This window comes from Endozoicomonas sp. ALD040, from assembly GCF_049275945.1.
In the GTDB taxonomy this organism is placed as follows: Bacteria; Pseudomonadota; Gammaproteobacteria; order Pseudomonadales; family Endozoicomonadaceae; genus Endozoicomonas_A.
The window spans coordinates 2,242,058-2,299,728 of record NZ_CP184829.1; the positions used below are offsets into that span (position 1 = coordinate 2,242,058).

The 57,671-nt window shown below is 46.1% G+C and carries 49 protein-coding genes (1 of these 49 cut by a window edge); 24 read left to right on the forward strand and 25 right to left on the reverse strand.

The features are described from left to right. Positions 1–16: 16 nt before the first annotated feature. Positions 17–412 carry an ATP synthase subunit I gene (locus ACOJUN_RS07505; RefSeq protein WP_422136038.1) on the reverse strand — a complete coding sequence of 132 codons (396 nt, stop codon included), beginning with the start codon at positions 410–412 and terminating at the stop codon, positions 17–19. Positions 413–732: 320 nt separating this feature from the next. Beyond that, positions 733–1,635: a LysR substrate-binding domain-containing protein gene (locus ACOJUN_RS07510; RefSeq protein ID WP_422136039.1), complete on the reverse strand. Its 903-nt coding sequence runs from the start codon at positions 1,633–1,635 to the stop codon at positions 733–735. A 451-nt stretch (positions 1,636–2,086) separates the two neighbouring features. Here ACOJUN_RS07510 and ACOJUN_RS07515 point away from each other — a divergent pair, with 451 nt between their 5' ends. After that, a complete protein-coding gene (locus ACOJUN_RS07515) occupies positions 2,087–2,356 on the forward strand; it encodes a hypothetical protein (RefSeq protein WP_422136040.1) in 270 nt (89 codons plus the stop codon). A gap of 383 nt (positions 2,357–2,739) precedes the next feature. Here the strand turns inward: ACOJUN_RS07515 and ACOJUN_RS07520 are convergent, their stop codons facing one another. From ACOJUN_RS07520 to mnmG, 5 genes are all read right to left on the reverse strand, one after another. Further along, positions 2,740–2,949, reverse strand: a complete 210-nt coding sequence (locus tag ACOJUN_RS07520) for a hypothetical protein (RefSeq protein ID WP_422136041.1) — start codon at positions 2,947–2,949, stop codon at positions 2,740–2,742. 115 nt (positions 2,950–3,064) lie between these two features. After that, entirely contained in the window at positions 3,065–3,970 is a 906-nt protein-coding gene (locus ACOJUN_RS07525) for a ParB/RepB/Spo0J family partition protein (protein ID WP_422137049.1), read from the reverse strand. Continuing rightward, positions 3,967–4,773, reverse strand: a complete 807-nt coding sequence (locus ACOJUN_RS07530) for a ParA family protein (protein WP_422136042.1) — start codon at positions 4,771–4,773, stop codon at positions 3,967–3,969. The genes ACOJUN_RS07525 and ACOJUN_RS07530 overlap by 4 nt, the downstream gene beginning before the upstream one ends. Before the next feature lie 52 nt (positions 4,774–4,825). Next, positions 4,826–5,470: a 16S rRNA (guanine(527)-N(7))-methyltransferase RsmG gene (gene rsmG / locus ACOJUN_RS07535; protein WP_422136043.1), complete on the reverse strand. Its 645-nt coding sequence runs from the start codon at positions 5,468–5,470 to the stop codon at positions 4,826–4,828. A 678-nt stretch (positions 5,471–6,148) separates the two neighbouring features. Then, a complete protein-coding gene (mnmG, locus tag ACOJUN_RS07540) occupies positions 6,149–8,023 on the reverse strand; it encodes a tRNA uridine-5-carboxymethylaminomethyl(34) synthesis enzyme MnmG (protein ID WP_422137050.1) in 1,875 nt (624 codons plus the stop codon). A gap of 1,039 nt (positions 8,024–9,062) precedes the next feature. Here mnmG and ACOJUN_RS07545 point away from each other — a divergent pair. Further along, positions 9,063–10,034 (forward strand): Fe(3+) ABC transporter substrate-binding protein, encoded by a 972-nt coding sequence (locus ACOJUN_RS07545; RefSeq protein ID WP_422136044.1) that lies wholly within the window; start codon positions 9,063–9,065, stop codon positions 10,032–10,034. A 266-nt stretch (positions 10,035–10,300) separates the two neighbouring features. Here ACOJUN_RS07545 and ACOJUN_RS07550 read toward each other — a convergent pair whose 3' ends face one another. The 5 genes from ACOJUN_RS07550 to ACOJUN_RS07570 form a co-directional block, all read right to left on the reverse strand. Next, positions 10,301–12,826, reverse strand: coding sequence for an ATP-binding protein (locus ACOJUN_RS07550; RefSeq protein WP_422136045.1), 2,526 nt, complete (start codon positions 12,824–12,826; stop codon positions 10,301–10,303). 379 nt (positions 12,827–13,205) lie between these two features. Further along, a complete protein-coding gene (locus tag ACOJUN_RS07555; protein ID WP_422136046.1) occupies positions 13,206–15,827 on the reverse strand; it encodes an ATP-binding protein in 2,622 nt (873 codons plus the stop codon). 381 nt (positions 15,828–16,208) lie between these two features. Further along, positions 16,209–18,731 carry a DnaA ATPase domain-containing protein gene (locus tag ACOJUN_RS07560; protein ID WP_422136047.1) on the reverse strand — a complete coding sequence of 841 codons (2,523 nt, stop codon included), beginning with the start codon at positions 18,729–18,731 and terminating at the stop codon, positions 16,209–16,211. Between the two features lie 303 nt (positions 18,732–19,034). Continuing rightward, the gene (locus ACOJUN_RS07565; RefSeq protein WP_422136048.1) at positions 19,035–19,370 is read right to left on the reverse strand and encodes a hypothetical protein; all 336 of its coding nucleotides are present in this window, start codon (positions 19,368–19,370) and stop codon (positions 19,035–19,037) included. Then, complete coding sequence (locus ACOJUN_RS07570; RefSeq protein WP_422136049.1) at positions 19,351–19,623, reverse strand: type II toxin-antitoxin system Phd/YefM family antitoxin; 273 nt, start codon at positions 19,621–19,623, stop codon at positions 19,351–19,353. The genes ACOJUN_RS07565 and ACOJUN_RS07570 overlap by 20 nt, the downstream gene beginning before the upstream one ends. Before the next feature lie 320 nt (positions 19,624–19,943). Here ACOJUN_RS07570 and ACOJUN_RS07575 point away from each other — a divergent pair, with 320 nt between their 5' ends. Beyond that, entirely contained in the window at positions 19,944–20,762 is an 819-nt protein-coding gene (locus ACOJUN_RS07575; protein ID WP_422136050.1) for a macro domain-containing protein, read from the forward strand. Positions 20,763–20,769: 7 nt separating this feature from the next. Then, positions 20,770–21,342, forward strand: a complete 573-nt coding sequence (locus ACOJUN_RS07580; RefSeq protein WP_422136051.1) for a TIR domain-containing protein — start codon at positions 20,770–20,772, stop codon at positions 21,340–21,342. Between the two features lie 71 nt (positions 21,343–21,413). Here ACOJUN_RS07580 and ACOJUN_RS07585 read toward each other — a convergent pair whose 3' ends face one another. The 3 genes from ACOJUN_RS07585 to ACOJUN_RS07595 form a co-directional block, all read right to left on the reverse strand. Then, on the reverse strand, positions 21,414–22,427 hold the full coding sequence (locus tag ACOJUN_RS07585) for a hypothetical protein (RefSeq protein ID WP_422136052.1): 1,014 nt from the start codon (positions 22,425–22,427) through the stop codon (positions 21,414–21,416). 129 nt (positions 22,428–22,556) lie between these two features. Next, a complete protein-coding gene (locus tag ACOJUN_RS07590; RefSeq protein ID WP_422136053.1) occupies positions 22,557–24,683 on the reverse strand; it encodes a Tn3 family transposase in 2,127 nt (708 codons plus the stop codon). Then, entirely contained in the window at positions 24,661–25,434 is a 774-nt protein-coding gene (locus ACOJUN_RS07595; RefSeq protein ID WP_422136054.1) for a DUF4158 domain-containing protein, read from the reverse strand. The genes ACOJUN_RS07590 and ACOJUN_RS07595 overlap by 23 nt, the downstream gene beginning before the upstream one ends. A 166-nt stretch (positions 25,435–25,600) precedes the next feature. Between ACOJUN_RS07595 and ACOJUN_RS07600 the strand changes: the two genes are divergently transcribed. The 15 genes from ACOJUN_RS07600 to ACOJUN_RS07670 all read left to right on the forward strand — a co-directional run bounded on the left by ACOJUN_RS07600 (position 25,601) and on the right by ACOJUN_RS07670 (position 39,965). Then, a complete protein-coding gene (locus ACOJUN_RS07600) occupies positions 25,601–25,801 on the forward strand; it encodes a DUF5397 family protein (RefSeq protein ID WP_422136055.1) in 201 nt (66 codons plus the stop codon). Then, positions 25,801–26,082 (forward strand): virulence factor, encoded by a 282-nt coding sequence (locus ACOJUN_RS07605; protein ID WP_422136056.1) that lies wholly within the window; start codon positions 25,801–25,803, stop codon positions 26,080–26,082. The genes ACOJUN_RS07600 and ACOJUN_RS07605 overlap by 1 nt, the downstream gene beginning before the upstream one ends. A 1-nt stretch (position 26,083) precedes the next feature. After that, entirely contained in the window at positions 26,084–26,647 is a 564-nt protein-coding gene (locus tag ACOJUN_RS07610) for a recombinase family protein (protein ID WP_422136057.1), read from the forward strand. A gap of 15 nt (positions 26,648–26,662) precedes the next feature. After that, a complete protein-coding gene (locus ACOJUN_RS07615; RefSeq protein ID WP_422136058.1) occupies positions 26,663–27,649 on the forward strand; it encodes a hypothetical protein in 987 nt (328 codons plus the stop codon). After that, a complete protein-coding gene (locus ACOJUN_RS07620) occupies positions 27,646–29,730 on the forward strand; it encodes an ATP-dependent helicase (RefSeq protein WP_422136059.1) in 2,085 nt (694 codons plus the stop codon). The genes ACOJUN_RS07615 and ACOJUN_RS07620 overlap by 4 nt, the downstream gene beginning before the upstream one ends. Before the next feature lie 196 nt (positions 29,731–29,926). Then, positions 29,927–30,565: a hypothetical protein gene (locus ACOJUN_RS07625; RefSeq protein ID WP_422136060.1), complete on the forward strand. Its 639-nt coding sequence runs from the start codon at positions 29,927–29,929 to the stop codon at positions 30,563–30,565. A gap of 58 nt (positions 30,566–30,623) precedes the next feature. Continuing rightward, the gene (locus ACOJUN_RS07630; protein WP_422136061.1) at positions 30,624–30,827 is read left to right on the forward strand and encodes a hypothetical protein; all 204 of its coding nucleotides are present in this window, start codon (positions 30,624–30,626) and stop codon (positions 30,825–30,827) included. After that, the gene (locus ACOJUN_RS07635; RefSeq protein ID WP_422136062.1) at positions 30,824–32,542 is read left to right on the forward strand and encodes an ABC transporter permease; all 1,719 of its coding nucleotides are present in this window, start codon (positions 30,824–30,826) and stop codon (positions 32,540–32,542) included. The genes ACOJUN_RS07630 and ACOJUN_RS07635 overlap by 4 nt, the downstream gene beginning before the upstream one ends. Beyond that, entirely contained in the window at positions 32,539–33,597 is a 1,059-nt protein-coding gene (locus ACOJUN_RS07640) for an ABC transporter ATP-binding protein (RefSeq protein WP_422136063.1), read from the forward strand. The genes ACOJUN_RS07635 and ACOJUN_RS07640 overlap by 4 nt, the downstream gene beginning before the upstream one ends. A 350-nt stretch (positions 33,598–33,947) precedes the next feature. Further along, the gene (locus tag ACOJUN_RS07645) at positions 33,948–34,487 is read left to right on the forward strand and encodes a (2Fe-2S)-binding protein (protein ID WP_422136064.1); all 540 of its coding nucleotides are present in this window, start codon (positions 33,948–33,950) and stop codon (positions 34,485–34,487) included. After that, positions 34,484–36,745, forward strand: a complete 2,262-nt coding sequence (locus ACOJUN_RS07650; protein ID WP_422136065.1) for a molybdopterin cofactor-binding domain-containing protein — start codon at positions 34,484–34,486, stop codon at positions 36,743–36,745. The genes ACOJUN_RS07645 and ACOJUN_RS07650 overlap by 4 nt, the downstream gene beginning before the upstream one ends. 116 nt (positions 36,746–36,861) lie before the next feature. Then, entirely contained in the window at positions 36,862–37,863 is a 1,002-nt protein-coding gene (locus ACOJUN_RS07655) for an XdhC family protein (RefSeq protein ID WP_422136066.1), read from the forward strand. Next, positions 37,850–38,449, forward strand: a complete 600-nt coding sequence (locus ACOJUN_RS07660) for a nucleotidyltransferase family protein (protein WP_422136067.1) — start codon at positions 37,850–37,852, stop codon at positions 38,447–38,449. Before ACOJUN_RS07655 ends, ACOJUN_RS07660 begins: the two co-directional genes overlap by 14 nt. A 104-nt stretch (positions 38,450–38,553) precedes the next feature. Beyond that, a complete protein-coding gene (locus ACOJUN_RS07665; protein WP_422136068.1) occupies positions 38,554–38,994 on the forward strand; it encodes a DUF1499 domain-containing protein in 441 nt (146 codons plus the stop codon). Between the two features lie 86 nt (positions 38,995–39,080). Then, positions 39,081–39,965 (forward strand): sterol desaturase family protein, encoded by an 885-nt coding sequence (locus ACOJUN_RS07670; RefSeq protein ID WP_422136069.1) that lies wholly within the window; start codon positions 39,081–39,083, stop codon positions 39,963–39,965. 20 nt (positions 39,966–39,985) lie between these two features. Here the strand turns inward: ACOJUN_RS07670 and mnmE are convergent, their stop codons facing one another. The 5 genes from mnmE to rpmH all read right to left on the reverse strand — a co-directional run bounded on the left by mnmE (position 39,986) and on the right by rpmH (position 44,154). Further along, positions 39,986–41,362, reverse strand: coding sequence for a tRNA uridine-5-carboxymethylaminomethyl(34) synthesis GTPase MnmE (mnmE, locus tag ACOJUN_RS07675; RefSeq protein ID WP_422136070.1), 1,377 nt, complete (start codon positions 41,360–41,362; stop codon positions 39,986–39,988). Between the two features lie 124 nt (positions 41,363–41,486). Beyond that, on the reverse strand, positions 41,487–43,166 hold the full coding sequence (yidC, locus tag ACOJUN_RS07680; RefSeq protein WP_422136071.1) for a membrane protein insertase YidC: 1,680 nt from the start codon (positions 43,164–43,166) through the stop codon (positions 41,487–41,489). Then, on the reverse strand, positions 43,142–43,522 hold the full coding sequence (gene yidD, locus ACOJUN_RS07685) for a membrane protein insertion efficiency factor YidD (protein WP_422137051.1): 381 nt from the start codon (positions 43,520–43,522) through the stop codon (positions 43,142–43,144). The genes yidC and yidD overlap by 25 nt, the downstream gene beginning before the upstream one ends. Before the next feature lie 115 nt (positions 43,523–43,637). Further along, entirely contained in the window at positions 43,638–44,006 is a 369-nt protein-coding gene (gene rnpA, locus ACOJUN_RS07690) for a ribonuclease P protein component (protein ID WP_422136072.1), read from the reverse strand. 13 nt (positions 44,007–44,019) lie between these two features. Further along, complete coding sequence (rpmH, locus tag ACOJUN_RS07695) at positions 44,020–44,154, reverse strand: 50S ribosomal protein L34 (protein WP_252177766.1); 135 nt, start codon at positions 44,152–44,154, stop codon at positions 44,020–44,022. A gap of 869 nt (positions 44,155–45,023) precedes the next feature. On the opposite strand from rpmH, the gene dnaA reads away from it, so the two are divergent. From dnaA to lpcA, 5 genes are all read left to right on the forward strand, one after another. Then, the gene (dnaA, locus tag ACOJUN_RS07700) at positions 45,024–46,559 is read left to right on the forward strand and encodes a chromosomal replication initiator protein DnaA (RefSeq protein WP_422136073.1); all 1,536 of its coding nucleotides are present in this window, start codon (positions 45,024–45,026) and stop codon (positions 46,557–46,559) included. 85 nt (positions 46,560–46,644) lie between these two features. After that, positions 46,645–47,748, forward strand: a complete 1,104-nt coding sequence (dnaN, locus tag ACOJUN_RS07705) for a DNA polymerase III subunit beta (protein ID WP_422136074.1) — start codon at positions 46,645–46,647, stop codon at positions 47,746–47,748. 121 nt (positions 47,749–47,869) lie between these two features. Beyond that, positions 47,870–49,024: a DNA replication/repair protein RecF gene (gene recF, locus ACOJUN_RS07710; protein ID WP_422136075.1), complete on the forward strand. Its 1,155-nt coding sequence runs from the start codon at positions 47,870–47,872 to the stop codon at positions 49,022–49,024. Then, on the forward strand, positions 49,017–51,431 hold the full coding sequence (gyrB, locus tag ACOJUN_RS07715) for a DNA topoisomerase (ATP-hydrolyzing) subunit B (protein WP_422136076.1): 2,415 nt from the start codon (positions 49,017–49,019) through the stop codon (positions 51,429–51,431). Before recF ends, gyrB begins: the two co-directional genes overlap by 8 nt. 145 nt (positions 51,432–51,576) lie before the next feature. Then, a complete protein-coding gene (gene lpcA, locus ACOJUN_RS07720; RefSeq protein WP_422136077.1) occupies positions 51,577–52,155 on the forward strand; it encodes a D-sedoheptulose 7-phosphate isomerase in 579 nt (192 codons plus the stop codon). Between the two features lie 71 nt (positions 52,156–52,226). On the opposite strand, the gene ACOJUN_RS07725 is transcribed toward lpcA, so the two are convergent. The 5 genes from ACOJUN_RS07725 to ACOJUN_RS07745 all read right to left on the reverse strand — a co-directional run. Then, on the reverse strand, positions 52,227–52,967 hold the full coding sequence (locus ACOJUN_RS07725) for a lysophospholipid acyltransferase family protein (protein ID WP_422136078.1): 741 nt from the start codon (positions 52,965–52,967) through the stop codon (positions 52,227–52,229). A 16-nt stretch (positions 52,968–52,983) separates the two neighbouring features. Beyond that, positions 52,984–53,544 (reverse strand): D-glycero-beta-D-manno-heptose 1,7-bisphosphate 7-phosphatase, encoded by a 561-nt coding sequence (gmhB, locus tag ACOJUN_RS07730; RefSeq protein ID WP_422136079.1) that lies wholly within the window; start codon positions 53,542–53,544, stop codon positions 52,984–52,986. A gap of 130 nt (positions 53,545–53,674) precedes the next feature. Continuing rightward, positions 53,675–55,792, reverse strand: coding sequence for a glycine--tRNA ligase subunit beta (glyS, locus tag ACOJUN_RS07735; protein ID WP_422136080.1), 2,118 nt, complete (start codon positions 55,790–55,792; stop codon positions 53,675–53,677). Beyond that, positions 55,792–56,757 (reverse strand): glycine--tRNA ligase subunit alpha, encoded by a 966-nt coding sequence (gene glyQ / locus ACOJUN_RS07740; protein WP_422136081.1) that lies wholly within the window; start codon positions 56,755–56,757, stop codon positions 55,792–55,794. The genes glyS and glyQ overlap by 1 nt, the downstream gene beginning before the upstream one ends. A 220-nt stretch (positions 56,758–56,977) precedes the next feature. After that, a protein-coding gene (locus ACOJUN_RS07745; protein ID WP_422136082.1) for a TrkH family potassium uptake protein crosses the window boundary here: on the reverse strand, positions 56,978–57,671 show its 3' end. The gene runs 755 nt beyond the window's last position; the window shows 694 of its 1,449 coding nt (coding positions 756–1,449); its start codon lies off the right edge, out of view; its stop codon occupies positions 56,978–56,980.

Consider the following 57,671-nt stretch of genomic DNA (forward strand, 5'->3'; position numbering starts at 1 on the left):
CGTCAGTAAACCTGCCTCAACTCTTAATAAGAAGAGGGGTCAGCCAGTTTACCGCCTGAATCAAAGCAAATGCACCGAACATCGTCAGGGGGTCGATTGACGGTATCCGTGTAAAAATCAGAACGAACGCCAGAACCGTTAAGGCAAACTTCCCCGCTTCACCCTGATAAAAAGACCTGACTATTTTCTGTGCCGCACTGGCTCCCCGGTATCGAAATGCTCTCCAGACCAGATAAGCATTGGGGACGCTGCATGCCAAACCACCTGACAGAGCGGATATAGCGAAAGACTTACCCAGCGGCAGCAAAAGCAATGTCAGAGATACTGTAGCCAACAGTTGAGCAACGACAACACGATAGATACGTGGCTGTTGCAGATGCGGGTAACTGGCCCGACTGTCACTTCTAAACATCTCTTTACTTTTGACTCTCCACGTCGTCTTTACAGACACAGGCTCCTGCGCTTGACCTGAGTATCTTAACAGGTCTGATAAGTCTTGATCCGCCCCTCAGAAAATACCAGGGGTTTCAGCCTTTGCGATGTGTGAATACAGTTAAACATCAGATGGCAAAGCTTCACACAACTGAAAATCTTAGAACTTTTTTTCACCCCTACGGCGCGCGAAAGTATACTAGTGACATGCACCTGCGTTCAACTAATATCTTAAAGGTTGACACTATACGACTTCGGAAGAATATTATCCCCTGAGTCCTAATGAATGGCGTTCAATAGCTAATGGACCAAAAGCTCGTCATCCCATTGCAAAATAAACTCAGAGACTTTCTTGATCACGCCACTTCGATATTTTTTCCTGTTAAGTAACAGATAAAAATGACGATTCAGAGTCAGGTCAGACACGTTGATGGTCGATAGCAGACCGGCATTCCTGGCCCGCCATATAGCCAGGTTGGAAATACAACCAATACCCAACCCTTCCATAACAGCCTGCTTGACGGCTTCGGCCCGGTTAAGACTCATTATAACGTTAGGTGTACATAAACGTGTTGCCAAGACTTCATCAAACAGTTCCCGGGTTCCTGAGCCTGGCTCCCTGAGTATCCACTCTTCGTGTTTCAGGGACTGAAGATCCACGGTCTTCCCGGCCATGGGGTGGTCAGGATGACAAATAATAACAAGCTCATCTTCGCGCCAGGGGATCACTTCTATTTCCGGGTGCAGACAGCTGCCTTCAACGACGCCCAGATCAATCTCCATAGCCAATATTCTCTGCTGAATACTGCGGGTATTTTCGACCGCCAGTTCGGCCCTGATATGGGGAAATTCCTTGAAAAACCTCCCAAGAATACGAGGCATCAGGTTATTACCAATGGTAGAACTTGCATGTATCTTCAGCGTTCCCTCTTTATAGCAGCTGTCCTCTATAAACTGGGTTTCAATCTCGTGGGCCCGATCAATCAGCTCTGCTGCCATGGGTAATAATGATCGACCAGAGTCGTTTAATGCCATGGACGCACCAGCATGTCGGTCAAATAAGGGGCCTAAATGCTTTTCCAGTTCTGACAGTGCCATACTGGCAGCGGGCTGCGAAATAAACAGGGATTCTGCTGCTGCTGTAACTCTGCCGGACTGGGCGATCGCCTTAAAGATTTCAAGCTGCCTCAATGTGATACGCATTTACTGCTCCGATATCCATTGCCAGCTCAAAAAGGACGGTGAAATCCCGGGTGGCATAGATAAAATTAACACCTTAAATTTTAGGAGTTGTTATTAGTGAACAGGACACCAAAACCTGGGTTGGCCTAAAAAAATGACACCCGCAATGAAAGAGGTCCTTCGTTACACGCACATTATAAAATAGAGTACGTCATCCCTCGATAACCTTAACGACTTTTGTAATAAAACCGTCAAGATTTTTAAGTAGATTTAGGTTTTCCTCATTTGTCTATCAATTACTCACTCATAAGTGCTCATTATAAGACTCTCTTGATTTATTGATTATTCAGGGAATAAGCCTACTCCTTATAATGCAGTCACCCTCACAGATCAATAATAACACTTATCTTAGAGTTGTTTTGAAACCGTACTCAGAAAGATTTTTATGATAATTGTCCAACAAGGAGTGGCTATGTACCAAGAATATAATGATCGAAATGTAAAGCATTGGGTTGATCTTAAAAAACAAACATCCGTTCTTGAAAAGATTGTGTACTGCAAACAAAAGAGAAAGTATTCATCAACACTTTATAATCTTGGTGCTTTTTCCCGTAAAGCAGATAAACATTTGAAATATTCAGGTCTTCGAAAAAGTTACCCGGTTTTGTCTGCTCCTGCGACTTATTGCAGGACAATATTCGAACGCTTTTTCAAGGCTAAATCTTGTCTGACCATGCATTGAGCTACTTTTTAATAACCGACAAACTTGCCAGTTTTCAGGAGCCCGGTAACAATAACACACAACCCATAAGTTTGACTTATATGCGCCTGTAATTTTATTGATTATCCAGAAAGACTTTCAGAACTCTATAATTCGTTCACCATCATCAAGCGCTATAAATAGCCGCTACCTTCAACCTCCGACATTGAAAGATAAGCAGCTATAAGAGGGATCAGAATAAAACACAACAAGATAAAATAAATGTACAAAATATCTATTATCAGCATCTGGTAATGTATTAATCGATGCTGTGAAAATGGTATCGGATTTTGTTTCTTTAAACCCGTGATCATCAGGACAAAATCCGATAGCTTTTTCCAAGCTGACCAGTGTACGACAAGGTATTAGGCTGCTTTATGCAGCCGTTTTTTTACCTGTAATAACTTCTCTTTTTTGCCGGGAGCCGTTTCAACTGTCACAATCAGGTCTATCTTGCTAGTGATGGGAGCAATGCCCCAATTATTGTTGGCACCGGGAACAGCCTGACCTTTTCCTTCGGCTAATACAATCTGCCAAAATCTGACGGTTTTCATCCGGGGAAGCGAAAGCAACAAACGCCTCTCCGGTACCTGCAATATTATCGCCACAAAACGGGCAGGTTAATTGACAATCACGCTGGTATCAGGATTTTGCGAACAACCTGCCTAGTGTTTATTGGGTATCGGACACTTATTGAATATGCGCCAGAACCCCGTCCAGTTCATCCAGGCTATTGTAGGAAATCACCAGTTTTCCCTTGCCTTTGGCGTTATGAGTAATGGCAACCCTGGCTCCGACACGATCCGATAAGTCATCTTCCAGACGCTTGATGTCAGGATCTATTTTCATCGAGGTTTTTTTCTTGCCCTGTTCTTTTTCCTGCACCATGCGACGCATCAGAGCTTCTGTCTGGCGAACTGAGAGTCCTTTGGCCACAACCGTTCTTGCGGCTTCCAGCTGCTCCATATCAGACAGGGGCAACAGAGCCCGGGCGTGACCCATCTCCAGGTCACCGTATTCCAGCATTTTCTTCACGTCAGAACTCAAAGACATCAGACGTAAGATGTTGGCTACTGCTGCTCTGGATTTACCCACGGCCTCAGCCACTTCCTGCTGCGTCAGTTCAAACTCTTTCTGCAAGCGGGACAGCGCAATGGCTTCTTCAATGGGATTAAGATCTTCCCGCTGAATGTTCTCAATCAGAGACATCGCTATGGCTGCTTCGTCAGGAACATCCCGAACCAAGGCTGGTACCTCCGCCAGACCAGCCAGCTGTGCGGCTCTCCAGCGACGCTCTCCGGCAATGATTTCATAACGATTCCGGGACAGAGGACGAACCACAATAGGCTGCATGATGCCCTGGGCTTTGATACTTTCAGCCAGTTCTTCCAGCGCATCCGGATGCATATCCCGACGCGGCTGATATTTGCCACGCACCATAAACTCGACAGGAATCTCTTTAAGTTCCTTATTCTGAAGTGTTTCGCCTTCAGGCGTTTCTGTCGGGTTGGTTAGTTCATCGGAAACCGATGATGAGAGGTTAGCGCCTCCCATCAATGCACTTAAATTGGTGCCAAGACGTTTTTTAGCCATCAGGTCCCTGTCTTCCTTTCAGTCTTGAGCCCCTTGTTAAGAGCCTCTTGTCTGCGAACCAGCTCACCCGCCAGCGCCAGGTAAGCTACCGCCCCCCTGGAGGTTCGGTCATAAGCCAGCACTGGTTTGCCATGGCTCGGGGCCTCAGCCAGACGCACATTCCGTGGAATAACGGTACGATAAACCTGATCACCAAAATGACCAATCAGCTGTCTGGATACTTCGTTGGTCAAACCCATTCGGGGGTCGTACATAGTCCTGAGTAGCCCCTCAATATGGAGCTTCGGATTAATGGTCTGTCTGATACCGGTAATGGTTTCCATCAGGGCAGTTAAACCCTCCAGCGCATAATATTCGCACTGCATCGGGATAATAACGCCTTCTGCAGCCACCAGAGCATTCAGCGTCAGCATATTAAGCGACGGTGGGCAATCAATCAGAATATAGTCATAGTGTTCACTGACAGAAGCCAGAGCACTTCTCAGTCGGGTTTCTCTGGCTTCCATCGACATAAGCTCTACTTCAGCGGCAGTGAGGTCAGCGTTAGTGGGAACTACGTCGTAGCCCGCATCTTCAGCGTTCTCAATAGCCTGATCGATGGCGCATCGCCCGGTCAGAACCTGATAGGAGGAATACTCCAGGTCATGTTTATTGATACCACTTCCCGTCGTGGCATTTCCCTGAGGATCCATATCAACCAGTAACACCTTTCGCTTGGTCGCTACCAGAGAGGCGGACAGGTTGATGCAGGAAGTGGTCTTTCCTACCCCACCTTTTTGGTTCGTTACCGCAAGAATTTTTCCCACTGCCAATCGCTACCGTATCGTCTTTATGTTTGTGAAAAGCTGTCTGTTTAAATTACACGTCAGCCTTCAGGATAACCAGATGCCTCTGTGCTTCACAACCCGGGACGTCAAGGGCATGGCTTTCCAGCAGGGAAATTTCTGGTCTTAGCTGCTTCAGATCGACCAGTTCCTGTTCCGGGAACAGGCCTTTCATTGCCAGAAACTTACCACCTGCCTTGATCAGATGGTGGCTGCCATTCACCATATCAGCCAGAGAACTGAATGCTCTGGACATAATAACGTCAAATGGCTGGATTGCCTCAAAGGATTCTACCCGGCAATTCGCCACTGTGATATTTTCAAGACCCAGCTCTGTTTTGGCCTGAGTCATAAAACGGGTTTTCTTACCATTACTGTCCAACAGGGTGTAGTGCTTTTCTGGATTAAGGATCGCCATAGGTATGCCTGGCAGACCGGGCCCGGAACCTACGTCCATCAGATGATCCCCTTCCATAAAGGGCGCAATACTCAGGCTGTCGTGTATGTGTCGTGACACCATTTCCAGCGGATCCCTGACGGCGGTCAGATTATAAGCTTTGTTCCATTTGGCAAGCAGCTCTACATAACCTGTCAGCAAGTCTGCCTGGCTGTCCGCCAGTATCAGAGATTGCGCAACTGCTCCCTCGCAGATGCGTTCACGTAAGGACAGAAAAGACATCAAGAAACAGTCCAGATAGGGTACATGGATTCACAGCCTCACGGCTTGATGGATAGTGTATTGCAAATAGCAGATTCAGTCGAATTCATAACCTTCTGATTGCACGTTAATTTTCATAGTCTTATTGATAAAAAAACAGTATCGAACCCGATTTGCGACTTTGCAGGCTGAAATTAAACCTTCTCGATGGTGAACAACCGGTTTGGCGGATAGGTTTAAAGAAAAGGTCGGAGTACAAATCGTCGATCAGACAAGAGATGGTGATGATAAACTCTTGGCTGTGCCTCTACTAATTTCTCTGGGAAGTCACACAATGCGTTATCAACAAACTTATGAAAAAAATAATCAAACGACTCTCACAGACTATTCTGAGCAGGCTTAAGTCAGCGGTTGATCTTTTCTCAGGTGATCCGTCAGAAACCAGATTGACTGTTAGAGAGCAGACTCAGTTAATCACTGACTTTTCACCATCGACTCTGAATATCAGGAAACCCACTCTGATCACTCAACCTGTCACGCCCTATTCGGTAAAAAAAGGACGAGTGGCTCCGCGGAATCCTCTAAAAACAAAGCGCCAGTCATACCGTGACTTGGCTCTGAAAAGGAGTAACCGATTCCCGAATCGAAGCAGGCTTGATTTCTCGACCAGAAAGTCAAGCCTGCGTCAGCGGGTCAAAATCAGGCAACCATCGAGCGTTTTTTAAGATGAATCAGTAGCAAGGAAACCGCTGCGGGCGTCATCCCCTGAATTCGGGAAGCCCGTCCCAGAGTTTCAGGCCTGTTATCATTAAGCTTCTGCTTCAGCTCATTAGACAACCCCTCGATCACACTGTAATCCAGAGCCTCAGGAATCTTTGTGCCCTCATAACGGCGCAGACGATCAATCTCTTCCGTCTGGCGATGGATATAACCTTCGTATTTGGTAGCAATTTCAACCTGCTCACAGACCTGGGGATTAGCTTCCGGTTCACCGGAGAGTGCGGCAACATCCGCATAAGTCAGCTCGGGACGACGCAGTAGTTCCTGCAGGCTGTATTCACGACTGATGGGCTTGGAGAGCTTATTGTCGATTTTTGCAGAAGCTTCGGTCTCTGGATGAATGAATGTGGTCCGAAGGCGTTCATGTTCCTTCTCAATTCGCTCTTTTTTGTCGCAGAATGCCGACCAGCGCTCATCGTCCACCAGACCCAGCTCACGACCTTTTTCTGTCAGACGCAAATCGGCATTATCTTCACGCAGAATCAGACGATATTCGGCACGGCTGGTAAACATTCTATAGGGTTCACTGGTGCCATTGGTAATCAGATCGTCCACCAGAACGCCAATGTAGGCTTCGTCCCTGCGAGGACACCAGCTCTCTTTACCCTGCGCTCTCAGTCCAGCATTTAAACCAGCCAACAGTCCCTGGGCCGCAGCTTCTTCATAGCCAGTAGTGCCATTAATTTGCCCGGCAAAGAACAAACCACCGATCGCTTTTGTTTCAAGAGAATATTTCAAACCTCTCGGGTCAAAATAATCGTATTCAATGGCATAACCCGGACGGGTAATATGCGCATTTTCCAGACCAGGGATGGAACGCACCAGATCGACCTGAACGTCGAAGGGAAGACTGGTAGAAATCCCATTGGGGTAGAGCTCATTGGTATTCAGACCTTCTGGCTCAAGGAATACCTGGTGTGAAGACTTGTCGGCAAAGCGGGTGATCTTGTCTTCAATAGAAGGACAGTATCTTGGGCCAATACCTTCAATCACCCCGGTAAACATAGGTGAACGGTCAAGACCACTACGAATGATCTCATGGGTCCGTTCGTTGGTGTGGGTAATATAACAAGACACCTGACGGGGATGCTGTTCGACAGAGCCCAGATAGGACATGACCGGAACCGGAGTATCACCCGGTTGCTCTGCCATCATCGAAAAATCAACAGAACGGGCGTCAATACGGGCAGGCGTCCCTGTTTTCAGACGCTCAACGGCCAGATCAAGATCTCTCAATCGATTGGCCAAGGCTATAGAGGGAGGGTCTCCAGCTCTGCCACCGCTGTGATTTTCCAGACCAATATGAATTCGTCCACCCAGAAAAGTTCCTGCAGTCAGGACCACACTGGTTGCAAGGAAACGAACCCCCATGTTGGTCACCACACCGGTAACCTGACTCTGTTCAACCATCAGGTCATCAGCGGATTGCTGGAATATCCACAGGTTGTCCTGGTTTTCCAGAATGTTTCGGATCGCTTCTTTATAAAGTGCCCGATCAGCCTGGGCACGGGTGGCTCTGACAGCTGGCCCCTTTCGTGCATTCAAAACCCGAAACTGAATACCCGCCAAATCCGTAGCCCGACCCATGGCACCACCCAGGGCATCCACTTCTTTCACCAGGTGACTTTTGCCAATACCACCGATGGCAGGATTGCAGGACATCATCCCCAGAGTTTCGATGTTATGGGTCAACAAGAGTGTTTTAACACCCATACGTGCAGAAGCAAGAGCAGCCTCTGTGCCCGCATGGCCACCACCAATCACTATCACATCAAACCGGGTTGGAAAGTCCACTGCCAAGGTCACATCACCTTTGTTCGTTTATGGGTCTGGTAAAAAGGAGGCGGATTATACCTCAGCTCTTTTGTCCACAACATGCATCTTTCATGACAAATGCCTTTCCGCCTGTTTTTCCCGATGAGGACTCGTTCAGTTAAAGGCTCTGTTCCTATTGGCGTAAAGCATAGTGCCTTATCAGCCAGGGGTTCAGTCGTAAAGCCCGAAATCTTGTATGTCGTCTTCCTACTGCTTCTAGAGGTCCTTACCTGTGAGTAACATTAAAAACAATAGCCGTCTTTAACGTAGTGTTTATTAGATATTTTTATTATAAATAGTGTGAGTAGTTTTTGTGGATAAGCAAAAAAAGTATATATATATCAATATTTTAAAAAATGAATAAGTGTGTCAGTCTACTGTTGGAATCTTTCGGTTAAGGTGTAGTTTTCTTGTGGATAAAAGAGCCTTTTTCCACAATCGAAATTTATCAATATCTTATCCCGGTATCTATAAATAGTTTCTCTATGTAGCTTTCCACAAGGCATTTCTAACAGAACCACGCTAATGAAAGGTTGATAAAACCTGCGTTTGAAGCGTATTTAGACTTATAAAGCGGTATTTTTTATCCACAACAGGGTATGAGCGACTTCGAATAGTCGGAAGGTTTTTCGCAGACTGATAATTTCTGAAGGGATGGAGAAAAAGAAGATCAGATAAGACGCAGAGTGTTATGGAAGCTCAAGGACACCTCAACCATAAGGAAGGGCATTCGCTCAACCCAGAATCCTGGTCCTGCTCTTTAGTTGGGTGGATTGACAACAATGCTTTGAACTTTCATTCCAAAAACTATTCCAAATTAATGAATGCTATTTGTGAAATATGGTATGCGAATAGAACAAAAAAGTTAGTACTTATGTTCATAAAAACTGGCGATAAGACGAAATTTCTGTAGAATGTGCGAATGATAATGTTTCCTATTTAGATTGATATTATAAAAATACGGTTGTCGTCCATGTTGAAAAATAAAGTCTCTTCAGCACTTTTAGCAGCAGGTCTTATGGCTGCATCTGCTATCTCCCTGGCCGCAGAAGTGGTTAATGTTTACTCCTATCGTCAGCCTTTTCTGGTTGAACCTCTGTTCGCAGAGTTCACCAAAGACACCGGTATTGAAGTCAACATGGTGTTTGCCAAAAAAGGTTTGAGTGAGCGTCTCGAACGTGAAGGCAAACTGAGCCCCGCTGACCTGGTATTGACGACAGACATCAGCCGACTGATGAATCTGGTTGAAAAGGATCTCAGCCAGCCCGTTGACAGCCAATCAATCAATAACGACATTCCTGCCCAGTATAGAGACCCTGAGGGTGAATGGTTTGCCCTGACCAAGCGTGTCAGAAATATCTACAGCACCAAACGTTCAGAGAAGCCGGAAGGCATCACTTACGACGATCTGGCCGATCCAAAGTACAAAGGCAAAATCTGCACACGCAGTGGTAAAAACGCCTATAACGTAGGTCTCGTTGCTGCTTATGTCGCTCACAATGGTGAGGAAGCGACTAAAGAATGGCTTGAAGGTTTCAAGGAAAACCTGGCCCGTCGCCCTCAGGGTAATGACCGTGCCCAGGTAAAAGCTATCACGGAAGGCGTTTGCGACCTCTCTATCGGTAACAGCTATTACTTCGGCAAGATGATGACCAATGAAGAACAGCGTCCATGGGCTGAGTCCGTTTACATCAACTTCCCTGATCAGAAAGGCAATGGCTCTCACGTCAACGTCAGTGGTATGGTTCTGACCAAATACGCTCCCAACAAAGACAATGCCGTTAAGTTAATGGAATTCCTGGCCAGTCAAAAAGCTCAGGCCACCTTCGCTGAAGTCAACATGGAATACCCTGTAAATCCTGATGTACCGGTTTCCAAAATGGTTGCTTCCTGGGGTGAGTTCAAATCCGACGATCTGCCTGTTTACAAGCTGGCAGAGAACTATGCGACCGCTCAGAAACTGTTAGACGAAGTCCGTTTTGATCTGTAATTAAAAGGCCTTTCGACCTTCCGGAGAGTCGGCGGCTGCTTGCTGGCTCTCTGCTTCTGACTCTGGTCTATGAGGCCTTGACGCCTTATCCTTCGATGTAAAAGCAATTCTGCTAGCAGCCTGCGGACTTAAGCGTCCGTAGCGAGGATTGCAAGAAACAGAGATTTTTAGACCAATTTATTGCAACCGCACGACTGCATGGATGCAGGAGCTAGAGCAACGCAGGAGCAGTTGCCGTGTAGGACAGTCTTAAGTCCGACAGGCTGCTAGAGTCCGGATTCCGAAAAGTCCCGGAACATATGCTTGAGTCGGTCATCAATACGGAGCCTGTAATTTTTAATATAGAAGTCACCCTCTAAATAATTCAGTACACTTTTTAACAATAATGAGCGGTCTTCGGTTTTAACCAGCAGCTTTAAGCCTTCATCGTGTACTCTCTGAACAATATTTGTGAACTGCTCAATTTTAATTTTACCACCAGCAGCATCACACTCCATAAAAACAGCCTGATGCTGTGTTTTGGATAAATCGCTGAGAAAGTAATCTGAACTAAATTTTTGTGGGCGTCCGGGCAAAAGAGGGGAACCCACCTGGCGGATCTGATCTGCCGGAATACTGAGTATTCCGGCCATTTCTTCTATTGATACAGCGCGCTCAGTGATCACTGCTGCCGCCTTGCCACCCTGATACTGACCCAGTTGCGATATTGCATCAGCAGCATGAACTTCAGGACTGCGCCACCATTGGGAACGGCGACTGGCTCTCTGCAAATTGCTCAGGTAAAGAAAGTCATGAGCTTTCCTGGTTAAGGGATCAATAATGCCAGGGGTTGCATCTTTGGCAGGAATATGAATATTTGAACTGACCATGATGGCTTTGTTATGAGTTATCACATGTCTCATTGTTTTTGCCAGAAGTTTTTTGCTAAGTAAGCCGTTGGCATCATCGATGACCACCAATTCCTTTCCGGCAAGCTTTTCGTCGATCTTTTCAGCCCATAGCGTTTCATTACCCTCTAAGTCATCGAACAGAGTACCTGCTGTAAAATCGTCTATATAAAGGGTGTCAACACCATATTCGGCTGCTTTTTTGGCAACCGCTGTACATAGATGTGTTTTTCCTATTCCCGCTGATCCGCTCAGGAATAGTCCCATGGGTTTTTTATGCGAGGCTTCATACTGATTATTTATCACAGCGTGTGCGAACTTCAGGGCTGTATCTTTCATCCGTTCCTGCTGTTTTGAGTCGGCTTTGAATTGATCAAAATCAGAATCAAGATTTTCAATGGTGAACGGTGAAACCTGATGCACCGGCTTTGGTTCCATAGTCGATGTGACAGGCAACAGTGGTTGGCAATGCCAGACTTGATCGCACTGCGACAAAAAATATTTCCAGTAATTATTACTGAAGCGAAGTGCACAAGTGATGCCAACAATGGGGTGGTCATGGGGTACTGTATGGTCTTTCAGCTGGGCATAATGCCTTTCTCCCTTTTCGATTGCACGGATTGTTTCAGGACCCTGTTGTTTATTGTAACCATCAATCAGTATTTTTTTGACTTGGTCGTAGGTTTTCGGTTCATCAAATTCATTCGGACCAAACCCCAGATAGAGATTCTGTCCGCTGCTGTTATGCCCGGTGCATATCAGATTAAAACCTATAGCATTACCCAATTTATGTTTCTTCATGTAGTCACTTACGCCCGAAATGTAGATGATATCACCCTTTTTGAAATCCTGTTTTGACAGTTCCTTGTCACTTGAAGTAATGCCGGTTTCGTGAAGGTGCGAAAGATCGTAAAACAGATTATAGATAGGGTTGCTGATTTCGATCGGTGTTAAATTTTCAGCACCATTCACGAAGTCAGAAGAGCTTTGGCTAATCGTGCAGGAAATTCTAAATTTTGCCACCGGTGAACCAAAGATCCGGTTGAATTCGTCGGTGCCAATGATGGATTCAATGGCTCGATACTGACAGGCCAGCATGGTTGTCGCACAATCTGCAATGGTAGGGCCATGAAAAAAAGCATTCAGACATTCACTGGGGGTATGCCGGTTATCCTTTCCTACAAAGCTGTTTATATAAGTCCTATCAAAATATTTTGGTAGAGTGTGTTTCACGAGGTTAATACCGTTTGACAACTTGGGAAGTTCATAGTCCATATAATCCTCATCATAAAAAACACCCAGACGTTTGCTTACTTCCAGGACTTTTGGCGAACTGGAAGCATTGTTGGTTGCCGTGACAAAGCTATTGTCCCATTGGGTAGAACTTTCGTCCATAAACGGGACGGGATCATAAAAGCTTGTCATGACTGAGCTCCGCTCTTCGTATGATGTGTTAAGTTGCTGGAGCCAATGAATCGTTTTATTGGCAAATTGTTCATCCATGGGCTTGTTACTGTGACTTACCGGGAAGGGTTTGTAAGAGGGAGTTATCACGTCTAAAGATTTGAAATGAATTGCCATAATAGCATCATCAGCTTTTGAGACAGAGGCATTAGAGGAGGGACGATATTGTTTTGAACCTTGTGCAGATATAACAGTACTGCTTGCGGCAGTTTTAGACTCTTCAATGATTCTTTTCCTCAGCCTCTGCGTCTGCCCGCTTGAATCTGCCCTTTCTTTCGGGTTTTCAGCGATGTTCATCTCACCACCATTTTTTACTGGCGAGGGCTTTACACTTCTTGAGGTGGAACCTGAAGTGGTGGAAGTGGGGCTATTTTCTGTTTTTCCGAATTGGAAAGGTACAGCGGGCAGATAGCCGGTAGAAGTAAAAGTTACACTATCCATAATTAATCGTCCTTTTAAGTTGTATCTACTATTAATACCGTCCTTGTGGTTAGCTCATTTGCCTGGCAAGTTTAATTCTTTATGACAGTACTTCAGGCAATCTAAAAAGAAGGGGTAAATTATCTAAATCTTGTACTATCGCTCTATTTATTTAGACAGAAAGGAAATGATTTAGTTCACTGCTAAAGGGGGCTCAAATGAATTTGAACCCTAATGTACTAAATTGTGTAATTGAAGCTGACTGGTCGTTTCATGGGGTGAGTTCAAATCCGACGATCTGCCCGGCTTCTTGCTCTGCTAATGACTGACTTTGGTCGAGGCCTCGGCGCCTTAAATTCCAATGTAAAGGCAATTATGTGGGCCGAGCCCCGAGCCAACTCTAGAGTCCGGATTCCGAAAAGTCCTGGAACATATGCTTGAATCGGTCACCAATTCGGAGCTTGTACGTTTCAAGATAAATGTCTTTCTCCAGGATATCCGGTACAGCTTTTAACAATAATGAGCGGTCTTCGGTTTTTACCACCAGCTTTAAGCCTTCGTCGTGTACTCTCTGAACAATATTTATGAGCTGCTCAACATCACGTCTATAAACAGGATCACACGCCATAAAAACAGCCTGATGCTGTGTTTTGGATAAATCGCTGAGAAAGAAATCGGGGCTTATTTTTAGTGGGAGTTCGGGCAAAATAGGGGAACCCACCTGACGGATCTGTTCTGCCGGAATACTGAGCATTCTGGCCATTTCGTCTATTGATACAGCGTTCTCGGTGATGACTGCTGCCGCCCTGGGGCCATGATACTGACCCAGTTGCGATATTGCATCAGTAGCCTGTATTTCAGGGCTGTGCCACCATTGGGAACGGCGACTGTCCCCCTGCAAATCGCTCAGGTAAAGAAAGTTATGGGCTTCCCTGGTTAAGGGATTAATAACGTCAGGGGTTGCATCCTTGACAGGAATATAATTATTTGAACTGAGCATGATGGCTTTTTTATCAGTCATCACATGTTTCATTGTTTTTGCCAGAAATTTTTTGCTAAGGCATCCGGTGTTGGCATCATCGATGACCACCAAATCCTTACCGGCAAGCATTTCGTCGATCTTTCTGGCCCATTGCTCTTCTTTACCCTGGTAGTCCATATACAGATCGCCTACCATAGCTTCGTCTATGTAAAGGACGTTGGCACCGTATTCGGCTGCTTTTTTGGCAACAGCTACACAAAGGTACGTTTTTCCTATTCCCGGTGATCCAGTCAGGAATAGTCCCATGGGCTTTTTGTGCGAGGCTCCACCCTGATTATTAATCACAGCGTGTGTGAACTTCAGGGACATATCCCTCATCAGTTCCTGTTGTTCTGAGTCGGGTTCCAATTGATCCAGATCAGCATCAAGATTTTCAATGGTGAACGGTGAAACCTGATGCACCGGCTTTGGTTCCATAGTCGGTGTGACAGGCAACCGCGGTTGATGATGCCAGACTTGATCGCGCTGCGACGAAAAATATTCCCAGAACAGATTACTGAAGCGAAGCGCACAAGTGATGCCAATAATAGGGTGGTCATGGGGTAGAATACTGTCTTTCAGCCGGGCATACTGCGTTTCCCCCTTTTTGATTGCATAGTTTGTCACAGAATTCTGTGGTTTATTGTAGCCATCAATCAGTATTTTTTTGACTTGGTCGTAGGTTTTCGGTTCATCAAATCTATCCGGACCAAAACCCAGATAGAGATTCTGTCCGCTGCTGTTTTGCCCGGTGCACATCAGATTAAAACCTATAGAACAACCGCTTTTATGTTTCTCCAGGTAGCTTTCAACGCCCTGAATGTAGATGATATCACCCTTTTTGATATTCCGTTCTGACAGTTCCCTGCCAGTTAAATTAGTGCCGGTTTCGTCACTGAGCGAAAGATTGTAAAACAGATCATAGATAGGGTTGCTGGCATCGATTGGATCAATATTCCCGACGTTAGTAGTGTGTTTGCTGGTATGCGACATAATCGTGCAGGAAATTCTGAACTTTGAGATCGGTGCACCAAAGATCCGGTTGAATTCGTCGGTGCCAATGATGGATTCAATGGCTCGATACTGACAGGCCAGTAAAGCCGTTGCACAGTCCGCAAGGGTAGGACCATGAAAAAAAGCATTCAGACACTCACTGGGTGTATGCCCGTTATCCACTGCTACAAAGCTGTTTCTGTTACCCAGGTCAAAAAATTCTGGTAGTGTGTGCCGCCCGAGGTAGATACCGTATAACAGCTCGGGAAGTTCATATTTCTTATAATCCTCAGGATAAAATATACCCAGACGTTTTCTTAACTCCAGCCGTTCTATCCCCTCATACATCTGAGCAAAGGAAGGAGAACAGTCTGCCCTGGCTGAGTCAGAAAGAGAAAAACTTGTCGAGTCTAAGCCAGTGTTCAATTTGGTAACACTGACTTTTTCTAACGGTGCTTTTTTATGAAAATTATAAAAATCATAAATGCTTGTCATGACCGAGCTCCGCTCTTCGTATGATGTGTTAATGTGCTGGAGCCAATGAATCGTATGTTCGGCAAATAGTTCATCCATGGGCCTATTACTGACACTTGCCGGGAAGGATTTGTAAGAGGGAGTTATCTTGCGCAAAGATTCAATATGGTGTTCTTGAATACCCCGATCAACTTCGTCGAAAGGGTCATAGAAGTAGGGTCGGTATTCTTTTGAACCTTGTGTAGATATGACAGTACCGCTTGCGGAGAACGAAGTACTGGAATTTTCAATTATTCTTTTCCTCAGGCTCTGCGTCTGCCCGCTTGAATCCACCCTTTCTTTCGGGTAGTCAGTGACGCTCATCTCACCACCATTTTTTATTGGCGAGGGTTTTACACTTCTAGAGGTGGAACCGGAAGTGGTGAGAGAGGGGCTATTTTCAGCCGTTATTTCAGATGATTTAGTCACTGTTTTTCCGTATTGGAGAGGTACACCTGACTGATGGCCGGTAGCAAAAACATTTACATTATCCATAATTAATCGTCCTTTATTAAGTTGCATCTGCTGTTAATACCGTCCTTCTGGTTAAGTACTCAACCATACGAAATCATATTTTCTGACTCATTGTTCAGGCACTCTAAAAAGAAGGAGTAAATTATCCGAATCTTGTACTATCGCTCTATTTATTTAGACAGAAAGGAAATGATTTAGTTCACTGCTGAAGGGGGCTCAAATGAATTTGAACCCTAATGTACTAAATTGTGTAATTGAAGCTGACTGGTCGTTTCATGGGGTGAGTCCAAATCCGACGATCTGCCTGGCTTCTTGCTCTGCTAATGACTGACTTTGGTCGAGGCTTCGGCGCCTTAGCTTTCAATCTAAAAGCAATTCTGGGGGCCGAGCCCCGAGTCAACTTTACAGTCCGGATTCCGAAAAATCCCGGAACATATGCTTGAGTCGGTCAGCAATACGGATCCTGTACTTTCTAATACTGAAATCTTTCTCTAAATAATTCAGTACATCTTTTAACAATAATGAGCGGTCTTCGGTTTTAACCACCAGCTTTAAGCCTTCATCGTGTACTCTCTGAACAATATTTATGAACTGCTCAATTTTAATTTTACCACCAGCAGCATCACACTCCATAAAAACAGCCTGATGCTGTGTTTTGGATAAATCGCTGAGATGGGAATCGGGGCTTGCTTTTTGTGGGAGTCCGGGCAAAAGAGGGGGACCCACCCGGCGGATCTGTTCTTCCGGAATACTGAGTATTTTGGCCATTTCGTCTATTGATATAGCCCTCTCAGTGATGACTGCTGCCGCCCTGGGGCCTTGATACTGACCCAGTTGCGATAATGCATCAGCCGTCTGAACTTCAGGGCTATGCCACCATTGGGAACGGTGACTGTCTCCCTGCAAATCGCTCAGGTAAAGAAAGTTATGAGCTTTCCTGGTTAAGGGATCAATAATGCCAGGGGTTGCATCTTTGGCAGGAATATGAACATTTGAACTGACCATGATGGCTTTGTTATGAGTCATCACATGTCTCATTGTTTTTGCCAGAAGTTTTTTGCTAAGTAAGCCGTTGGCATCATCGATGACCACCAATTCCTTTCCGGCAAGCTTTTCGTCGATCTTTTCAGCCCATAGCGTTTCATTACCCTCTAAGTCATCGAACAGAGTACCTGCTGTAACATCGTCTATATAAAGGGTGTCAACACCATACTCGGCTGCTTTTTTGGCAACCGCTGTACATAGATGTGTTTTTCCTATTCCCGCTGATCCGCTCAAGAATAGTCCCATGGGCTTTTTATGCGAGGCTTCACACTGATTATTTATCACAGTGTGTGCGAACTTCAGGGCCGTACCTTTCATCAGTTTCTGCTGTATTGAGTCGGCTTTGAATTGATCAAAATCAGAATCAAGATTTTCAATGGTGAACGGTGAAACCTGATGCACCGGCTTTGGTTCCATAGTCGATGTGACAGGCAACAGTGGTTGGCAATGCCAGACTTGATCGCACTGCGACAAAAAATCTTCCCATCGCTCATTACTGAAGCGAAGCCCACGAGTGATACCAACAATAGGGGAGTCATAGGGCAGAATACTGTCTTTCAGGTCTGCATAATGCGTTCCCCCCCTTTTAATTGCATGGATTGTTTCAGGACTCTGTGGTTTGTTGTAACCATCAATCAGTATTTTTTTGACTTGGTCGTAGGTTTTCGGTTCATCAAATTTATCCGGACCAAACCCCAGATAGAGATTCTGTCCACTGCTATTTTGCCCGGTGCATATCAGATTAAAACCTATAGCAGTACCGAATTTATGTTTCTCCATGTAGATCGCTACGCCCTGAATGTAGATGAGATCACCCTTTTTGATATCCCGTTCTGACAGTTTCCTGACAGGGCAGTTATCGTCAGTGCGGTTAAGATCGTGAAACAGATTATAGATAGGGTTGCTCAAGTCGATCGGTTCTAATTTTTCAGCAATATTCGCGAGGCTAGAAGAGTTTTTGCTGGTATGCGACATAATCGTGCAGGAAATTCTGAACTTTGAGACCGGTGCACCAAAGATTCGGTTGAATTCGTCGGTGCCAATGATCGATTCAATGGCTCGATACTGACAGGCCAGAATAGTTGTCGCACAGTCTGAAATGGTAGGACCATGAAAAAAAGCATTCAGACACTCACTGGGTGTACGCCCGTTATCCTTTGCTACAAAGCTGGATCTGAAAGTATGATCAAAATATTTTGGCAGTGAGAGCAATCCCAAGCCGCTGGCTTTTGACAGCTCGGGAAGTTCGTAGGCCTTATAATCCTCAGCATAATAAACACCCAGACGTTTTCTTTCTTCCAGCAATTCTGGCAAACGAGAAGAATCGTACGTAAAGGTTGCACTGGGTATACCACTGCTCGAATAGGTGTAACTTATGACCAATGTCTTAGGTATTTCACGAAATCTTGTCATGACTGAGCTCCGCTCTTCGTATGATGTGTTAAGTTGCTGGAGCCAATGAATCGTTTTATTGGCAAATTGTTCATTCATGGGCTTACTACTGTCACCTACCGGGAAGCGTTCGTAAGAGGGAGTTATCGGACGTAAAGATGCGAAATGATTTGCCACAATATAATCATCAGATCGGAAGTCAGGGTTATCAGAGCAGGGACGATTTTGTTCTGAGCCTTGTGCAGATATGACTGCACCGTCTGCAGCAGTTTTAGAATTTTCAATTTTCCTTTTCATCAGGCTCTGCGTTTGCCCGCTTGAATCCGTCATTTCTTTGGGGTTGTCAGCGACGCTCATCTCACCACCATTTTTTACTGGTGAGGGCTTTACAGCTCTTGAGGTGGGGGAGCTATTTTCAGCAGCTATTACACCGGGCAGATAGCTATAGCCGTAGCCGTAGCCGGTAGCAAAAGTTTTTACATTATCCATAATTAATCGTCCTTTATTAAGTTGTAGCTGTTGTTAATACCGTCCTTGTGGTTAGCTCATTTGCCTTGCAAATTTAATGCTTCATGACAGTTCTAAAGGCAATCTCAAGAGAAGGGGTAAATTATTCGTAACTTGTACTATCGCCCTAATATTTAGACAGAAAGGAAATGATTTAGTTCACTACTTTGTATGCGAGAACCAAGCCAGGGCGGCTCCGCTTGTTCCCTGAGCAACGAACTGTGAAACAGGAACCTGCAGGTGACTAACAGGAATCCCCGTCCTACTGGATTTGAATTTTGGCTTTTACGACACCCTCTTCAGAGGGTGTCGCAAAACTTCAGCTCGTTCTCTCGCTCTGAAGTCGTCATTCCCGCGAAGGCGGGAATCCAGCGCCAACGGTGGATCTCTGCCTTCTCGGGGATGACAAGGCCAGGGGGACACCGGGCAGTACGGTTCTGGTGGTGAGTCAGTGTGGATTCCCGCCTTCGCGGGAATGAAGCCGGCAATGACGGGAGTCAGCGCGTTCCCACGGCGGAGAGAGTTTTGCGACCCCCTCTTCAGGGTGGGGAGGATGTCAACTTTCTCGCGTAGAGCTTCGTATACCTGCCAAGTATTACCCTCAAAGACCAATGATCTCACTGATATCCTCTTCACTTGGCTGATAGCCCTCACCCTGGCTATGTGTACTCTGTGAGTCTGCAATCTGCCGCATCAAGCTACTATTCTGCAGCACATAAAGAGTCTCTTGTTCCTGCTCCCAGTCATCAGCACTGATCATCACAAAGTCTTCTCCACCGCGCCGAGTGACCTTAAGCGGAGTGCTGTTGCCCACAACCTTCTCTACAAAACTTTTCAGGTTATCCCTGAACTGATTAACGCTGACACTTTTCATAAATTACCTCTACCTTTGGTGTGCATTATTACCGTACACAATTGAGAGCAGGCATTTAAAAGGCAAGTCTACGCCTAATTGGGCCTCGGCCTGCAAAATTGCTTTTACGTCAGAAAATACAGCTAACACACTGTTTTACATAGAAATCGGCAATGCGGATTGAGTCACGCAAGCCATTTGTCATTACTCCAGAAAATGACTTCAAGCAGTCTTTTATCAAAGTACCCAGCCTCTAACTTATTAAGTTTTTCATAGACTTGAGCCAAATTCATCAGGGTGGCAATATTCGTGCTTAAGCATAAAGTTGAGAGGGAACTCTGGTGGTCAAGTTTCATGCGTTTAGAATGGGGGCTTTGTCCTGTCTCGGTCTGATTATCACTGGTACTGATGTGTTGGCAGCATCAGGACTGCCGACCTTTCGGGAGGGGCGCGAACTATATACTCTTCTTTTTATATTGCTGATAGCCGTTGCTGTCGGACTTTTCATCATCCGCCGGAGAAACAATATCGAGCTTAGCCTTACGGATAACACAGATACCAAGATTGAGTTTGGTGATATCTTCAAAGAATCCGGACTCATCGTAATTCCTGTTAACGAGTATTTCGACACTATTGTTGATGACCGCATAATTGCCAAAAACACCCTTCACGGCCAGTTTATTGAGCGATATTACAAAGATGATCAAAATCCACTGAAAAAGGAAATCCAGAAAGGGCTCAAGGGACTAATACCAAAGGTAAACAGTGCCCGTCGGCGCGGAAACAAAAATAGTTATGATTTGGGTACAGCCGTCAGGGTTGACTGTGAAGGCAAGAGCTTTCTCCTCATAGCCATGACCCGATTTAATGAACAGGATCGTGCCGAAGTTACCTGGGATGAGTACACTCGCGTCCTTGCCCGGTTATCCGAACATATTCATACTCACGCTCAAGCCCGTCCTGTCTGCATGCCGCTAATGGGAGGTGGTCAGGCTGGTGTGGATACCCCTCAGCGACTATTGAAAAACATGTTTATCACAATGTCGCTGAACAGGAAGCTCACTCTACCAGGTGGGCTAAAAATCGTTCTTCACGAGTCCGTTAAGGACAAAGTTGATTTAACAAAAATCAGGCTTGAACTCGAACACACAGGGAGCTAATGCGACTATGAATAGAACCGGAAACTATGCGGCATTTTATGTAAATGATGGCACGTTCAAAGAAGGTGGTCTTGGTGCAAATTTGGCTAAAGATTTTTGCCACTACAACATGCTCAGAGCATGGAAAGGAAAAGATCCTACCTTTCCATTTGTGGATTCTCACGGTAAAACCTATAACGTCCGTGACGGTAGCGACTGGGAAAAGACCCTGAAGCCTCGGTTGCGTGAACGCCTCCGAGCATCCAAGAACATGATCCTTTTCTTAAGTGGGCACACAAAAAATTCTGTTGCAGTCCGAGAGGAAATCACTTACGCAGCCAGTATCGGGCTTCCTATCATTGTCGTATACCCAGATTTCAAAAGCCGAGAGGCAATGTACAACGGGAATACTCCCAAAAAAACAGTTGCAGACCTGATGGCAAAATTATCCAGCCTAGCCGCTGCTGCAAACGAAGTTCCGGTTGTTCATATCCCAATGGACAAAGCGCTAATCCGCGCTTACCTTAACAATAAGTTGTACATGGTGAATACTAAGTGCAAGGCTGGTAACTACGCCTGCCTGAACACAGTATCTGCTTAATAATATTGGTACGCTCCTCGATCTGCAAAAGCAATGCTATTTTGCAGATCGACAATACAGGGGTACAAAGATTAACCCACCAATGTTACTGGCTTGGCCTTGCTGGAAACCAAAGTATCAGAAACAAAAACGATCCGGCTCCCTTTCTCCATGCCCTGATATTCATTCTGATAATACTTGTCATGTACCAGCTGACGAAAATGCCATGACCTGTAGTGGCTGTTCGGGGATGTTCTATTTTCCCTAACACCAGACATACTGCCTAAAGTCATATGTTTGCTACGACGATGACCCAGAGATGCAAACTGGTGATTGCTGAACTTTCCTGGCAGTCCATCCTGCAAAATATCGTGGCGATCATTGCTGCGTGCGTACATAACATACACTGACATGGACACCACCAGTTTCAGCAACTCATAATGAGCCTGCAATTCCGCATTATCACAACGCTCCGTGTGAAGATATCCTCTTGAAGCAAACCCTGGGAGAATGTCGGCAAGGTCCTGATATCGGTTTGCAGACAGAATACGTGGCAAATCTTCTAATTTTACAGATATGCGAGAATATGTTGTTGCCGGATCATGAGCAAACTGAAAATTAAACGTCAGCATTCCCTTGCGACCAGGAGGCGTTTGTGCCGACTCGGTGCCTTTGCTGCATACCTTGATGAGTGGATCAATTTTCTCATTCATCTCGTCAGTATTCCGGCACATCGTCACCAGAACTCCCGTTATAGACAATTCGGCAAACTTATATTCCTTCGGGATCGCTAAAATAAACTGATCATAGGGCAACCGAAAACCTTCAACCGCTGATAGGGAAAACTTCGCCTGTAACAGCATGTTCAGAACGTCTGCATCCTTGGGAAATATCATACGGCGCTGACCAATACGCCAGTAATACTCTTCACAACAAATTCCGAAATCTAATGTATTAATGAAGTCTGGTTCGATGTAGTTGGTATAGTGATGGATATGGTCCTCGAACGACCACGATTTCAGGCGGTTAAGCTTAGCTGTCTTCTTGATGATTTTGTCGCTGGCACGAAGATCAAGATTAAAACGGTATTGATAGTATCCAGGCATTTCGCCGCCTTTAATGTTCAGAACTATTGTGCCAAATAATAAGTGATTTCAGTGACATTCTGAAAGGGTTGCTCACAGTACCGAAATAGAAAAATCCAGAGGCCGTACCTGCTTGGCTAACTCAAGACGCTAGTCTCCCAGCCGGTTTGTACTCTCTATGTAAGGAGACAGGTGCTTCAAATCATCTTCAGCGATCTTGTGTCCTTCTTCTCTCAGCTCCTTCAATACTCTCGTCATCACCTCGACGTTATAAAAAATGAGCATGTTAGTGGCAAGGTGATTCCACTTAATGATTTTGTCCTGTTCGTGACGGTCATTTTCCCGAATCACGCCCTTGTTATAGAAGAAAACCCAGTCAGAAAACTTGTTGAAGTGCTCACTTTTATTGGTTGAAGCGTTGATCATACGGCGTAAGCCGCCATCCGCTATATACTCCATCAAAAACTGGGTTCGTATGACCCTGCCAAGCTCCCTGAAGCCATAATACAACTGGTTTTTCCGGCTCTTTCCAGTTAAGTGACGAACAATAGTTGATGCGGTGAGCTTACCGCCCTTGATTGACATGACAATTCCCAACATTTCTGGAAACTCTCTTTCGATTACCTTGTAGTCGATAGGCTCTGCGAAGATACCGTTAATGTGCTTGAACCTGGCGCCAGCTTCTGGCCGGTGCAAATTTAACCGCTTGATGTTCTTTATCCTGGGCATAAGCTTAATTCCCAGCAAATAAGCCAGACCGAAGACTGCAAGGCTTTGCCCATGTGTATCAGAGTGGACGGTATCAGGTTGAATGTCCGAGTCATTCTCCAGAAGCCCGTCCAGGATATAAATTGCCTCGTAAACACCGCAGGGTATAAAGCGGGAAAAGAGGCAGATATATTTGTCGCTGAGGTGGTAGTAGGCGATGCCACCATAGCCTCCATACCGAATATGGTACTCGGACAGAAGGTTATTTTCGTACACATCCCATTTAGTGCCGTCAGCAGATGCTCTTTTGCCAGTTCCCCAGTAGCCAGGTAACAAGAACTGGTTATAGCCATTGATGACATCTCGGATACATTTGATGAGAGTGTATTCGGAACAGTGCTTAAGTTTCAGCCGTGCAATTTGTTTGCGGCTGATATTCTGAACTGAGCGGGACAGCTGGACTGGCCCAAGGTTACAGCCGTAACAAAGCAGGTTGAGGACAAAGCGTTCTTCTGTATTGTCGATTCTGGATTTATTGCCCGACAAAGGCCGGATATGCTTGCTGAGATTCAGCCACTTTTCAGTTTCAGACAGTACATCCAGAATATTTTTGGGCGGCATACGCTCTTTGATCAGGGATGCGAGAGCCTCTTGCTCAGGTGTTGGTTTCTCTGCCTTGACTGGGGTGATACATAGCTTTTTATTAATGATCTGCACTTCAGTATTATCAGGGAACTGCTCATCAGCCTTTTTGCAAACGGCGTGAAGCTTGGCTTTGAGCTGCCTGCAAAAGTCTGCACCATTGGAGGGATAGCCCATCATTTGACAGAAATCTTCGAACTGCTCTTGATACTCTTCTTCTGAGATAAACTGCGTTCTGAAATCACTGAAATTCTCACTGTCTTCAACAAACAAGTCGCCAGACCTGAGTGCTTCTGCAACCAGAGTAAAGAGGCACAGCTCAAGATAAAGGCGATGTACTTTGGTAACGGGTTCGCCTTTCTTTTTGGTATCTGTGACTGAAGTCCACCACTTTCTTGCAGGTATCCACTTTAGGGATACAGAGCTGTTGGATACATCAATATGGCTTTTACGTGATGTCTGGTGTTTCTTGATAAACAGTATGGCTTTGAACAGCTCATAATCACTATGAGGCGTTCTCACCTTCAGTAAGCTCAGGGCATCAAACAGATTTGCTCTATGATTTATGAACATAGGCAACAAAAACGGGAGGTAATTGTTGCTTGAGTAGGTCAGTAGTTGGTCGCAGGAGTCGTTCACTTCCTGCGGATTGTGTTTCAGGGCTGTGCCTATATTCCGGAGTTTATGCTGATCGTTTCTGCTACTCCCCTGGTAAGCAACGGTAACATCCTTCAGCTGCCCGATAAGCTGCTCCTGCTGTTTCGTTTTATTTTTCAGCCAGTCTTTCAGCTTCTTATCTGCCCGAGTATGCATGCGCCGCATTAGTTTGATCAGTAAATCAGCCGCATCATCAAGGGTGCGGGAAAGTCGGTAACGGAGTAGGATCGTCAGCAGCAGCTCTTGCTTACCCTTTCTCAATCGCGCCATTTCCGAACGATCCAGAGCGCGGGCTTCCAATTGTAAGTCCCGGTGTGATATCCGGTAAATTGGGTAAACCTGCCTGTTGCTTGCGAAGCCAGCTCAACACTGCCAGCGTATTGGTTGTGTTTTTTGTCGTCAGTTTTCCTGGTTCTTTTTTCAGCTTCTCCCAGGATTCCTCATTTAGTAATGATGAGAGAACCTGTCTGGATTTTTCATCAATAGAATCGAGGTAATTGCTGTAGAGTTCTTTATTGATCCTTCGGCGCTGGTCACTTGCTACCCGTGCAAGTGCATCAAAGGGGGGAAGCTCATAAGAGTCCTTGATCAGGTTTTCGAGGACTTCATTGATGATATCTGCCAGGTGGTGTTTGCTTTTGGCTGACTCATAGGCCAGTTGTATGAAGATATTTCTACCAGCGGGTTTTACTTTGAAGCGGTCTCTCAGCAGACGCAGATAAATGCTTCTTGCGGAAGAGTCTCGGTGTTTTCTGACTTCTGCATCGGAACTCCGGCTCTTTGTTATCTTCCCGTAATATTGAGTGTATCCATCATGCAGGTCATCAAAACTTGTGTGATAGCCCAAATGCTGAAACATCTTCAGCATGGTCAAAAGTACTTGGCGGTGCAGAGGCTTTTTTACCTGACCATTAATCCAGTCCATTTCATCAGGTTTAGGCTCCCAGATCGAACCATCCAGATCATCAAAAGTGGTACGAGAGCGCAGCCTCGGGTAAGCCGTTTCATGAATTGCGACCATCGGTGGCGGTTATCTTTATTCTCAAAAACGTTGGTTTTCGATAAGATAGCCGAGTTTCAGAATCTGTCCCGAAAAATCTTGCTTTCTGATTCTCAAAAACTATTCTTGAAATTAAATTCTCGATTCCATACTCTTAAATGAGTTTTGATAATCAGGAGACCAAAAAATGCCCCAAGATCGATTCCCTGATCCCCAACTAATCGGTCAGTATCGACGATTTGGCGAGTTGGGTCCTGCGTACAAAATTGTTGCGCCTGTCAGACCGATCGATCAGGATGACTGGATTGTTTTAATTCAGATTCCTGAGTCTGGAGAAGAAGCTGAATACAGGTATTCAAATATCAAAAATGATCCGGTAGCTCACTGATGTTCGCCATTGCCTTTGACCTGGTTGTCGCTGAGACTGAAAAGCATCACCCGAAAGGTGTGCCACAGGCTTATGTTGAGATTGGCTCCACGCTATCTGGCTTTGGCTTCAGACGAGTTCAGGGAAGCCTTTACGTCACAGACGACGAGAACATGGCGAATTTATTCCGCGCTATCACGGCTTTGAAAGCACTTCCCTGGTTTCCTGCTTCTGTCAGAGATATCAGAGCCTTCAGAGTTGAGCAGTGGTCTGATTTTACAGAGATGATCAAGGAAGGCTGATATGAAAATCGGCTACGCAAGAGTATCAACAAAAGATCAGGATCTTTCATTACAGCGGAAGGCTCTATCGGAAGCTGGCTGCACAAAGATATATGAAGACAAAGCCAGCGGAACACAGAGTAACCGAGAGGGCTTAAAACTCGCTTTTGAAGTGTTACGTGATGGGGATACCCTGGTTGTCTGGAAGCTGGATCGCCTTGGGAGAAGTGCCAGAAGTCTGATTACCTTGGTAAATGAGCTTGAACAACAGGACTGCCATTTTGTCAGTCTCACAGACAGCATTGATACTACAACAACAGCAGGACGCTTCTTTTTCCATGTCATGGCAAGCCTTGCTCAAATGGAACGTGAATTGATTGTTGAGCGCACTAAGGCCGGTCTTGAAACTGCACGCCAGAGAGGAAAGATTGGGGGGCGCAAACGGCAGATGACAGACTCAAAAATTGAGGCTGCTAAAAAGCTGCTGACTGACGGCATTCCTCCCAAAGAAGTTGCTGCGAACCTTGGCGTTTCTGTGCCAACACTTTACCGATGGCTTCCTGCATCCGGCAGAACGGGCATGTAACTCTTCAAAATCCTTATGAAAGAGCCTCATTATCCTTACGCTTACAACGAAAATGGTGTTGTTCTTCACATTAACAGCGCACATAAAAGCAGACGTTATACATGCCTGAATTGCCAGGAAAGAATGGTAGCAAAAACAGAAGGCGAAAGAATAAACTATTTCCGGCACTATAATTCTCCACCCTGCACAGGAGAAACATACCTACACAAATTAGGCAAAATCCTCTTCCACCGCGATTATCAAGCTGCATTGGAAGAAAAAAGACCGTTTTATATACATGTTAACTCAATACAGATCTGCCCAACAGTCCAAACCAACTGCGAGTCACTGAAGTGTCGATATGAAAAGCTTATTACTCATGACCTAACACGGTCTTTTGACCAGATATCATGCCCACAAAAAGAAGTGGTTCTGGATCGATATGATTACAAAATAAGACCCGATTTACTTTTAAGTTCATCGAACAATCCTGAGCGTTTATTGCTCATAGAGTTTGCTGTTACACACCAGTGTGAAGACAAGAAAATCTCTACGGGAGCAAAAATTATAGAATTCCAGATTCAGGATGCTCTTGAAATTGAATCTCTTTGGTCAGACGGAATAAAAAGCGGTGATGAAGTTAAATTTTACAACTTTATATTGTCTGAATTTGAAGCAAAGCAGTGCCTAATAGAGAAATGTCCAACAAGTGCAAAAAAAATCACTGTAAATAAACAGTCAGACCTATCAATAACAGACATCAAACTTTCAGCATTACAAGAGCAGGAAGCAACCAGTCAATTCATAGCAACACTCTACAGTGACGATTTTCCGAGTAAGACTGAAATCGCCAAGTTATATCGAAAGTCTCAAAGCAAAGGTTACATTGAGGTTCGATGCTATTGCTGCGAACACTCACAGATAAACAGCAGTTATAAAAAAATATTTTGTACACTGAAAAGTCAGGCTGTTTTTCCTATTGAAGCTACTCGATGCATTGAGTATAAGGAAATTCAATCATGATTTATTATACGCATGAACAAAAAAAAGTTATTTCACATGAAAATGGCCACATGCTTGTCAGAGCAGTTCCTGGGTCTGGAAAAACCAAGACCTTGGTTGGAAGGATTTGCTATTTAATAAACAAAAAAAAGATAGCACCGCAAGATATATTAGTTTTGATGTTTAATCGAGATGCAAGAGATAGTTTTTCAAAAAAACTGTCTGAAAAGAGATTCAACATCCCTCATAACAAAAAGGTTATACCTAATAATGTTAGGGTTTGTACATTTCATTCATTTGCTCTCGAAGAATTAAAAAAAGCTTCAAAATACGGCTATCTTAATATTTTTAAGGGTGAAGCTGATGAAGATAAAGAAATTCGCAAACATTTATTAAGAGATACATTGAGGGAATACGCTCAAAAAGAGCGTAAAGAGTATGATGAGTATAAGCTGACTGAAGAGTTTATAGATAAGGTTAGAAACCTAAAGGCAGAGTGTTACAACCCATACATAGAAACGACAGAAGAACAAGAACTCTTTGAGAGAGCTTATAAGGGTTTTGAAGAGAAACGGCTGGCTCATAATATTCGTACTGAGGAGGACTGGATTCCAGATTTGGTTAATACCTTGTACTCTACTGATCTCAGTTTGCCTAGATATCAATACATACTGGTAGATGAATATCAGGATATCAATATTGGTCAAAACAGGCTGCTTACTTCCCTATGTCAAACGGGGGGAGTCATAAATGCTGTTGGTGACGAAGACCAGTGTATTTATAGCTGGAGAGGCTCTAGGCCAGACCTGATGAGTGATGAAGTATTTTTGCGAACCTTCCCTGGCAGCTCATTTTACAAACTGACCACTACATTTCGGTTCGGACATTCATTATCCTTGGTTGCAAACTCGGTCATTAATAACAATCAGAAAAGAGAGAAAAAAATCTGTATTTCTCACCTATCAACACCAGATACAAAAGTTAAATTAATAGAAAGCAATAAGCCAAGTATTTCTTTGATTACTCTTATTCAGACAATGAAAAACAAGAATATACCTCTTAGTGATATTTCCGTTTTGACGAGAAATAATGCTCAACTTTTGTTAATACAATTTTTGATGAGGTTATTTTGTATTCCTTATAAAGGCAAGACGAAACATGATGATTCAAGTCAAGATGTTTTCTGCACCATTGGCTTACTAATGCATTTCTTAATGCACAAGAAACTATGCCCGGAAAGAGTTAGAAACGATAACTTTATTAGCCGATTCCTTCGAGGTATGAGTCCATTTTTAAAAATTTCTGATGCAAAGAAAATAGCAAAAGAGATTGCAAAAGATGATACTATCAATCTATGTATTGTCCTTGAGCAAGCAGCCAGAGAGCTAAACAAAAAAGACTTATCTGAATTATCAAAAATAATGAAAGAGCTACACAATATAGAAATAAAGCAAAAAGAAATATCGGCTTTTTCTATTTTTGATCATATGGTAAGAACTGCTGATTTATTCTCTCTATGGGATAAAAAATCAAATTCAACTATTGATTCAAATCACAGGGTTAGGACTTTATCTTTATTCGGACAGGTACTGAGTGATAACAATATTGCCCCTAATGTTTTCATTAGTCAATTAATCAGTCCGTTACCAATAGAAGATGAAAACTCAGTAAGTCTTATGACTTGCCATCGATCAAAAGGTTTAGAGTTTCCATATGTCATTATGGCTGACTTATATGACGAGCAATTTCCATCCGGAAATTTTGACATTAGCAATGATAATCCATTGGAAAAGTTAGGCTTAGAAGAAGAAAGAAGGTTATTTTATGTGGGTATGACCAGGGCAATAAAAGCTTTATTTTTATTATCCCCTGAAGATTCCAGATTAAGCCGTTGGCTCGCAAATCCGAAAACCTTTTCTCATCCAAACCAAGGAGAAATACTTGCTTCAAGATTCATATATGAAAGTGACATTCAAAAACTTGTGCAGTATGGACGGCAGTTGCACGATTCGGGTGCTGTCACTTTACAGCATGGTAAAGATTGGCTGGTCAAGAAATATCTTCGGGAATACAGAGCATTATCAAAACCGCTCTCAAGGTGAGGAATAGCGCAGTGACACACAGGTATCGGAAATATTGATTTCACAAAATTAAGCCGTTAATCTTGCCTCATGGCTTGGGTAGGAGCCTGCTGTCCACATTGGCAAAGCATCTTGCACTACCTCCTCAGTTGCGGCCTGATCAAGGTCATTCCTTAAGTGGACTACGGAATATCTAACACTATGATTAGGTTCCACTATGAGCAATAGCAACCACTATGGCTACCTTTGGCTTGCCGAAATTAAGTTTTTTGCAAAGAAACTCAAGACAACCCATCCTGACTTAGGACACTCTCAGAGACTGGATTATGCAGCTCAGAAACTAGCAAAGCTTCGACATTATCATGAGGCGATTACACTGCATAAAAAATATATTGCTTCTCTGCAAGAGGACCAAGGATCAGGCATGGCTAAATGCAAATATTGTGGGTTCACGTATTGTGCAGACATAGCTGACGACTTGAAATGGCATGAAGATCGCCACTTAAATTATGAAAAGGCAGTGAAGGCATTGGGTTATAAGCCAGAAGGTTTTGTTGATAGAGAAGACTCTAAGGAAAAAGCATACAGCGCCATACATTCGGCGTTTGGGCTCGACGAGCAAATAAATGCAGCTTTAAAAGTATTCCGTTCTCATTTTGACCGCTCTCTGGAAAGAGCGATAGATGATGGTTACTGGAAAGAGCATCCCTCATTCGACGAGTTTGTTGCAATGATGGACTATGCTCCCGGAGTTATTTCAGAAAAAGCAATAGAAGTTATAAGAGAAAAATACGGTCGTAAAGAAGGCCACATCCCCAAAGGAGGCTCATACTGGTTTCCGAGTAAACAAGGCTAATTTGTTCTGACTTGACTACATCTGCAAGTGCTTTCATTCGGCACTTGCAGACGAACAAATGGAAGCTGTCGATGAAGCCATTTATTTCAGATATATCAGCACGTTAAGGCGATTTTCTGACGTAAAAGCAATTTTGCAGGCCGGGGCCCTAATTGCGTTGCTGTTTGAAAGAGAGATGCAAATTTTACTGATATTCATTCCGTTTTCTGTAAAATTGACCGCTTGGCAGAGTTCGGACAGATATTTAAACAGACTTTCATGAAACAGGTGCTTACCGCCTTAGAAACACAGGAAAATGACTTATCACCACTCTCTTTGCAGTGTGGCATTGATAAGTCATATTCAAGACAAGGCCTTTCGATCTTCTGGAGAGCTGGCAGCTGGTTGCTGGCTCTTCTGCTTTTTACTCCGTTTTTGGCTCTGGTCTATGAGGCCTCGGCGCCTAGCGGTGAGATTTTTGCTCATCTGCGAAATACTGTGCTGGGCACTTATATCCTCAACACCGTATTGTTGATCCTGGGTGTCGGTATTCTGGGTTTGATCCTTGCCCTTCCTGCAGCCTGGATCATGGCAAACTGTGAAATTCCCGGTAAACGTTATCTGCAATGGCTTCTGGTACTGCCTCTGGCCATGCCCTCTTACGTGGTCGCCTATATCTATACAGACCTGCTGGAATACGCAGGCCCTGTGCAAAGACTGCTGAGGGATTTAACGGGTTGGCAGAGTGCTGCGGATTATTTTTTCCCGGATATTCGCAGTCTGGGTGGCGCAGTCATCATTTTGGCGCTAGTGCTTTATCCTTATCTTTATCTACTGGCCAGAACCGCATTTCTTGAACATTCCCAGAGTCAGATGCTTGCCAGCCGGTTGCTCGGATGCTCTCCTGTTTCCAGTTTTCTGAGGGTCTCAATCCCCATGGCCAGACCGGCTATTGTCACCGGCCTTGCCCTCATGGGTATCGAAACACTGGGTGATTTTGCCACGGTTGATTACTTTGCTGTACCGACTCTCACGACAGCTGTCTATGATACCTGGCTGGGTTATGGCAGTTTGAATGCCGCTGCCAAACTTTCAGCTATCATGCTGGTTGCAGTGATGCTGCTGATCTCACTGGAAAGCTTCAGTCGCAGGAGACAACAGCTGTACCAGAAAAGCACCGGGCAGGACCACAGGAAAGCCTCCGTTTTGAGGGGTTGGAAAAAGGCCCTGGCCTTGTTCTGGTGCTGGATGCTGGTCATATTGGGCTTTCTTCTACCTGCTGCTATTTTGCTGGATTACGTTTTCCGATATTTCAGTGATTCCTGGAACCAGGAATGGCTGACTTACAGCTTCAACAGTTTGAAGGTTTCATTAACCGCAGCCACATCTGCAACACTGGTCGCCTTATTTCTGGGACTGTATCAGCGCCTTCAGGGCAGTCGCTTTGCCAATATTCCTTCCCGGTTGGTTTCTAGCGGATATGCCTTTCCCGGAAATGTTCTGGCGATAGCGGTGTTAACCCCATTAACCCTGTCTGACCACGGTTTGAATGATTTGATTATGGCCTTTGAGTTACCGCCCGTTGGCCTTATTTTCAGTGGCTCGATATTTGCGCTTGTTTTCGCCTATACCGTTCGTTTCTCTGCCGTGGCCGTTGGCAGTGTTGAATCCAGCCTGGGAAGAGTTTCCCCGTCTCTGGATATGGCCAGCCGAACACTGGGATGCAAGCCTTCAGAAATGGTGAGACGCGTTCATATTCCCATGATTCGCAAAGGCTTGTTGACCGGATTTCTGCTGGTTTTTATCGAATCCATGAAAGAGCTGCCGGCGACTCTCCTTTTAAGACCTTTTGGCTTTGAGTCACTGGCTACCCGGGTTTTCCAGTTTGTTTCCGATGAAAGACTGGAAGAGGCTGCTCTGGCAGCATTGATAATGGTACTGGCCGGGCTGATACCACTGATACTTCTGAACCGTTCACTGGAGGCAGAACAAAAATGACCGCCCTGACAATTGCTGGCCTGAGCTGCCGTTATGAACAGACAGAAGTACTCTCTAACCTGAGCCTTGAGGTAGAACAGGGAGAAATTGTTTGCCTGCTGGGTCGAAGCGGCTGCGGCAAAACCACGCTTTTAAAAGCCATTTCAGGTCTTCTTCAGCCTTCTGCAGGGACCATTTCCCTGCACGGTCAGGTCGTCAGTTCAGTCCATGGAACACTGCCCCCGGAACAGCGTGGAATGGGGATGATCTTTCAGGACTACGCTCTGTTCCCTCATCTGAACGTGTTTCACAATATTGCTTTTGGTTTGAAAAACCTTTCCCGCAGAGATACCCGTAAGCGTGTGGAAGCCATGCTGGAGCTGGTCAACCTTTCTGGCCTGGACAAGCGCTATCCTCATGAACTTTCCGGCGGCCAGCAGCAACGTGTTGCCATTGCCAGAGCCCTGGCTAACAACCCTTCCCTGTTGTTGCTGGATGAACCTTTTTCCAATATTGACAGTCAGGTAAGACAGAAACTGGTGAGGGAGGTCAGGGATATTCTCAAGCAACAGAAAGTCACTGGACTGTTTGTCACCCATAACCGTGATGAAGGTTTTGCCTTTGCCGATTCCGTTGCCATTATGCACAATGGCAATATTCTGCAGCGAGGTCACTCTTTCGACGTCTATAACCGCCCGGCATCTCGTTTTGTGGCAGAGTTTATGGGGTCTGGAAATCTCCTGCCCTGTGAAGTAATAAACAGTCGCACCGTTTCAACACCAGTCGGTGTCGTTGAGTCATCCACTGATATTTCAGCAGACCCCGGTCAGACTGCGGAGCTGTTTATCCGTCCACAAATGTTTTCGATTGAAAGGTGTCGGTGCGAAAAACCGGTGAATCCTGCCCAGATCAAAAGCCAGCAGTTTATGGGAACCCGATTAAGGACCGAGGTTAAGCTGAAAGAAAATGTTCTGGTTGTGGAAAACTCAACCCCGTTCCCTGAAAGCACACCTGTGGATATTTCGGTAAGACCTCACGACCTGCTTCTGTTTGATCAGAAAGGGGATTCAATCTGATGCTTCAGAGTTTATGTTTTACCCGCTGCAGCCAAGCCTGAGTATCCTGAAAACAAAATCAGGTTGTCAGGCTGATCCGAACTGCTGCTACGAACCATTCATGCCCGCTCTCTCTGTCAGGCCATTGTCGTCTTTGAAAATGTGACCAGATTTCCCACTATGTTTGTGGGTAGAGTTCCGTATAATGACCCACAACTGATACCACTTTCGCCGGGCTGCCGGGACAATTGTTTAAGCAGTATAAACGACGGATATAAAGTGGTTTCTGTAAACCACAAAAATAATAAATGGCTCAAAGTCTATCAAAACTTATGAGCCAGATAAGAAACTGGCACAGCCGGGTGGGACAAGTGATTAGCTTTAAACTCAATGGACAAACAGTCAATGTAGACGCACCGGGCGATACACCCTTGCTTTGGGTGGTTCGCGAACATTTAAAAATGAAAGGTACAAAATTCGGTTGCGGTATGGGCTTATGTGGTGCCTGCAGCATGTTAATCGATGGTGTGAGTTCCCGAACCTGCATTATGCCCGTTCAGGCCGTGGCCAATAGAAATATAACCACCATTGAAGGCATTGGTAATCCAGAAATGATGTCCACTTTACAGAACGCCTGGGTAGAAGTCGGCGTTCCACAATGTGGCTATTGCCAGAGCGGGCAAATCATCAGTGCTACCGCATTACTAAGCCAGAATAAAAACCCCAGTGACAGTGACATCGACAACGCCATGAGCGGCAACCTATGCCGCTGCGGTACTTATCCTAATGTGAAAAAAGCCATCAAAAATGCAGCAGCAGATTTAAGAAATGGCAAAGGCCATTTGCACGCCGTGCAACTGTTTGATCCAAGGGCAACTTCTTCACTGGAAACACAGGAAGTGCAATCATGAGTGTCACTGAACAAAACAAATTGCTAACGAAAAACGATCAGACATTAGAAAACAGCTCTCGCCGTAGCTTTCTTAAAAAACTGGGCATTATTGGTGGCGGTCTGGTCGTTGGAATCCCCCTGGCTGCCTGTGCCAGCAATAAATCCCCGAATACTATGAACGGTGATCTGCAACCCAATGCTTTGCTGCAAATTACCGGCAATAATGAAATCTATTTTTATCTTCCCCGCTCGGAAATGGGACAGGGCGTATTCACAGGCCTGACCACAGTGCTGGCAGAAGAACTCGACGTTCATCCAGATAAAATCAAGGTTAAACAGGTTGGCGCCTGCGAAGAATATGCAAACCCGGAATATGGGCTGCAACTAACAGGTGGCAGCAACAGTATTCGTACTCATTTCATTCCACTTCGCCAAATGGCGGCAAATGTTCGTATGGTTATTCGACAAGCTGCAGCAAAGGTACTTCATTTGTCAGTTGATCAAATTCAAACTGATAATGGAATGATTGTAGCCAAAGGTAAAAAGCTACCTTACGGTGCATTCAGCGAAGCGGCTTCTCAATTGAGCCTTCCTGAAGACACACCCATCAAGAAAAGAGCAGACTTCAAATATATTGGTAAATACTCAAAACGTCTTGATGCTGTAGCAAAAAGCACAGGCTTGGCGGAATTTGGTTTGGATGTAGAATTTGAGGGCCTGCACCGGGCTGTGTTAAAGCGTTGCCCGGTATTTGGTGGCACTGTGAAAAGCTTTGATGACAGCAAAGTGAAAAGCATGCCCGGCGTAAAAGCTGTTGTCAGAATCTTCAACGGTGTAGCAGTGGTTGCTGATCATTACTATCAGGCAAAAGCGGCCTTACCTCTGTTAGACGTGCAGTGGGAATTACCTGAAACCCTTTCAAACTTTTCCAGCGCTGCCACTGAAGCAGGTAACGGTAAACAACTCTTTAAAGAAGCTTTGGATAGCGATGAAGCGGATAATGCACACGAAGAAGGAGAGGGTCGCAATGCCTTAAAAGCTTCCGACACCGTTGTATCTGGAGAATACTGGGCCCCTTTCCTGGCTCACGCCACCATGGAACCTATGAATTGTACTGCGAAATTCACGGGTGACAAATTAGACATTTGGACAGGAAGCCAAAACCCCGGAATTGCCGCCAAACTGGGTGCTTTTTATGGTGATGTAGCAAAAGATGATGTCACGATTCATAGTACATTCCTCGGGGGAGGATTCGGACGTCGTATATCAAGCGACTTTGTTGCCGAAGCCGTTTCCATAGCCAAGGCATCAGGCCTGCCAGTGCAACTGATCTGGAGTCGCGAAGATGATACAAAACACGACTATTACCGCCCTGCGACCCTGGCTAAGTTTCAAGTTGGCTTAGATAAAGACGGTAATATCGACAGCTGGAACGTTAAGCGCTCTGGTGCAAACGTCATACCTTATACCATGGATGAACTGGCCGATGCCATGATGCCAGCATTCCTGCCTGACGGTATGGTCGACTGGATCAGTAAAGCCGGTTACGGCCTGTTTGATGGCTGGACGGTAGATCCTACTTCAGTAGAAGGCTTATTCGAAGACTATGATGCCGACCATAAATCCGTTGACCATGTCACGGTTGATCCGGGACTGCCCATAGGTTTTTGGCGAAGTGTTGGTCACTCATTCAGTGGTTTCTTTAAAGAAAGCATGATGGATGAAATCGCCATTTTGCAAAAACAGGATCCTGTCGACTATCGCCTTAAACACTTGAAAAAAAATCCTCGATTGGCGAACACTCTAAAAATTGCTGCCAACAAAGCGGGCTGGGGAAAACCTTTACCAGAAGGTCATTATCATGGCGTAGCAGCTCATACTTCGTTCATGTCCTATGTGACAGAAATCGCACAGGTATCTGTGAACAACGGCCAAATCAAAGTTCACAAAGTGACTTGTGTGGTAGATTGCGGTTTAGCGGTTAACCCCGAAATAGTTATCCAACAAATGGAAAGTGGCATCTTATTTGGTTTAACTGCTGCTCTCTACGGAGAGATCACACTCAAAGACGGTGCAGTGGTTCAAAGTAACTTCCATGATTACCCGATACTGCGAATGCATGAATCACCAGAAATTGATGTAGTCATCGTTGACAGTGATGAAGCACCAAGCGGTGTAGGTGAACCAGGCCTGCCGCCAATTGCAGCGGCTGTGGGCAATGCCATCTTTGCAGCAACAGGTAATCGTTTAAGAAGCTTGCCTCTTAAACTCAGTTGATTTGTCGAGCTTCGTCCCTCAGCATCAAACCGCTGGATAGGTATTGCAGCAGTTTACTGCCCAGAGGCTGCCTGAGGGACGGAATCCTGCCTGGAATGTATAAGCAAAGGTTCACTATGCAAGGTTCACAATTAGACGTTCTGAAAGGTTGTTTATCTTGTCTTGAACAAGGTGATGAAATCTCCCTGGTCAGTGTCGCTAAAACCTGGGGCACCTCACCCCGACCGGTAGGTTCCCTTTTAGCGGTAAGTTCTTCTGGTCGCTTTTTTGGTAGCGTCAGTGGCGGATGTGTTGAAGAAGATTTAATTGCACAGCTAGCCCAAAACCCTGTCAGATTCGTGCAAAAAATCATGTACGGAGAAACTGCTGAAGAACGTCACCGATTCGGATTACCTTGCGGAGGGGCTCTGGAACTCATGGCGGAGCCTCTCAATGAAATAGCAGACGTTAAATTTCTTATTGATCACATTGAAGCGAGAAAAACCTGCTTAAGAAAGGTAAGCCTTGAAACGGGTCAAGTGATTTATACGCCCTGGAAGCAACAAGAACCAGGGTTGTCACAAACCCACTGGCAAAACGTCTTTGGACCAATCTGGCGATTAATGGTGATTGGTGCCGGTGAAACCGGCCGATATCTGGCTGAATTTGCACAAGGCCTTGGATTTGAAGTTTTGGTTAGCGATCCCAGACCTGATTATCGAAGCAACTGGCCCTTAAAAGACTTGCCGTTATTAAAAGGCTTTCCCGATGATGTCATTCAGGATTTAAATGTCGATGTCCGCACTGCCATTGTCGCAGTAACCCACGACCCGAAAGTAGATGACATGGCCTTACTAACGGCATTAAAAAGCGATGCATTCTATGTTGGTGCTCTTGGCTCAAGACTCAACAATCAGGAGCGTCGCAGACGACTCAGGGAGCACTTTGATTTCAGTGATGCTGAGGTTAACCAGCTCCATGGCCCGGTTGGATTAAATATCGGTAGTAAATCCCCCGCAGAAATTGCACTTTCTATTCTTGCTGAAATCACTGCCATTAAAAATGGCATACAGCCTGGTAAGGCGCTGGAAAAGAAAGAAGATCAAATAAGTCAGACGACCGCCTGTGACATCAGCTAACATCAAAAAATTCAACCCTTGCGAGAAAATAACAGCGGTTATCTTAGCTGCAGGCAAAGGCTCGCGATTTAATGGCCATAAAATGATGCATGAGATTAACGGCATCCCAATGGCCATTCTTAGTGCGTTGAATGTCCAGCCCCATGTTAATCAGGTTTTAGTGATCGTCAGGCCTCAGGATGACATTCTTAAACATTCATTAGACAAATACGGTCTTGCTTACACTGAAAACCCTGACTTTGAAAGAGGTATGAGCTCATCCATTGTTATAGCTATTAACAATATTCCTGAAGATCAAAACATCCTTCTCTGCCTGGGAGATATGCCTTACATTGAATTTGACACCTACAGGCAGCTCACAAAAAGCTTTAAAAACAATGAGTACAAGAAAATCATCAGGCCAATCTATCAATCTGAAGATTCAGATCCCGTCCCTGCTCATCCCGTTTTATTTCCGGCTTTTCTGCAATCTGATTTAACATTGCTCAGTGGTGATGAAGGTGCTAAATCTATTCTCAAAATCCACAAACCGATTTTGCTGGAAACTTCTGACGAAGGTGTGATCAGGGATATTGATTATGCTTGAGGCCCTGAAATGAGCTTAGGGAGGTTTAACGCATACAGGGGTCTTTCAGGCTCCACTCAGATCCGTCATACTGACGCCCTGAAAACTGATTCGGAGAAAATCTGATGTTGGACTTCCTTTTCACAGCGATTGATGACCGGGTCATTGATTTTGAAACATTAAAACTACACGAAAAGCCCAATCAATATCTGGTTTTGCCAGAAGGCAAGTTTTTAGCAGAGCCCCATCAGATCAGCCCTGTTCTGAACGTTGGTGTCACAGAGCTGCAAGAGCGGTTTTCAGACCTTGCCCAAAGTCAGGAGAAGGTAGAAGTCTTGCGGACAAGTGACGATGGTCAGCAGGTCGACTACGTTCAGAGAACCCCTTTCATGGGCTATCCGGATACCATTACCGTACGTTTTTATAGTCAGGGGGAAGATACCAGCACACTGGCCATTTACTCTCGCTCACATTACGGCTACTCCGATCTTGGCGCGAACAAGAAAAGAATCACGCTCTGGCTCGACAACCTGAAAGCCTCTCTTAAAGCCCCAAAAGAGCATTAGTTTATTTGGCTACTTACCCGGGCAAAGTAAAGATCACTATGCCAAATGTTAACCCTTATTGACGAAAGCAGAAGATGGAGTTTCAAATGATTATTGACCATCCCGAATGGTTGCTGATGCTGCTGGCTCCGCTGTTTATTGGTTTAATGTTGGCAGAATATTTCATCGGCCAAAGGGGCGGAATGCTTCCGGAAAATTCCGCCTATAAACTGCCAGAAGTACTGTGCAATTTCTCATTAGCAGGTATGCATCAACTGGCAGATATCGTTACAGGCCTGGTGATCGTCAAACTCTATTTCTGGCTTTTTGGCTGGAAGTTACTAGAGATTGAAATGAACGCAGCTTCCTTTGTTGCTTTGCTGATCTTACAGGATTTCTGCTACTACTGGTTTCATCGTGCCAGCCACAGGATACGCTGGATGTGGGCTGCCCATGTCGCACATCATAGTTCGCAAAGAATGAATTTCAGCACCGCGTTTCGCCAAAGCCTGATGTACCCAATTGCCGGTATGTGGCTGTTTTGGGTTCCTTTAGTCATCATTGGTTTTGAGCCTAAATGGGTTATCTTTGCAGTGCTGCTTAATCTGGGGCTTCAGTTCTTTGTCCATACTCAGTGGGTTCGCAGTCTTGGCAAGTTCGAGCTTATTTTTAACACACCGTCCCATCATCGGGTTCACCACGGTATCAACTCTCATTACATCGATAAAAACTATGCCGGTGTTCTGATCGTCTGGGATAAGCTATTCGGTACCTTTGAACCAGAAGTAGAAACTGTGCGCTACGGGGTCAGTAAGCCTGTCAACAGCCATAACCCTCTGACGGTTACCTTCTCTGAATGGCGGGATATGTTTAGAGAAGCAAAAGGTGAACACCTGACACCAAAGCAGCGCCTGAAGATCTTTCTGGCTCCACCCGGTGATAAACCCACGGAGGCAGAGCCTGAAACTTCAGAGCAAACCTTAAAAAAGTAAACTGAACCTCTGAATTTCACCTACTTGCCAATACAGAACGAGGAGAAAATCCTGCCCAGCAAATCGTCGCTGGAGAACTCGCCGGTAATCTCACCCAGGGCCTTCTGGGCATGTCGCAGATCTTCAGCCAGAAGTTCACCTGCCCCCATGTATACAAGCTGCTTCTGACCGTTATCCAGAAACTCCTCTGCTCTTCGCAGCGCATCCAGATGTCTGCGCCGGGCAGAAAAACCACCCTCCATGGCGCCCTCATAGCCCATACAGGCTTTCAGGTGCACTCTGAGAGCGTCCAGGCCGTGTTCTCTCATAGCACAGGCCCTGATCAGGGGGACCCCTTCAACGTCCTCTATGCCTGCCTGTTCGCCTGTCAGGTCAATCTTGTTACGGATCACAGTGAGCTTTTCTCTGGAAGGCAGTCGATCAACAAACTCAGGCCATATGTCGTGAGGATCGGTTGCGTCAGTGGTTGATCCGTCCACCATCAGGAGTACTCTATCAGCGTCTTCTATTTCCCTGAAGGCACGTTCTACACCAATCTGTTCGACTTTATCATCTGTCTCTCGCAGACCGGCGGTATCAATGACATGCAAGGGCATACCATCGATATTGATGTGTTCCCTGAGGACATCACGGGTGGTACCGGCAATGTCCGTTACAATAGCTGACTCCCGTCCTGATAACGCATTCAAAAGGCTGGATTTACCGGCATTGGGACGTCCGGCAATCACTACGGTCATACCTTCACGTTGAATAGCCCCCTGACCCGCTTCTCTCATGACCTGGGCAAGATGGCTGATGATGGTTTTGAGATCGCCTGCCACTTTGCCGTCGGCCAGGAAATCAATCTCTTCTTCGGGAAAGTCGATGGCAGCTTCAACGTAAATTCTCAGTTCAATCAGGGATTCGACCAGCTCGTTGACTCTTCTGGAGAAAGCGCCTTGCAGTGATCTTAATGCCGATCTGGCTGCCTGTTCTGAAGTACTGTCGATCAGATCTGCGATGGCCTCGGCCTGCGCCAGATCCATCTTGTCATTCAGGAAGGCTCTTTCGGAAAACTCTCCGGGATTGGCCAGCCTGACCCCAAGGGCATTAATTCTTTTCAACAGTAAGTCCAAAATGACAGGACCACCATGTCCCTGGAACTCTATGACATCCTCTCCAGTAAATGAATTTGGATTAGGAAAGTAAAGAGCCAGTCCTTCGTCCAGAACCTCATCCTGCTCATCGTAAAAAGGACCGTAATGAGCGTAACGAGGCTTGGGCTCCATTTTCAGAACCTCTCTGGCAACCCACAAAGCTTCAGGGCCTGAGACCCTGATGATCCCCACCCCACCTCTTCCGGGAGCGGTTGCCTGAGCGGCAATAGTGTCTTTATGGAGTGCACGGAGATCGGACATAGCAATTACTGGCTGAGAAATGAGAAAAATGATTAGTCTAATCTAAGGTGGCTGCTGGTGCCATGGCCGTCATGGATCTAAAAAAACGGACCATTGCGGTCCGTTTTTTTTGAGATTTTCAGACTCAGGAGCCTTCTTTCTCGATCTTTTTGGTAATGATGTATTGCTGAATAATCGACAGAATGTTGTTGGTTACCCAGTACAGTACCAGACCTGCCGGGAACCACAGGAAGAATATGGTGAAAATCAGCGGCATCAACTTCATCACTTTAGCCTGAACAGGGTCAGGAGGTGTCGGGTTCAGCATCTGCTGCGCGAACATGGAAGCACCCATGATCAACGGCAGGATGAAGTAAGGGTCCATCTGGGACAGATCCTGAATCCAGCCGAGCCAGGGTGCCTGACGCAGCTCTACAGCCTCCTGCAACACCCAGTAGAGGGCAATGAATACTGGCATCTGGACAAGAATCGGGAGGCAGCCACCCATTGGATTGACCTTCTCTTTCTTGTACATCTCCATCATGGCCTGAGACATCTTCTGGCGATCGTCGCCGTATCTTTCTTTCAGCTCCTGCATTTTTGGCCCCAGCTTGCGCATTTTAGCCATAGAACGGAAGCTGGCCTGATTCAGTGGATAGAATACCGCTTTCACACAAACTGTCAGCAGGATAATTGCCCAACCCCAGTTGCCTACCAGAGAATGGATAAACTGCAGCAACATGAACAGTGGCTGAGCCAGGAACCACAGCATGCCGAAGTCCATGGTCAGCTGCAGACCATCCGCCAGATTCTTCAGGGCAGGCTGATCTTTAGGACCAGCATAAAGCGTTGCACCGGTGACAATTTTCTCACCAGGATTGACTACCAGAGGGTCGTTGTAGAAACCCACCCTATAGTATTCATTGTTACGGGATTCCTGAGTGTAATAATTGTGAGGCTTGTCCTGAGCGGGTACCCAGGCACTGACAAAGTAGTGCTGAAGAATGGCTGCATAACCACCCTCGACTCTTTCCTTGAAAGGCTCTTTTCGGAAATCATCGAAAGGCAGCTTTCTGTATGGCTCATCAATAGAACGAACAGCCGCCCCCAGGTAGGTATTCATGGGGGCGCTGGAGTTTACTGAGCTTGGGTCTTCTGAACCATCCCGCTTCAGCTGAGCATAGAAGGTGTCACGCCATTCCTTGTCGCTGTTGTTGGCGATTTCGTAAGCCAATACGACTTCATAGGAGCCGGGCTTAAAAGTATAACTTTTGGTTACCTGAACTTCGCCAGTGCTGCGAGTCAGTTTAACCGTCAGCTGGTCCTGACCGGCTGGCAAGGTGTAACTGGTCTGTGCAGTGCTGTAGAGGGGTCTCTGATTCTGATCGTTGGTGGGACCATCAGTAGCAATCAGGCCGCTTTGGGCAGTGTAGACACAGGTCACTTCACCCGGTGTGCAGTTGGGCCTGTTAACCAGTAGCTGGAAAGGCGTAGCTTTCTCGCCTTCTTCAGGCAGCCAGGCTGGGTATTTGGGCAGGCTGAGTCCGACAATGTCACCACCGGCGGGGTCAATCTGAAGGTTCAGTGTGTCTGTTTTAACGTTGATCAGTTGAGCAGAAGTCTGAACCTTGTCATCCAGAATTTCCGGAGAGGAAGATGATGGTGAGATAGTGGGTAAATCAGAACCACTTTGAGAAGTGGAGACATTAGCCACAACAGCATCGCTGGCCGGCCGGGTCTGATTGTAATCTTCATTCCATTGCTGAAGTGTAAACACACCAACAACGGCTATAGCACCTATCAAGAGTGTTCTTTGCAGATCCATGATGTCCGAGCCAAAGAGTCTTGGTGATGAATATGATCGTCTGATGACCGGCGTTGCTTGTCCAAGGGAGCAGGCACCGGATCATAACCTCCTGGATGCCAGGGATGGCAACGCAGCAGTCGTTTCAAGGTCAGAAAACTGCCTTTCAGAAAACCATGATGTTGGAGAGCTTCCTGTGAATAGCTGGAACAGCTGGGGTAAAAGCGACAATGCCTGCCCATAATAGGGCTCAGGCAGTAACGGTACACCTTGATCAATCCCATGGCAGAGCGTCTGGGCAAAAGCACGAGAAAATTAATCACAGGTCTGGTCATGTCGACTTTACTCTGTCTGTGCCGAATAGACAGGAAACGCATCGGCTGATTTGAGTGGAGACAGTATGACTGGCTTTCTGAAGAGTGACTGGAGGCAGTTTCTACCTCCACTGTCACGCAGCCCCATAGAGTGCCTGTTTCAGGCAATGGTCTCCATTCAGGAAACCTTCTGCTCGTTCCGACGTCTGGCCAGTTTAAACCATTGATGGGTGAGCAGTTTATTGATATCGCAGCTTTCCAGCTCACCCAGACCTCTTCTGGCCAGAACAACAATATCCAGGTTTCCCAGTTCCCCCTGATGGAGGCGAAAGGTTTCCCGAATGTGTCGTTTGACTCGATTGCGGCCGGTAGCTTTACGGATATTTTTTTTGGCGATCACCAACCCCAGGCGGGGGTGGTCAAGCTCATTCTGGCAAGCCAGTATCAGTAAATGGCGACTACTGACCTTGATATCCGTACGGTTGAAAACCTGCTTAAAATCAGCTGCTGAGCAAAGTCGCAGATCGCGACCAAAAGCGAAGCTCACCTGTCAGTCCAAATCAGGCAGCCAGACGCTTGCGACCTTTGGCACGGCGACGGTTGATTACCGCACGACCGTTCTTGGTAGCCATGCGAGCACGGAAACCGTGAGTGCGCTTGCGCTTCAGATTACTGGGCTGAAATGTTCTTTTCATGACGTTACTCGTTTTATCGATTTACAAAAAGACGGGCATTCTAAGTAATTGAGGGATAAGCGTCAATTTGCATTTGTCAAGAGTTTGCCACCTGGGCTCAGGGCTCAATCCTTAGAGGGCAGCCAGCTCTTTGCGGATATTAAGTGGGGTTATCGTAAAAGTGCATTTTTATAGGGGAAATTACGTCCTTTATATATAGGGAAAAATAACACACCACTAATTTCAAATGACATTTATAAATTAAAAATCTTTTGAGAGTCATTCTGGAAAATTAAGTACATATAATACATATGTACTTGAGTGATGGTGTTTTGTTTTTTTAATAAATATTAGGCAACACTTTTTATGTGGATAAGTTCTGTAAAGCCTTTTGTACTCTGGGTTTGTTCGTGTGTGTGAATGTGTAGAAAATAAGCAACTATACTGTTCTCTGCCTGCTCACAGCCTGTGTATAATTTGGTACCTTATACACAGTACGTCGATGCATTATACTTATTCACAGCTCACTCATCCTTCATCAGCCTTTGTGAACACAGCCTTTTCCACATTATTTTTTCATCACTGATTGTCTCTTTTTTCGTCTCTTTTTGCTTATAGAGTGTTGATAATTAAGTAAAAAGATTATTTTCTGGCCATGCTTTCAACAAATTTAAGGTGTGGATAACTTTTCCCTGAAAGGATACAATTGAAGCTGTTTTTTGGCCTGTTCTTCTTGCGTATCTGCACTGTTCTGCTGTGGAGGAATAGGTGTTTCTGGACAGATTCTGTTTCCTGCCATTAGCGAAGTCGTCCAGCAGGCAGGCTGACCGGCTTCCATTTCACCCATTTTCAGGAGAGCGCCCGTGCCCTTAGAGCTCTGGCAAAAGTGTGTGGACTTGCTTCAAGATGAACTGTCCTCACAGCAGTTCAATACCTGGATTCGCCCATTGAAAGTCATGGGTGATGAACACGATCTTTGCCTGCTGGCTCCTAATCGTTTTGTCGCAGACTGGGTGAAAGAGAAGTTTCTGCCGCGCATCGAAGAGATACTTGATGAACTGACTGATGGACAGGCTCCGGCGGTGGCACTGGCCGTCTCGAACCGTCGCCCCCAGTCTCTCAGCCGAAGGAGTGCTTCGCCTGCCAGCAGTCCTGTACGCCCTGAACAACCCAAGCCTGTCGTAGAAGAAAAGAAGGCGGTGACCCGGGAGCTGGTGTCCAGCCTCAGTGAAGCATCGGGCCTTTCTACTAGTAAACCTGTGTCGTCTGAAAGTGTTGAGCCCCATGGCATACCCAAGAAAGTCAATCCTCTGAAAGCAAAAGAGGACACTGCCAGCAGTCATCCTGCCAGGAAAGAAGAACCTTCTTCCGGACGACAAATAGAAGTCGAGGGTTCAATAAAACATAACAGTTCCCTGAATGCCCACTTCACCTTTGATACCTTTGTTGAAGGTAAATCGAATCAGCTGGCACTTGCAGCAGCCCGTCAGGTGTCTGAAAACCCGGGAGCTGCATACAATCCACTGTTTTTATACGGCGGTGTAGGCCTGGGTAAAACTCACCTTATGCATGCCGTGGGTAATTCTCTGGTTCGTCAAAATCGTAATGCCAGAGTCGTATATTTGCATTCCGAACGATTTGTTGCCGACATGGTCAAGGCGCTGCAATTAAATGCCATCAATGACTTTAAACGCTACTATCGCTCCGTCGATGCCCTGCTGATTGATGACATCCAGTTCTTTGCCGGTAAAGAGCGCTCACAGGAAGAATTTTTTCATACCTTCAATGCCCTGCTTGAGGGGGGACAGCAAATGATTCTGACCTGTGATCGTTACCCCAAGGAAATCAGTGGTGTGGAGGAACGATTAAAGTCCCGATTTGGCTGGGGCCTGACGGTCGCAGTGGAGCCTCCCGAGCTTGAAACCCGAGTAGCCATATTAATGAAGAAGGCAGAGCAGCAAAAAGTTGATTTACCCCATGAAGCGGCTTTCTTTATTGCCCAGCGAATTCGATCCAATGTTCGTGAGCTGGAAGGCGCTCTGAAACGGGTGATTGCCAGTGCTCATTTTATGGGGCGCAAGATTGATATTGATCTCATCAGGGAGTCCCTGAAGGATCTGCTTGCCTTGCAGGATAAGCAGGTCAGTATCGATAATATTCAAAGAACGGTGGCTGAGTATTACAAGATCAAGGTAGCTGATATTCTATCTAAACGTCGTAGTCGTTCTGTGGCTCGGCCCAGACAGATTGCAATGGCTCTTTCCAAGGAGCTGACCAGTCACAGTCTGCCTGAAATTGGTGACGCCTACGGCGGACGAGATCATACCACTGTGCTTCATGCCTGCCGTAAAGTGAAAGAGCTGGTGGATGAAGACGGTGAAATCCGTGATGATTACAAAAATCTTTTGAGATCTCTGACTAGCTGATTTTGATTCAGCCAGCAGATATTTAATGAATTCAGGAAGAAGGTCATTGTGACTTACTTCCAGATAGCCAAGAGAAAGGAAAGCGATGAAATTTACCATTAATCGGGAAGCATTGCTCAAGCCACTTCAACTGGTGGCGGGTGTTGTTGAGCGCAGACAGACTCTACCTGTATTGTCCAACGTCCTGATGGTGGTGGACGGTGATCAACTCTCTCTGACAGGTACTGACCTGGAAGTAGAACTGGTCGGTAGAGTGACACTGGATGAGGTCTCTGAGGGCGGAGAAATTACCGTTCCAGCCAGGAAGCTGATGGATATCTGTAAGTCTCTTCCGGAAAACGCTTTGATTGAGTTTTCCCAGGATGATCAACGAGTCAAACTGAAAGCAGGCCGTTCTCGTTTTACTTTGTCGACTTTGCCCGCCAATGAATTCCCAAGTATTGACGAAGAACCGGGTTCAATGACCTTTACCATTGGTCAGAGCCGTTTGCGCCGATTGATTGATCGTTCTGGCTTTGCCATGGCGCAACAGGACGTTCGTTACTATCTGAATGGTATGCTGATAGAAGTCAGCCAGAATACGCTGCGTTTTGTTGCTACTGATGGCCATCGTCTGGCTATGTGTACCGTTGATGCTGATATTAATCAGCAAGACCGTCACCAGGTTATCGTCCCGCGTAAGGGGATTATGGAGATGGCCCGTCTTCTGACAGAAGGAGACGAGATGGTTCATATTACTTTGGGTGCCAACCATATCAGAGCGAAAACCGGAGACTTTATGTTCACCTCCAAGCTGGTGGATGGGAAGTTCCCGGATTATGACCGTGTTATTCCCCGTGGTGGTGACAAGATTATTATTGGAGATCGTCAGGAGCTTCGTCAGGCTTTCCAACGTGCTTCCATTCTTTCCAATGAAAAGTATCGTGGTATTCGCCTGATACTTTCCGATGGCTTGCTAAAGGTGATAGCAAATAACCCTGAGCAGGAAGAAGCGGAAGAAGAAATCAGTCTGGCATACCACGGTGAAACTCTGGAGATGGGCTTCAACGTCAGTTACTTGCTGGATGTGTTGTCTGTTATCTCAGGTGAATCCGTGAAGATTACCCTTTCTGATCCTAATAGCAGTGCCCTGCTGGAAGAGTCTGACGCCAGTGATTCCAGTTATGTTGTTATGCCTATGAGACTTTAATGAAGGTGTTTTTACCATCATTGAAGGCCTTTTTAGTGTTCTGGGTCTTTTCAGAAAAAAAGGTCCTCTTATCATTGAAAGCCGTTGTGAAAAGTCTCATTTCTGAGGTTTGTTCAAGCCGATGACGATTCACAAGCTGATGATTAAGGATGTCAGGAATCTGGCATCCGCTACCTTCTCCCCTTCCCCGGATATCAATATTCTCTACGGTCTTAATGGCAGTGGAAAAACCAGTATTCTCGAGTCTATCCATCTCTTGGGTTTGGCTCGATCTTTTCGAAGTGCCAGACTTAAGCCGGTCATTCGTCATAAAAAGGGTAAGTGCACGGTATTTGCGCAAATTCAATCCAATAATGACCGACTGATACCGGTTGGCGTTTCCCGAGATATGGAAGAAGAGAATTTTCAAATTCGGGTCGCAGGTGAAACGCTTAAGTCAACGTCCGAGTTGGCCAGACTTCTACCTTTACAAATTATTAATCCCGATACTTTCAAACTTTTGGAAGGTTCACCCAAGCAAAGAAGACAGTTTGTTGATTGGGGGGTGTTTCACGTGAAACACCATGAATTCTTACCTCTTTGGAAGCGAACTCAAAAAGTGCTTAAACAGCGGAACAGTTTGCTTCGGCATGGTAAAATAACGGGTTCATCCTATTCATCTCAGCTGTCTGTCTGGGATGAGGAACTGGTAAAAGCGGCTGAGGCTGTAGATCAACTCAGACAGCAATACTTTGATCAACTGACACCCGTTTTTCAGGATGTTCTAAACCAGCTGACCTCGCTGGGTGATATCAAGATAAGTTATTACCGGGGTTGGGACAGAGAACGACGTCTGGCTGAGGTGTTAAAAGAAAATACAGTTCGTGATTTTCAGACCGGATACACACAATCAGGGCCACAACGAGCAGATATAAGGGTGCGTCTGGAAGGAAGTAATGCCGTTGATATTCTTTCTCGTGGTCAGCTGAAATTAGTCGTTTGTGCGTTAAAGCTGGCACAAGGTTATCTCTTTTCAAAAATGACCCGTAGCCAGTGTGTTTTTCTTGTGGATGATTTACCTTCAGAGCTAGACGCTCCTCACAGAAAAGCTATGTGCAAGATATTACAGAATATGCAGAGTCAGGTATTTATTACCTGCGTAGAGCCGGGCGCACTGGTGGATTGCTGGGAGCCTGAAATCAATCTGAAAGTGTTTCACGTGAAACAGGGATCTGTGAACTTGGAATCTGGGCGTGAGATTCGCCAGACTGAATCGCTGGAGAAAGAGTATGAGTGAACAAAATTACGATGCGTCCAATATTAAAGTGCTGAAAGGTCTGGATGCAGTTCGTAAGCGCCCGGGCATGTACATTGGTGATACCGATGATGGTACCGGCCTTCACCACATGGTTTTTGAGGTGGTAGACAACTCGATCGATGAGGCCTTGGCAGGCTTCTGTGATGAAATTGCCGTCATTATCCATCCGGATGAATCCATTACCGTTCGTGATAACGGTCGGGGAATCCCTGTAGATATCCACGAAGAAGAAGGTGTCTCCGCCGCAGAAGTGATCATGACGGTACTCCATGCCGGCGGTAAGTTTGATGACAACACCTATAAGGTCTCTGGTGGTCTGCACGGTGTTGGTGTTTCCGTGGTAAACGCCCTTTCCAAAGAGCTCAAGTTAACCATTCGCAGGAATGGTCAGGTTCATCAGCAGGTCTATTCTCACGGTGTTCCACAGGAATCTATGAAGGTGATAGGAGAGACTGAAAAGAGCGGTACAGAGGTTCATTTTGTACCTTCTGAGGAGACTTTCTCCAATATTCAGTTCAGCTATGACATTCTGGCAAAAAGACTGAGAGAGCTCTCTTTCCTGAACTCTGGTGTTTTTATCCGCTTGATTGATGAGCGTACAGGTAAAGAAGATCAGTTCCGTTATGACGGTGGTCTGAGTGCATTCGTTGAATATCTGAATACCAATAAGACCAATATCAACAAGGTCTTCCACTTCACAAAAACAAGGGAAGATGGCATTGGTGTAGAGGTGGCATTGCAGTGGAATGATGGCTTTCAGGAAAACATTTTTTGCTTCACCAATAACATTCCTCAGCGTGATGGTGGTACCCACCTTGCCGGCTTCAGAGCCGCCCTGACCCGAAACCTGAACAGCTACATTGAGCGCGAAGGTTTTGCTAAAAACCAGAAAGTTTCCACTTCCGGTGATGATGCTCGTGAAGGTCTCACAGCGATTATTTCGGTCAAGGTTCCAGACCCCAAATTCTCATCCCAGACCAAGGACAAGCTGGTTTCTTCTGAAGTGAAAACAGCTGTTGAGCAGGAGATGAGCAGTTATCTTGCGGACTATCTGATGGAAAACCCACAAGAAGCCCGAGCGGTTGTAAACAAGATGCTGGATGCAGCCAGAGCCCGTGAAGCGGCCCGTAAGGCCCGTGAAATGACCCGCAGGAAAGGCGCTCTGGACATAGCTGGACTGCCCGGAAAGTTGGCTGACTGTCAGGAAAAAGACCCTGCTCTCTCCGAACTTTACATAGTGGAGGGTGACTCTGCGGGGGGCTCTGCCAAACAAGGTCGAAACCGGAAAACACAAGCCATCCTGCCACTGAAAGGTAAGATCCTGAACGTTGAAAAAGCACGCTTTGACAAAATGCTTTCCTCCCAGGAGGTTGGTACCCTGATTACCGCAATGGGGTGTGGCATTGGTCGCACAGAGTTCAATATTGAGAAACTGCGCTACCACAACATCATCATCATGACCGATGCTGATGTTGACGGCTCTCACATTCGAACCCTGCTATTGACATTCTTCTTCCGTCAGATGCCAGAATTGATTGAAAATGGCTATGTCTATATTGCTCAGCCGCCTCTCTATAAAGTGAAGAAAGGCAAACAGGAGCAATACCTGAAAGACGATATTGCACTGGATGACTATTTAACCCAGTCTGCACTGGAAAATGCCACACTGCATGTCAATGAAAATGCACCGGGTATTGGTGATGAAGCTCTGGAATCTCTGGTAAAAGAATACAGAAAAGTCATTGCAACCATTGAGCGTCTGTCTCGCATTTACCCTTCTGAAATCATGAAAGAGATGATTTATCTGGATGCAGTTTCCCAGGAAGACTTGAAAGACCAGACAAAAATGCAGTCCTGGCTGGATACCCTGAATACTCGCATTCAGGAGCTGAAGCTGGCTGGTCGTGAGATGAGCTTTGAGCTGTTTGAAGACCGTGAGCATCAGGTGTGGTTGCCCAAGGTCACTATCATTTCTCACGGTGTGCCAACTGAATATATCTGGAATGTCGACTTCTTTGGTTCCGGAGACTACGGCTCTATCAAAGCCCTGGGAGCCAAGCTACAAGGCTTGCTGGAAGAGACCGCATTCATCCAGAAAGGTGAGCGAAAAAAAGCGATAGAAAGCTTTGAGGAAGGTCTGGAATGGCTGATGACTGAATCGACCAAACGCCACAACATTCAGCGCTATAAGGGTCTGGGTGAGATGAATCCCGAACAGCTTTGGGAAACCACCATGGATCCGGAAGTAAGAAGAATGCTGAAGGTGACCATTGAAGATGCTATTGCAGCTGACCAGATCTTCAATACATTGATGGGTGATCAGGTTGAGCCTCGAAGAGACTTTATTGAGTCTAATGCGTTGAACGTGGCTAATCTCGACATTTAATACCTCATCCTCACAGGGTCTCAGGGGGCCATGAAAAGTGGCTCTGAGCCCAATCTATTAATCCTCTTCCGGGCAAATAAAGTTATGCTGCGCCGTTAATGTATCAGCAGTATACTTTAGGCCTCTGATTCGACAGTTGATAGCCATGAACCATTCAGTAATTCGTGCAGAACTCGAAGAAGCCCAGCAGGTTCTGGAGCGTTTTCTCAATGATGAAACCTGTATTGATGCCATAGACCGTGCGGCGAGCCTGTTGGCGGAATCCTTTAAGCAGGGTGGAAAGGTTATCTCCTGTGGTAACGGAGGCTCCCATTGCGATGCCATGCACTTTGCTGAAGAGTTGACTGGTCGCTATCGTGATAACCGCCCTGCCTACCCGGCCATTGCTATCTCTGATGTCAGTCACTTGTCCTGTGTCTCCAACGATTACGGTTATGACTATGTATTCTCACGTTATCTTGAAGGTGTAGGCTTTGAAGGTGATGTACTGTTCGGGCTCAGTACCAGTGGTAACTCTGGCAATATTTTAAAAGCGATTGAAGCAGCCCGAAAAAAAGGGATGAAAGTGATTCTTCTGACGGGTAAGGATGGTGGGAAAATGGACGGTCTGGCGGATATAGAAATCCGGGTGCCCCACTTTGGTTATGCAGACCGGATTCAGGAAATTCACATCAAAGTCATTCATATCATAATTCAATTGATTGAAAAACACATGGCTGCCTGATACTCATTTGATAAGGCTCTAAATCATTCATCACCTGTTACCCTATACCCGGTGATGAATGATGTTTTTGTTTAAACCTGTTTCGATTTCCCGTTCATGTTGTCGAGTGTATTGGCAATCCAGTTCCGAGCCTCATTATTAATCTCCAGCGCCGTCCTGTCTGTGGTTTCTATGACCGTTCCTATATGAAGCTGAATGGTACCGGGCTTTTTCAGAAAGCTGTTCATAGGCCAGCAAGCAGCAGCATTATGGGCAATGGGTAGTACATTAACCCCGGCCTTTCTTGCCAGATTGACACCACCTCTTGAAAATTTGCCTAACTGACCATTAGGGTTGCGGGTTCCTTCCGGAAAAATAAGAACCCAACGACCGTTGTGTAAGGCATCAGTACCCTGCTCTACTACATCATTTAATGCGGCCCTGGGGTCATCGCGATTAATAGCGATCGGTTTAATGAGTCTGATTGCCCAGCCAAAGAATGGAATCTTAAATAACTCTTTTTTAAGAACCGGAGCCTGAGGACTGAAAAGCATCTGCAGGAAAAAGGTTTCCCAGGTGCTCTGGTGATTACTGATCATGACACAGGGTGTATCAGGAATATTTTCCTTCCCGTGCACTTCATACTTTATCCCACAGATAAATCTGGCCAGTCCCATAGCCATCATCGCCCAGTACTTCACCAATAATTTGTGGCGTCTATTAACAGGAACAAAAGGAATAGCAAAAAACAGTAAAATGGACCAGAAAACGGTGAAGGTGGCCAGCAGAAAATAAAATAACGCTGTTCTTATATATTGAACGACGAATGTCATTTAAAACCTATCTTGTTTATCCTTGAATACTGACCTGTGACGGTTCGAGAATAAAGCGGGTAAATGCAGCCAGGTCTTCAAATACTGGTACATTATGGAGGCCTTCCCCTTTATTCATCGTTCTGACACCCTTGCCGGTTTTCACCAGAGCTACATTGCACCCCATTGCCTGCCCTGCCTGAAGGTCTCTGAGAGAATCCCCGACCACCCAGGCAGATGATGCGGGTATGTTCAGGGCTTCTTCGATCTGTTCAATCATGCCAGGCAAAGGCTTTCTGCAGCGACATTGATCGTCAGGGCCATGGGGGCAGTATCGAATACAATCTATCTTGCCTCCTTCCAAGGCTAACAGATCCAGCATTTTCTGATGCATGGCCTCAAGGGTTTCTTGAGTAAAGTAACCTCTGGCAAGGCCTGACTGGTTGGTTGCAATGGCAATGGAATACCCTGCCCTGCTCAGTCTGGCGATGGCTTCAATACTGCCTGGTAGAGGAATCCACTCAGCCACCGAACGAATGTAGTGATCGGAGTCTTTATTGATGACTCCGTCGCGGTCAAGAATGATCAGTTTACTCATAATTTCAGTCAGCAGGCTTCATACCTGAAAAACTTTTCCAAAAGATAGAAAAAGTGCGGCATAAATGCCGCACTCCACTTTATCAAGCTTTAGTCAGAATTTCTGCAACAAAGGCAGTCCCGAGTGCAACCTACAGTAATGAAATATCCGCAACGTGTAAGAAAAGGCTGCGTAATTGTTTCAAAAGAGCATAGCGGTTCAAACGAACCTGCTGATCTTCAGCATTGACCAATACTTCATCAAAGAAGCGGTCTACAGAGTCCTTCAGTGGCGCCAGACTTTCCATAGCGACTGTGTATTGTCTCTGTTCCAGAATCGGTGCAGCTTTTTCTTTACTGTCGGCCAGCGCTGTGGCCAGAGCCTTTTCTGCGGCTTCTGTCATCAGTGCAGGGTCAACGGAGTCAGGAATGACCAGATCTCCGGCTTTTGCCAGAATGTTGGAAACACGCTTGTTGGCTGCAGAAAGGGTTTCGGCTTCGACCATCTGACTAAAGCGATGCACTGCCTTGACACGTTGATCAAAGTCGAAGGGGCGGGATGGTTTCAGGGCCTTAACAGAAAGGAAGACTTCAACAGGAATCTGTTCGTCATGATACCAGGAGCGGAAACGCTCCAGCATGAAATCCAGAACAGTTTCTGCCAGCTCTTCATTATTTGCTAAAGCTTTTCCGCTGGCTGCTGGCAGCTCAACCCCTTGTGATTGATAACCTTCGACAGACTGATTAATGAGATCACGCAGGTCCAGATCCAGCTTCTTCTCAACAATAATTCGCAGGACACCCAGGGTGGCCCTTCTCAGAGCAAACGGATCTTTATTGCCTGAAGGTGGCTGATTGATGCCAAAGATGCCGGTGATGGTATCGATTTTGTCAGCAATCGCTACGGCACAACCTGTCAGGCTAGAGGGTAGCTCATCACCTGCAAAGCGTGGCATGTACTGTTCGTTCAGAGCGAGGCATACCTCTTGTGGTTCACCATCGTTTGCACCGTAGTATTGCCCCATGATGCCCTGCAGCTCCGGGAATTCCAAAACCATTTCTGAAGTCAGATCTGATTTGCAGAGTTCTCCGGCTCGGACAGCCAGCTGTTCCTGCCCACCTTCCTGTTTAGCGATAAAACCCGCCAGTTTTGCAATGCGGTCGCTCTTATCGAACAGCGATCCCAGCTGTGCCTGGAAAACGATGGGTTTCAGGGTCTCCCTGCGTGCTTCAAGCGTGTTTTTTTTGTCTGTATCAAAGAAAAATTTGGCATCTGCGAGGCGAGGTCTTATTACCCGTTCGTTACCGGATACTACGTGTTCAGGCTTCAGGCTCTCGATATTTGCAATGGTTATAAAATGGGGAAGCAATGTTCCTTCCCGAGATAGCTCTTTTGACAGGACGTGGAAATACTTCTGATGCTCCTTCATGGAAGAAATCAGGGCTTCAGCAGGGACTTCCAGGAATTCTTCATCAAAACGACCGGACAGAGCAACAGGCCACTCATTCAAAGCGGTCACTTCATCCAGAAGGTCTTCATCGATAACCGCTTCGCCACCTAATCCGGCAGCCAGCTCCGTTACCTGTGTTTTAATGAGACTGCGTCTTTCTTCAAAGAGAGCCATCACCTTACCCTGCTCTTTCAGAAGGTTCTGATAATCGGCAGGCTGGTTAATGGTCAGAGGCTGGTTCCCATGGAATCGGTGGCCTCGAGTCTGGTTACCTGATTTCAGGCCCAGAATTTCGCAATTGACTACCTCTCCACCCATTAGCATGACTAACCAGTGGACAGGGCGAACAAACTCGGTGCGCTGCGCACCCCAGCGCATTCTCCTGGGAATAGGCAGTTCATTGAGAGACTGACTGACCATGTCTGGCAGCAGTTGAGTGGTGTCGGAACCTTGCTGAACCCCACGATAGACAAGCCAGGCACCTTTATCGGTTTCCAGCCTCTCCAGCTGGTCGACAGACACTCCATTAGAACGGGCAAAACCCTCGGCTGCTTTAGTGGCCTTGCCTTCTGCGTTGAAGGCGGCTTTTATAGCAGGGCCGCGGCGCTCAAGCTGCTGATCAGGCTGAGCCGTTTCCAGCCCTTTTATCAGCAAAGCCAGACGACGAGGTGCGGCAAAGGCTTCATAACTGTCAAAAGACAGCTGAGCACTCTTCAGGCGATCAACAATGCCGCGAGTGAAAGCATTGGAAAGGCTTTTAAGCGCTTTTGGAGGCAGCTCTTCTGTTCCCAGCTCGACCAGGAAATCTTTCTGACTCATTACTTCTTCTCCTGTGTCTTGCTGTCTTTCAGACTGGCCAGAACTTCTGAGCGGATATCCTCACTGGCCAGCGGGAAGCCGAGGTTATGGCGAGCGTCAAAGTAGGCTTTGGCTACAGCTCTGGCGAGCGTTCTGACTCGCAGAATAAAGCGTTGACGCTCTGTCACCGAGATGGCGTGGCGGGCGTCCAGAAGGTTGAATGTATGGGAAGCTTTCAAGACGTACTCATAGGCAGGCAGAGGCAGGCCAGCTTCGACCAGACGTCTTGATTCACCTTCATAAAAATCGAACTGATGGAACAGTTCCTGAGTGTCAGCATGTTCAAAGTTGAAAGTAGACATCTCTACTTCCTGCTGATGGAAGACGTCGCCATAAGATACTGTGCCCTGTGGGCCTTCAGTCCAAACCAGATCGTAGACGTTATCAACACCCTGAATGTACATGGCCAGACGCTCAAGACCGTAGGTGATCTCACCAGTCACCGGATAGCACTCAATACCACCCACTTGCTGGAAGTAGGTGAACTGTGTGACTTCCATGCCATTCATCCAAACCTCCCAGCCCAGACCCCAGGCGCCCAGTGTGGGGGATTCCCAGTTGTCCTCTACAAAGCGAAGGTCATGCACCAGTGGATCAATGCCCAGCTCTCTCAGGGAGTCCAGGTAAAGTTCCTGAATGTTATCCGGAGAAGGTTTCATTACCACCTGAAACTGATAGTAGTGCTGAAGACGGTTTGGGTTCTCACCATAACGACCATCTGTTGGACGACGGCTGGGCTGCACATAGGCAGAATTCCAGTTTTCCGGACCGATAGCGCGAAGGAACGTCGCTGGATGGAAGGTGCCTGCACCCACTTCCATGTCCAGCGGCTGCATAATGACACAGCCCTGGCGAGCCCAGAACTGCTGAAGGGCCAAAATAAGGCCCTGGAATGTCTTGATATCAGGCGTGCTTTGAGAAGTCACAGTACTACCTCATGGAGGCTCAAATTAGGCTTTAATTTTCTGGAAACAGCAGCGGATTATAACGTTTTGGCTCTGGAGCGGATACCGTTGTATCCCTCTGGAAATGAGGTCGTTGTGAATAAGAGGGTAATAATATCCGGAAAACTCCACGGGACAGGATCATGGAGTTCTGAAGAAAATGTGGATAAGCTGTTAGCTGTTGTGAATAACTTTTCCCGTCTCAGTATTTCCAGAATGTGGGTGTGAATAGTACCAGCAGTGTGAAGATTTCCAGACGACCCAGCAGCATGGCAAAACAGAGAATCCATTTCGCGGTATCAGGAAGCGTGCTGTAGTTTTCGGCGGCTTCTCCCAGGGCGGGGCCCAGGTTATTCATGCTGGAAGCGACGGTAGAAAAAGCGGTAGTCAAATCAACACCCGTTGCCATCACAGCCAGTATCATAACGGCAAACAGGAATACATAGGCGGCAAAGAACCCCCAGACCGCCTCACCGACTCGGCTGTGAACAGCCTTGCCACCGAGTTTGATGGAGTAAACGGCGTTAGGATGAACCAGACGACGAAGTTCTCTTACACCCTGTTTGAAGATCAGCAGTACACGAATCACCTTAATCCCTCCTGCCGTCGAGCCTGCACATCCCCCGATAAAACTGGTCATAAAGAGAAGAAGTGGCAGGAATGTTGGCCAGGCTGAGAAACCGCTGGTGGCATAACCGGTCGTCGTGGCAGCAGAAACCACCTCAAAAATACCGTAATCGAGGGAGTCTGCCAGATCATAAGTGGCAGAGAAGTAGAGCCCTGCCACTGTAATCAATGAAACCACCAGAAGGATCAGCAGGTAAGTGCGAAACTCAGGGTCTTTCCAGTAATGGTAAGTAGATTTATTGCGCCAGGCGAAAAAGTGGAGGGCAAAG

Bases quoted from the DNA above. Each gene is read 5' to 3' on its own strand.
- ACOJUN_RS07505 (WP_422136038.1), bottom strand. From the start codon at position 412: ATGTTTAGAAGTGACAGTCGGGCCAGTTACCCGCATCTGCAACAGCCA.
- ACOJUN_RS07510 (WP_422136039.1), bottom strand. From the start codon at position 1,635: ATGCGTATCACATTGAGGCAGCTTGAAATCTTTAAGGCGATCGCCCAG.
- ACOJUN_RS07515 (WP_422136040.1), top strand. From the start codon at position 2,087: ATGTACCAAGAATATAATGATCGAAATGTAAAGCATTGGGTTGATCTT.
- rsmG (WP_422136043.1), bottom strand. From the start codon at position 5,470: ATGTCTTTTCTGTCCTTACGTGAACGCATCTGCGAGGGAGCAGTTGCG.
- ACOJUN_RS07545 (WP_422136044.1), top strand. From the start codon at position 9,063: ATGGCTGCATCTGCTATCTCCCTGGCCGCAGAAGTGGTTAATGTTTAC.
- ACOJUN_RS07550 (WP_422136045.1), bottom strand. From the start codon at position 12,826: ATGGATAGTGTAACTTTTACTTCTACCGGCTATCTGCCCGCTGTACCT.
- ACOJUN_RS07555 (WP_422136046.1), bottom strand. From the start codon at position 15,827: ATGGATAATGTAAATGTTTTTGCTACCGGCCATCAGTCAGGTGTACCT.
- ACOJUN_RS07560 (WP_422136047.1), bottom strand. From the start codon at position 18,731: ATGGATAATGTAAAAACTTTTGCTACCGGCTACGGCTACGGCTATAGC.
- ACOJUN_RS07570 (WP_422136049.1), bottom strand. From the start codon at position 19,623: ATGAAAAGTGTCAGCGTTAATCAGTTCAGGGATAACCTGAAAAGTTTT.
- ACOJUN_RS07580 (WP_422136051.1), top strand. From the start codon at position 20,770: ATGAATAGAACCGGAAACTATGCGGCATTTTATGTAAATGATGGCACG.
- ACOJUN_RS07585 (WP_422136052.1), bottom strand. From the start codon at position 22,427: ATGCCTGGATACTATCAATACCGTTTTAATCTTGATCTTCGTGCCAGC.
- ACOJUN_RS07590 (WP_422136053.1), bottom strand. From the start codon at position 24,683: ATGGCGCGATTGAGAAAGGGTAAGCAAGAGCTGCTGCTGACGATCCTA.
- ACOJUN_RS07595 (WP_422136054.1), bottom strand. From the start codon at position 25,434: ATGGTCGCAATTCATGAAACGGCTTACCCGAGGCTGCGCTCTCGTACC.
- ACOJUN_RS07600 (WP_422136055.1), top strand. From the start codon at position 25,601: ATGCCCCAAGATCGATTCCCTGATCCCCAACTAATCGGTCAGTATCGA.
- ACOJUN_RS07605 (WP_422136056.1), top strand. From the start codon at position 25,801: ATGTTCGCCATTGCCTTTGACCTGGTTGTCGCTGAGACTGAAAAGCAT.
- ACOJUN_RS07610 (WP_422136057.1), top strand. From the start codon at position 26,084: ATGAAAATCGGCTACGCAAGAGTATCAACAAAAGATCAGGATCTTTCA.
- ACOJUN_RS07615 (WP_422136058.1), top strand. From the start codon at position 26,663: ATGAAAGAGCCTCATTATCCTTACGCTTACAACGAAAATGGTGTTGTT.
- ACOJUN_RS07620 (WP_422136059.1), top strand. From the start codon at position 27,646: ATGATTTATTATACGCATGAACAAAAAAAAGTTATTTCACATGAAAAT.
- ACOJUN_RS07625 (WP_422136060.1), top strand. From the start codon at position 29,927: ATGAGCAATAGCAACCACTATGGCTACCTTTGGCTTGCCGAAATTAAG.
- ACOJUN_RS07630 (WP_422136061.1), top strand. From the start codon at position 30,624: ATGGAAGCTGTCGATGAAGCCATTTATTTCAGATATATCAGCACGTTA.
- ACOJUN_RS07635 (WP_422136062.1), top strand. From the start codon at position 30,824: ATGAAACAGGTGCTTACCGCCTTAGAAACACAGGAAAATGACTTATCA.
- ACOJUN_RS07640 (WP_422136063.1), top strand. From the start codon at position 32,539: ATGACCGCCCTGACAATTGCTGGCCTGAGCTGCCGTTATGAACAGACA.
- ACOJUN_RS07650 (WP_422136065.1), top strand. From the start codon at position 34,484: ATGAGTGTCACTGAACAAAACAAATTGCTAACGAAAAACGATCAGACA.
- ACOJUN_RS07655 (WP_422136066.1), top strand. From the start codon at position 36,862: ATGCAAGGTTCACAATTAGACGTTCTGAAAGGTTGTTTATCTTGTCTT.
- ACOJUN_RS07665 (WP_422136068.1), top strand. From the start codon at position 38,554: ATGTTGGACTTCCTTTTCACAGCGATTGATGACCGGGTCATTGATTTT.
- ACOJUN_RS07670 (WP_422136069.1), top strand. From the start codon at position 39,081: ATGATTATTGACCATCCCGAATGGTTGCTGATGCTGCTGGCTCCGCTG.
- mnmE (WP_422136070.1), bottom strand. From the start codon at position 41,362: ATGTCCGATCTCCGTGCACTCCATAAAGACACTATTGCCGCTCAGGCA.
- yidC (WP_422136071.1), bottom strand. From the start codon at position 43,166: ATGGATCTGCAAAGAACACTCTTGATAGGTGCTATAGCCGTTGTTGGT.
- yidD (WP_422137051.1), bottom strand. From the start codon at position 43,522: ATGCGTTTCCTGTCTATTCGGCACAGACAGAGTAAAGTCGACATGACC.
- rpmH (WP_252177766.1), bottom strand. From the start codon at position 44,154: ATGAAAAGAACATTTCAGCCCAGTAATCTGAAGCGCAAGCGCACTCAC.
- dnaN (WP_422136074.1), top strand. From the start codon at position 46,645: ATGAAATTTACCATTAATCGGGAAGCATTGCTCAAGCCACTTCAACTG.
- recF (WP_422136075.1), top strand. From the start codon at position 47,870: ATGACGATTCACAAGCTGATGATTAAGGATGTCAGGAATCTGGCATCC.
- gyrB (WP_422136076.1), top strand. From the start codon at position 49,017: ATGAGTGAACAAAATTACGATGCGTCCAATATTAAAGTGCTGAAAGGT.
- lpcA (WP_422136077.1), top strand. From the start codon at position 51,577: ATGAACCATTCAGTAATTCGTGCAGAACTCGAAGAAGCCCAGCAGGTT.
- ACOJUN_RS07725 (WP_422136078.1), bottom strand. From the start codon at position 52,967: ATGACATTCGTCGTTCAATATATAAGAACAGCGTTATTTTATTTTCTG.
- gmhB (WP_422136079.1), bottom strand. From the start codon at position 53,544: ATGAGTAAACTGATCATTCTTGACCGCGACGGAGTCATCAATAAAGAC.
- glyS (WP_422136080.1), bottom strand. From the start codon at position 55,792: ATGAGTCAGAAAGATTTCCTGGTCGAGCTGGGAACAGAAGAGCTGCCT.